Origin of the sequence: Paenimyroides marinum, from assembly GCF_900108395.1 — a bacterium.
Classification (GTDB): Bacteria; Bacteroidota; Bacteroidia; order Flavobacteriales; family Flavobacteriaceae; genus Flavobacterium; species Flavobacterium marinum.
Genome location: NZ_FNXE01000018.1, coordinates 1 through 57,671 on the forward strand (window position 1 = coordinate 1; position 57,671 = coordinate 57,671).

Here is a 57,671-nt window from a genome sequence, read left to right on the forward strand (position 1 = left end):
AAAGAGCCGGAGTATGCTATGTTTCGTTTCACGAGCATAAAAGGTTCGTGTTTAGCCGACACAAGGTTTTGAAAAATAAATACTACCCAACGGGTGGAGATTTTTTTTTCAAACTTGCTTGACCTTTTGGCGGTGTTAAGAACACGGAAATACCTTTGCTCTTGAAATGGGACAATAGTGCATACAGGCTTCTTTGAATAAAATAAATGTGGAAGCCGAGAAAATTGCACTAGAAAATGGTCTGTTTTGAATTGAAATAATACTTCCAATTCGTCGGATTGATAAATGTTTTCTTAAGGTGTGGTTCTCAAAACCACAGAACAGGGATTTTAAAAATATCTGAAAATGGGAATAGCGGAGAGGTTTTTTTTAAAAATTTCTGTTTCAGAAATAGCCGGAAAGCTCTTTTACTGCGAGGATATTGCTATGGGAGGTAAATGTACTTTGGCTGCAAAAAGTACGGGCAAAAAAAAGCAGGATCGTCAAATCCTGCTTGCTATCATTTATTTTTTAATATTTTAATCCCTAACTCCCATCAACACCATCCATTAGTTTCCGGATATCTTCATACCGATAATACATCAATCCACCGATTTTCGTGAAGGGTAACGTTCCGTTTAGCCGAAGGTTTTGTAGTGTCCCCGCTGAAATCCCCAATAATTCTCGGATCTCGTAACTCTTGAGCCATTCCCGAGGCTCTTTTTCGGCTTTTCTCGGATGTGGTCTATTTCTCCTGATTTCTTCAAGAAGTTCCTTTTTAAAGCTATCTAAGTCTTCTTTAGTGATAAGTTCTACTTTCATTTGCGCTGCTTTTTAATGTTTCTAAATTCTCTCCTCTAGAACAGAATTGATTTGTGGTCTTTTCTGTCTTTACGGATACAAATGAACCTAAAAGTATCTACGAATTGATCAACATGGCAGTCAGTGGTTGCATTTGGCGTCCAAAGGCACACATATAGTATTACATCCATTAAAATTACAACCTTACCTCGTTTCATTTCAATAATGACCTAGAAGTATCTAATCCTGGGAAGCCATTCTAACCTCTAACTTGTGCATATCCTCACTTAGCTTATGTTCCAACACCTTAGCATAAATTTGGGTGGTACGTATAGATGTATGGCCAAGCATTTTACTCACCGATTCAATTGGCACACCATTGCTTAATGTCACCGTTGTAGCAAAAGTATGCCTTGCGAGATGGAACGTTAAATTTTTATTGATGCCGCAAATTTCTGCGATCTCTTTTAAATAACCGTTCATTCGCTGGTTGGATATGACAGGGAAGATCGTTCCATTCGCCTCAGCTACCGGATGCCCTCTGTACTTCTTAAGAAGATCTGAAGCCTCGGGCAGCAAAGGAACTCGAACCGTTGTATCGGTCTTTTGTCTTTTTGTCGTCAACCAATCTTTTCCGTCGATTCCTTTTGAAATATTTTCAGGGGTCAGGTTAAAAATGTCGATGTAAGCAAGACCTGTATAGCAACTAAAAATGAACATGTCCGACACGGATTGCAGACGCTCTATTGAAAAGGATTTATTAAGCAAAACAGTTAGCTCCTCTTTTGACAAATGGCCTCTTTCTACCTTTTCAAACCGAAGTTTGTATTTGGCAAATGGATCCCTAACCAGCCAATCCATCGTAACAGCCAAATTGACCATCTTCCGCAAACGTTCCATATGTTTCATCACCCCATTATTATTTATGGGCTTATGATGATCTTTAGGTTTGTAGTCATTAAGGAAGTTTTCAAAATCCAAAATGAACCGATAGTTCAGTTCATCCAACGGTATGTCTTTTTTTCCATATTTTTGTTTTATAAATTTTTGAATATAGGTTTCGGTGGTATAATAATTTTTCATGGTACCGGGGGCAAGCTTACTTACTGCCACTTGTTTATGGTATTCCACTAGCTTTAGAAGAGTCATTGTTTCCTCTATGTCCTCGCCTAGGTAGACAGATTTAACCGCTTCAATGGTAACGGTTTTATTTTGCTGCACCAACTGGTGATAACAATCGAAAATAAGGGAGCGTACCTGCTCCATGTGGCTGTTCAGCTTTACGATTTCTTGGCGTTTTCCTTTTGCTCTTCCTTTTACTTCGTCCCAATTGTTGATCGATACTTTGCTTTTTAAGGAAATTTCAGTTCTACGGCCGTTTACTGTAATCCTTGCATAAACAGTGGCCATTTCATCTTTCTTGTTCTTGGGCAACCGTAACACGAATTGAATCCCAAAAGTGTTTTTACTCTTCATATCCATTTATTTTATGTTCAACTGATACACTTTAGTGCAGTTCTCTCAATCCAACTATTGGATATGATGCAGTAAAGAAGTCAAACAATAATAAATAGCATCAAAATAAATGTTGTAAATAAATGATTTACAGTTATTTATAAGCTATTCGGTGAGTAAATATAAAACTTAAAAAGACTCACCGTTTAACTCACATTTAGATTGATATTTATTGGGGTTTCCTGATATAATATAAAACAAAAAACCCTCAAATTCATAGAATTTGAGGGTTTTTGACCTTACTTAGTGTAAGTGTTGTCGGGGTGGCAGGATTCGAACCTGCGACCTCCTGGTCCCAAACCAGGCGCGATGACCGGGCTACGCTACACCCCGAATAATCTTTAATTGCGAGTGCAAATGTAATTGTTTTTTTGTTTTGTATCAATTTTTTTGAGCTATTTTTTTTAAAATTACTTCGTAATAGAATCAATTGATTATATTATAGATATTTAAAAGAATACTTTCTTTTATATCCATTCATAAATACATATTTTTGTAAACCTAAATTAGAATAATAAATATGTCAACAATAGAAACAGTGAAGTGCCTAATTATAGGTTCTGGACCGGCGGGTTATACCGCAGCAATTTATGCAGCTCGTGCAAATATGAATCCGGTATTGTATCAGGGAATGCAGCCGGGCGGACAATTAACTACTACAAATGAAGTAGAAAATTTTCCGGGTTATCCGGATGGGGTAACAGGGCCTGAAATGATGCAGCAGTTACAGGCACAGTCTAAGCGTTTTGGAGCAGATATTCGGGATGGTTATGCTACAAAAGTTGATTTATCAGGAGAGATTAAAAAAGTGTGGATTAATGATACAATAGAAATTCATGCGAAAACAGTAATTATTTCAACGGGAGCAACAGCAAAATACTTGGGAATTCCATCAGAACAACATTATTTACAAATGGGTGGCGGTGTTTCAGCTTGTGCTGTATGCGATGGTTTTTTCTATCGTAATCAGGAAGTAATTATTGTAGGGGCAGGTGATTCGGCTTGTGAAGAGGCTCATTACTTATCTCATTTATGTAAAAAAGTAACGATGTTGGTACGTTCGGAAAATTTCCGAGCTTCAAAAATTATGGAAGAACGTGTTAAAAATACTCCGAATATCGAAATTTTGATGAATACCGAAATTGACGAAGTTTTAGGTGATGGACAAATTGTAAGCGGAGTTAGGGTAGTGAATAATAAAACCGGAGAAAAGAAAGAAATTGCTGTAACCGGAGTTTTTGTAGCTATTGGGCATAAGCCTAATACAGATATATTTGCAGGTCAGTTAACCATGGATGAAACCGGTTATTTAATTACTGAAGGCAAAACTTCAAAAACCAATATTCCGGGCGTTTTTGCATGTGGCGATGTGCAGGATAAAGATTACCGCCAGGCAATTACCGCAGCCGGTTCGGGGTGTATTGCCGCTTTAGATGCCGAGCGTTATCTGGCAAGTTTATAATTTAATCAAGCGGCTTAGGTCGCTTTTTATTTATGCTGAAAATAAATCAATTGTCATTTTCTTATGCCACAAAACCTGTTTTAACTGATATAAATTTTCAACTTAAAGCCGGGAACTCGTATGCCTTGATAGGTGCCAGCGGAAGCGGTAAATCTACCTTGTTAAAGTTAATGTATGGATTGCTTGATGCTGATTCCGGAACTGTTTTCTGGAATGATGAACAAATTTTAGGACCTGCTTATCACTTGGTTCCGGGAATGGATTTTATGAAATATCTGGCACAAGATTTTGATTTGATGCCTTTTGTTTCGGTTGAAGAAAATGTGGGTAGGTTTTTGTCGAATTTTTATCTTAAAGAAAAAAGAGAACGAATCAACGAATTATTAACTTTGGTTGGAATGAACGAATTTTCTAAAATCAAAGCTAAGTTTTTAAGTGGCGGACAAATGCAGCGAACCGCTTTGGCAAAAGTTTTAGCATTAGAACCCAAAGTTTTACTACTTGATGAACCTTTTTCGCATATTGATTATCATCAAAAGACTAAATTGGCACAGCATGTTTTTGCGTATTGTAAAGAAAAAGGAATAACCGTTCTTTATACATCGCATACACCCGAGGAAATTTTGATGTTTTCTGATGAAGTGATTGTTATGAAAAACGGTAGTATCATTGAAAAAAAGACACCACAGAATATTTACGAAAACCCTAAAAACGAATACATTGCCCGTTTAACAGGAGAAGTGAATGTAATTCCCGCAAATTATATGAAAAATGAAAATGATCTTTTACTTCGTCCAGATCAATTAAAGGTTGTTGATAATGGTTATGAAGCCGAAGTTTTACAGGTGTATTATATTGGAAAAAATTATCTTTTAAAAATACGTTTTAAGGATCTTATTCTGTTTATTGAATCAAATAAAAAGCATTCAGGTAAAATAAAATTTGAGATGATTAAATCATAAATGTTGCAATAAATAAAACCTGCATGATTACTGAAAAATTATGCAGGCTTTGATTTGTAATTTATCTCCCCACAATAGAATGATACAACGCCAATGCTTTACCGTCTGTTAATAATGAAATAAAACGACAAATATTTAATAAGCGTAAATACAAACTTTCATTTTCGGTTTGGTATTGTTCCGGTAAAAGTTTCAAAATCAATTCATCATAATGTGTTGCTTTACCGTTGAATTTATTATTAGCGGCGGCAATAAACTTTTCTAACAGTGTGTGCAAAACTTTATAGCCTACCACTTCTTTTTCAACCACTTCTTTACTTTCGTACACATTAGAAATGCTGATGGTAATAATATCTTTCATTTGTGCCACATAAGCACATTTATCGGTTAATGCAAACGGAAAATTCCCTTTCATGATTTCTTCTTCGTTTTCCATAAACACACGCACCACATCATTAATTAAACTGCCAATTGCCAATGCGCGCAAATAACTTACTCGCTCAGATTTGGTTTGAAGCTGGGCATATTTTACTGAATTGATGTTGTTTTTTACAATTTTAATAAGGAATTCCAAAGCGTGTTCTTCCGGGATCCAGCCTAAATTAATACCGTCTTCAAAATCAATGATGGTATAGCAAATATCATCTGCAGCTTCAACCAGATAGGTTAACGGATGGCGCAAATACCGCAATCGTTCACCTTCTCTTTTTATCAATCCCAAGGTGTTTGCCACATCTACAAAACCGGATTTATCTGCCTGAAAAAAACCGTATTTTTTGTCGGAAATATCGTTGGTTGGCTTTTTAGGCAGACTTTCTTTCGGGTATTTCATAAACGCCCCCAAAGTTGCATACGAAATTCGTAAACCGCCTTCAGCACCCGGACGCGAATCGGTCAATATGTGAAAACCGTTGGCATTTCCTTCAAAATCAATCAAATCCTGCCATTGTGCCGGTTCTAAATCCAATCGGAATTTTTCGCCCGCACCGTGCTTAAAAAAATCGCCTATGGCTTTTTCGCCCGAATGTCCAAACGGAGGGTTTCCAATATCGTGACACAAACAAGCTGCCGCTACAATGGCTCCGAAATCATTAATGGTATAACCTAAATCTGTTAATTCGGGATATTTTCCAATAATCTGTGCACCAGCCAATCGACCGATAGATCGACCTACAACCGAAACTTCTAAACTGTGCGTTAAGCGCGTGTGAACAAAATCGGTTTTTGAAAGCGGAATCACCTGTGTTTTGTCTTGCAGACTGCGAAACGCATTAGAAAAAATAATACGGTCGTAATCTACTTCAAATCCCACGCGCGAAGGGTTTTCGTCTTTACGCTCACGAATGTGGTTATCACCAAATTTTTTTAAAGACAACAACTGTTGCCAATTCATTATATTGTTTGCCATTTTAAGACAATTGTTCGTTTATAATATTTTGTTTTACCTGTTTGTAGAAAAAATCTTTGGCTTCGGCATACGACACCTGATATTTTCTGTTGTCAGGATGATATTTTTCGGGAATGGGAATTTGTAAGGTATCATAGAAATCATCTAACAAATCATTGGCGGGTTTTTCGTAAGCAATCTGCCATTCAAAACGTCGCTTTAACGCTTCGTCAATCATTTGGATTTGGTTGGTTGCTGCTATTAAAATAGATTTCTGCGGAAAGTAATCCATCAGTTGAATAATGGCGTTAACCACCCGTTTCATTTCTGAATTATCTTTGTTATCATAATCGCGGATTTGTCCCAATGAATCAAATTCATCTAATAACAAAACCATACTTTCGTATTGTGACTCTTTAAATAAAGCATCTAAATTTTTTGCCGTTTCACCTAATTTTGACGAGATAATGGTTGCCAGATTCACAATCATCAGTTTTTTGTTTAAATGATTGGCAATTACTTTAGCGGTCATTGTTTTTCCGGTACCGCTGTCGCCATACAGCAACAATTTGTTCGATACGGGAATTTTGTATTCATCAAACAAATGCTTAAACTGTTGTTCGTGTAAAAAAGTCATTAAATGACTTTTGATTTCGGGCGAAGCGATAAAATCTTCAAACGAAACCTTGCTTCGGTCTATGTAATAAAAATTACTCATTATATAGATTGTGTTTTCTTTAAGCTGTTATATGCAAAAATTAAGGCGGCGAACATTAAAAATGCTGCCAAAATAAAAGGTGCCCCAGGAAATTTAAACGGCGCATCGTCATGTGTAAAGTAATAAAAAATACTTGTCATTACCAAAGGTCCAAAAGTTGCCGTGGCACTGTTTAAACTTGCTAAGGTTCCCTGAATTTGCCCTTGTTCGTTTGACGGTACATGATTTGTAATTTCTGATTGAATTGCCGGACCTGCCAATCCGCCCATGCAATACGGAATTAAAAATACGAAAATCATCCATTCTTGAGTTGCCACTGCAATTAAAAACTGACCGATGGCATTTAGAAAAAATCCTGTTAAAATGCTTTTTCCGTTACCTATTTTAGGGTTGATGTATCGAACCAAACCACCTTGAACAATGGCAACCAATAAACCAACAACGCCCAGAGATATTCCTACCATTCGTTCGTCCCAATGGTATCGGTACATGGTATAAAAACTCCAGTTTCCGTTTACTGCGTGCGATGCAAAATACATAAAAAACATGGCGGTTACCAAACCAATAATATTCGGAAATTTCTTTAAACGGGATAATGCTCCAATGGGATTTGCCGCTTTCCATTCAAATATTCTGCGTTTTTCAGGTTTTAACGATTCCGGCAGCACAAAATATCCATAAATAAAGTTTACAAAACACAGAACTGCGGCGGCATAAAAAGGCACACGTGAACCATATTGCCCCAACAAACCGCCAATTACGGGGCCAATAATAAAGCCAATACCAAAGGCGGCGCCTACTAATCCAAAATTCTTGGCTTTGTTTTGGGGTGTGCTTACATCAGAAATATATGCCATTGCGGTAGAAATACTTGCTCCGGTGATTCCGGCAATGATTCGACCTGCAAACAACCACGGAACATTGGGTGCCATTGCCAAAACCAAATAATCGATTGCAAATGCCATTAAAGAAATCAATAAAACAGGTCTTCTACCGTATTTGTCAGACAGGCTGCCCATTAACGGGGCACACAAAAATTGCGTAAAGGCATAGGCAAATGCCAACCAACCACCTAATTGAGCGGCTTCGCTGATATCAGAATGATTTAATTCTTGTAACAACTTTGGAATGACCGGGATAATAATCCCAATGCCTATAATATCAATCAGCATGGTAATGAAAATAAAACCAATTGCCGCCGATTTTTTTGAACTCATAAGTATTTTTGAATTAGAAAAAACAAAGCTACAAAAAGAAATAAAAAAAGTCTTTCTGTTTAGAAAGACTTTTCGGGATATAAAAAAACAATAAAATATTATAATTCCAAAGCTTTTTTAGGGTCGTTGTTTAGTAACAACTCCATTGGGTTTTCTAAAGCTTCTTTAACAGCTACCAGGAAACCTACTGATTCACGACCATCGATGATTCTGTGATCGTAAGACAACGCGATATACATCATTGGAGCGATAACCACCTGACCGTTTACGGCAACCGGACGTTCGATGATATTGTGCATCCCTAAAATACCTGATTGTGGCGGGTTGATGATTGGTGTTGATAACATAGATCCAAATACACCACCATTAGTAATTGTAAACGTACCACCTGTCATTTCATCAACAGTAATTTGTCCGTCGCGTGCTCTTGTTGCCAAACGTTTGATTTCAGCTTCAACACCGCGGAAAGATAATAATTCTGCATTGCGAACAACCGGAACCATTAATCCTTTTGGACCTGAAACGGCAATAGAAATATCAGCAAAATCAAATTTAATCTGATCCTGACCGTCGATCATTGAATTTACATCAGGAAATAATTCCAAAGCACGAGTTACTGCTTTTGTAAAGAACGACATAAAACCTAATGAAACACCGTGTTTTGCTTTAAACGCGTCTTTGTATTCAGAACGTAATTTGTTTACTTCGGTTAAATTAACTTCGTTAAACGTGGTCAACATTGCTGTTGTGTTTTTGGCTTCTACTAAACGTTCTGCCACTTTTCTGCGTAACATCGACATTTTTTTACGCTCTGTTCCGCGAGGTCCGCCTGTTGGTGTACCCATTGAAGGAACTGCGTTAATAGCGTCTTCTTTAGTCACACGACCGTCTTTTCCGGTTCCCTGAACAGATCCGGCGTCGATATTTTTTTCTTCTAATATTTTTTTAGCTGCCGGTGATGCAGATCCTGTTGCATAAGTTGCAGATTGTGCAGGTGCAACAGCCGGAGTTGCTTTTGGTTCTTCTTTTTTCTCTTCAGCTTTTGGAGCTTCGGCTACAGGTGCGGTACCAGATGGTTTTGCAGCACTTGTGTCGATTAAACAAACTACCTGACCCACAGCCACAGCATCACCTTCTTCTGCTTTCAACGTGATGATACCACTTGCTTCAGCAGGTAATTCTAAAGTTGCTTTGTCAGAATCAACCTCAGCAATCGCTTGGTCTTTCTCTACATAGTCGCCGTCTTTTACTAACCAAGTAGCAATTTCCACTTCTGTGATTGATTCCCCTGGCGAAGGAACTTTCATTTCTAAGATACTCATCAGTATATTAATTTAATATTGTTGTTATTTGAAATACGTTCTAAAATTATAAATTTTTATCGAATACTTTGGCAATTGCGTGTGCATATCTTTCTTTAGATCGAGCAGATGAACCTGCCGCGGGTGCTGCTGCCGGTGCCGGTGCCGCCAAACGGAATTTCACTAAATTAAAATTCATCAGCATATATCCGTAAGCCCCCATGTTTTGTGGTTCTTCTTGTGCCCACACATAATCATCAACGTTAGGATATGAAGCAATTACTTCTTTTAATTGTTCGTTATCTAAAGGGAATAATTGTTCAACACGTACAAAAGCTACATCTTTTCTGCCTAAGTTTTGTTTTTCTGCCTGTAAATCATAATAGAATTTACCTGAAACAAAAACCAATGTTTTTACAGCATTTTTATCTTCTACTTTTGGATCGTCAACAATGGTTTGGAACGAACCGCTGGTTAATTCTTCAATGGTTGAAGTAGCTTCGGGATGACGCAACAATGATTTTGGCGACATGATTACCAAAGGTTTTCTAAAATCGGTAATCACTTGTCGGCGCAACATGTGGAAATGGTTTGCCGGTGTGGTACAGTTGGCTACATACATGTTGTGGTTTGCACACAATTGCAGGTAACGTTCTAAACGAGCCGACGAGTGTTCTGCTCCCTGGTGTTCGTATCCGTGTGGCAACAGTAACACAATTCCGTTTTGGCTTCCCCATTTGTCTTCCGCCGCCGAAATGTACTGGTCGATCATAATTTGAGCACCATTAGAGAAATCTCCAAACTGAGCCTCCCAAATGGTCAGTGCTTTCGGGTTTGCCATGGCGTAACCATACTCAAAACCTAAAACAGCATATTCAGATAAATGCGAGTTGTAAATGCGCATTTGTCCGTTTTGCGATTTGATATTGTTTAAAGGGATGTATTCTTCTTCGGTATCTTCGGTTTTAATCACTGCATGACGGTGCGAGAATGTACCGCGTTGTACATCCTGACCTGAAAAACGTACATCAAAACCTTCGGAAATCAAGGTGCCGTAAGCCAATAATTCTCCCATTGCCCAATCTAAACGATTGGTTTCATAGTACATGGTGTAACGATCCTTGATTAATTTTGAAATTTTATTGATGAATTTTTTATCTTCAGGCAACGATGTTAATGAAGGTGCGATATCATCTAATAATTCACGGGATACTTTAGTATCGTAAGTTTGCAACATACGCTCAGCATTTGCAATGTGATAACCTTCCCATTCTTTTTGCATAAAAGGAATTACGGTCGCTTTTTCAGTTGCTTTTGCGGCTGTTAAATTATCCTCTAAAACTGCTTTGTATTTATCTTCTAAAGCACCTACGTATGCATCATCAATTACTTTGTTTTCAAGCAGGCGTGCATTGTAAATGTTGCGTGCGTTTTGATGTTTTGAAATTAGTTTGTATAAAATAGGTTGAGTAAAACGTGGTTCGTCACCTTCGTTATGCCCGTATTTACGGTATCCAACTAAATTAACAAATACGTCTTCTTTAAATTCCATTCTGTAAGCCAAAGCGAATAACATAGCTTTTACAGCAGCTTCGGTATCATCGGCATTTACATGAACCACAGGTGCAGCAACCACTTTAGCAACATCGGTACAGTAAATACCCGAACGGGCATCTCTGTAACTTGTTGTAAAACCAACTTGATTGTTTAATACCAAATGAACGGTTCCTGCTGTTTGGTAAGCACGTAATTTGCTCATCTGAACAATTTCGTACACAATACCCTGACCGGCAACCGCAGCATCACCGTGTAATGCAACAGGTAATACTTTTGAAAAATCGGTTGGGTATAATTTATCTTGTTTTGAACGCACCACACCTTCGATTACCGCACCAACGGTTTCTAAATGTGATGGATTCGGAGCTAAATTTAAATTGATTTTTTTGCCTGAAGCGGTTGTTTTTTCAGAAGTGTATCCCAAGTGATATTTCACATCTCCGTCAAACGTATCAGCTACATCGGCATAATCTTTTCCATCAAATTCTGTAAAGATATTCTGTGCAGGTTTCTGCATGATGTTCGCAAGGATATTTAAACGTCCACGGTGTGCCATTCCAATAACCACATCTTCTACACCAGAAGTTGCCGCAGCATCAATCATGGCGTCTAATGCGGGTATTGTAGCTTCTAATCCTTCTAAAGAAAAACGTTTTTGCCCCACATATTTGGTATGGAAGAAATTTTCAAAAGCTGCTGCTTCTACTAATTTTTCCAGAATATGCTTTTGTTGATCCGTTGACAAATCATTTGATTTTGATTCAAAATATTTTGCAATCCACTGAACTTTGTCTTCGTTTGGAATGTACGTATATTCAATACCAATTGTTGTACAATAAGTATTTACTAAATGATCAATAATTTGCTGTAAAGTACTTTTAGGTAAGTTAATGCTTAAAGCAGCATCAAAAGTAACGTTTAAATCTGCTTGGGAAAGACCATATTTTTCAATAGACAGTTCAGAGTTTGTACCTGTTGTTTCTATTAAAGGGTTTGTTCTGGTTGCTAAGTGCCCATGCGTTCTGTAAGCGTCGATCAGCCTTAAAACCGCAAATTCTTTTTTAACTGTTTCTGCTAACTTTGCCGTTTCAGCAGATCCTTCGTAAGCATTTGATAATTGTTCTACCGGACTGCCATTGTATTCATTTGCAAAATCGAACCCCTGAAAAAAACTTCTCCAACTTGGTTCAACACTATCAGGGCTGGTTAAATACTGATCGTATAAATCTGCAAAAAATGAGGTATGCGCAGCGTTTAAAAAGGAAAACCTATCCATAATATTTGTCTGATGACTCTTTTTTTTCGTTAAAAAATTTTCACAAAAATACAACAGTTTCAATTAATAATATAATATTTTATACAGTTTTATAGTTTTAATTTTTGTTTAAGACAGATTTTTATATCACTTTGATTTTAATTTAAATACTTTTTTTAACAATATTATTTTTAAACAGCTTTTTTTTATCACTTTTATTATTTTATTGCGATTTTACCGATTATTTTTTTGTTATTGACAATTGTCTGTTTTTACAGAGAAAAATACATTTTTTGTTTGTTAAGAAACATTTAACTGATTAATTAATATATTAGCAAAAATTAGATTTTTAACATGAAAAGAATTATTTGTGCGATGACTGTTTGCCTGGTGACTACTTTGAGTGTATCGGCACAGCAAAACGATGATTTTTACCAGCCAAGAACAACTACTTTTTGGAGCGATGTACAGTTTGGCGGTGCGTTGGGTTTGGGTTTTGGTAGCGGTTATACAAACATTGCTGTTGCACCAAGTGCTATTAAACCCATAACCGAGCAATTTTCTGCAGGTGTGGGATTACAATTTAATTATCTGAAATCGAAAGGTTTTTATGAAAGTGCATCGTACGGGGCAAGTGCTATTGCACTATACAACCCGATAGATTTTTTTCAATTATCGGCAGAGTTAGAACAACTGCGGGTAAATAATACGGTTGAAGGATATTATTTAAATCAATATTATTACCCGGAAAGTAAAGAAAACTTCTGGAACACGGCGTTGTTTTTAGGTGCAGGATATACATCGGGCAATGCTACCATTGGGATACGTTATAATGTGCTGTACCAAAAAGATAATTTTGTGTACTCACAAGCATGGATGCCTTTTATACGGGTTTATTTTTAAACAAAAAACGAGCAATTGCTCGTTTTTTTATACTGTTCTACTCATTAATGAAACAGCGAATTCTTTCAGCTCTTCTTTAAAATGATAAGCAATTTCTAAGGTTTCTAATTGCTGTAAAGCTTTTTGTGTATATTCTTCAATTAAAAGCTGCATATCGCCTGTGGCATTGGTTTTTATGAATAACTGTTTTACCGAATCGATCTTTTCCTGGGAGTTTTCCTTTGTAGCGTACCATTTAACAAGCTCTTTTTTGTCCTCTTCAGAAGCGTTTTCCAGAGTTTTTAAATACAGATACGTTTTTTTGTTCTCTAAAATATCTCCGCCAATTTGCTTACCAAAAGTGGCTGTTTCGCCAAAAGCATCTAAATAATCGTCTTGTAATTGAAAGGCAATTCCCAAATGACGTCCAAAATTATAAATAGCCTCTTTATTTGATGGTGTTGTTTTAGCAACAATGGCGCCCATTTCTAAAGCAGCACCCACCAAAACAGCCGTTTTATAATCAATCATTTTGATGTATTCCGGAATGCTGACATTGTTGCGGGTTTCAAAATTGATATCTAATTGTTGTCCTTCACAAACTTCTAAAGCTGTTTTACTGAAAAGCTTTGCCAGATCTTTAAAAATAGCAGGCTCATAATTTTCAAAATATTGATAGGCAAGAATCAGCATGGCATCGCCGGATAAAATACCCGTATTCAGATTCCATTTTTCATGAACGGTTTTTTCACCTCTTCGCAAAGGAGCATCATCCATAATATCATCGTGAATCAATGAAAAATTATGAAACAATTCAATAGCAACCGCTGCGTGAATAGCTTCATTTGGTGCAGCGCCAAAAACTTCCGCAGCAAAAAGCGTAAGTAACGGGCGTAAACGTTTACCACCTAAATTAGCAATATATCCTATAGGTTCGTACAGTTCCTTTGGATTTTTGTTGAAATTAATCTGATTTATATAATCGGCAACAGCGTTTTTGTAATCAATGAAATTATTCATATAAGGGTATAAACTTCTTTAATGTGTACAAATGTAAGCTAATTAATTATTTAAATAAAATTTTAAAAAAAACTTTGGAAACTTTTTTGGTATTTAAAGTTTCCTGTTTACCTTTGCCCCAAAATTTATTCATTAGAATGAAAGAAACAATTTTAAATAAATCTTTAGGACTTTTTATAAAACATGGGTTTAAGTCGGTGACGATGGACGATATCGCTAATGAATTGGGTATTTCAAAAAAAACGATTTACCAGCATTTTTCTTCAAAAAGCGAATTGGTCAAAGCAACGGTTGATTATGTTTTTGAGTCGGCAACTGCCAAAATGAAAAGTATTGCGGGCAACTGCGAAACGCCTATTCACGAACATTTTGAAATGAAAAATTGCTTAGGCGATCTATTTGGTCAAAATATACAGGCAAGTACCATTTACCAATTTAATAAGTATTATCCAAGGCTGTCAGAGCGTATTCAACAAAAAAAGCATGAAAATTACGATTTTACAATTCTCCGAAATCTACGCGATGGTGTTGAGCAAGGTTACTACCGCAAAGAAATTGATATTGATTTTGTAGGAAAAATATTTTTTGCAAGTACCACGGCTTTTTTTAATGATGAAATGTTTATTAATCTGCAAAGTACACAATCTATAGACGAACTGAATTATAAATTATTAGAATACCATTTAAGGGGAATTGTTACTCCGAAAGGATTACAAATTTTAGAACAATTATTACAAAAAAATAAATAGCAATGAAATATAGAATTTCAATTTTATTAGCGTTTTTAGGATTCTTTGCCCAGGCACAAGAGCAATTAACGCTTAAAGATGCGGTTAATTACGCTTTGCAAAATAAAGCCGAAGCCGTAAAAGCCCGCTTAGAGGTAGAAAACAGCGAATACCAAATCGATGAAGTTCGTGCCAATGCATTACCACAAATTAGTGCAAATGGTGGTTTAACGTATAATGCTATTATCCCACAAATGGCTTTGGTAATGGGCGATCAGGTACAGGTAATTCAAATGGGGACACCTTGGCAGTCAAACGCTACACTATCGTTAAACCAACAATTATTTAACCAAGCCGTTTTCACAGGGTTAAAAGCAGCAAAGACCACAAGAGAATTTTATAAGATAAACGCACAGTTAACAGAAGAGCAGGTTATTGAAAAAGTTGCAAACAGCTATTATGAAGTATATAAAACCGAATCTCAATTAAAAACCATTGACAAAACCATTGATAACACCACACGCGTTCGCGATGTTATTCAAAGTTTATTTGACAACGGTTTGGCTAAAAAAATAGATTTAGACAGAACCAACGTTACTTTAAACAACCTGAAAAGCAATCGTCAGCAATTGGTAAATGCCTTACAATTACAAGAAAATGCTTTAAAGTATTTAATTGGCATGGATATGAATCAAGATATCAAAATGCCGGAAAATACGTTTGAAGTTACTAAACATGCTTTAGTTGATGAATCTACAAACATTGAAAACAGAACTGAAATTAAGGTGTTGGACAAACAAAGTGAGCTATTAGCCTTAAACAAAAAAGCAACGATGGCTCAAGGTTATCCAAGTTTAAGCATGAACGCAAATTTTGGCTATAATGGTTTTGGTGATACATTTCCCTGGTTTGCCAAACCTGCCGATGGGGTATATTGGTCAGGAACCTCAGCTATAGGTTTAAATTTATCCATTCCTATTTTTAATGGTGGATCAATTCGTGCAAAAGTAAGACAAGCACAGGTTGATATTGAAAAATTAGAAGTTGATAAACGCGATACTCGCTTAGCGTTAGATATGTCATTAAAAAATGCGATAACACAGCTAAATAATTCTTTAATTAGCCTCAACACGCAAAACGAGAATGTGAATTTAGCCAAAGAAGTATTAGACAATGTAGAAAACAATTATAAAGTAGGTCTGGCAACATTAACCGATTTATTAGACGCAGAAACATCTTATGCCGATGCACAAAACAATCACACCAATGCTTTATTAGATTACAAAGTAGCCGAAGTACAATTAATTAAAGCTAAAGGAGAATTAAAATCATTAACACAAGAATAAACTAATTGCATAAAAAAATGAAAAAAGTCATCATAACAGGAATAGTTATTATTGCAGCATTAGCCGGAATAATGTATGTGCTAAATAAAAATAAGGCAACCAATGAAGCACAAACCGCTGTTGTTGCCGAAAAAAACAGTGCGGTTACCGTACGTGTTGAAACAGCCGATTTTAAAGAAGTAAACGGCGAATACATTGCTAACGGAACTTTTATGCCTAAACAAGAAGTGAAAATTTCAGCAGAAACAGCCGGATTGGTCTCTCGTGTTTTAGTTTCAGAAGGATCACATGTAAGTGCAGGGCAAACGTTAGCGGTTATTAAAGCCGACAAGCAAAATGTAAATGTAAGCAATGCACAAGCAGTTTACAACAACGCAAAAGCCGAAGTGACTCGCTTTGAAAGCGCTTATGCTACAGGCGGTGTAACAAAACAACAGTTAGACCAAATGAAGCTACAATTAGAAAATGCCAAAAACAACCTGCAAAGTGCACAACTTACCGCGGGCGATGTTAACATTAAAGCATCGTTTTCAGGAATTATAAATAAAAAGAATATTGAACCGGGATCTTACGTAAATCCGGGAATGGAATTGTTTGAAGTGGTTAACGTTTCTACTTTAAAATTAAAAGTAAATGTTGATGAGAAAAACGTGGGAAGCTTAAAATTAGGTCAATCTATTAAAGTGGAATCTCCGGTAATTGGCGAAAAAGAATTTACAGGTAAAATATCGTTTATTGCTCCAAAAGCAGATGCCAGCTTAAATTTCCCGGTAGAAATGGAAATTCAAAACAATTCGGCAAACGATTTAAAAGCCGGAATGTACGGTAATGCCTATTTTGGAAACAGCCAAACAGCCAACGTATTAATTATACCGCGCACAGCATTTGTGGGAAGCGTAAGCTCTAATCAAGTGTTTGTTTATAAAGACGGAAAAGCCGTGTTGACGAAAGTGGTCTCAGGAAGAACATTCGGAGAATCAATCGAAGTAGTTTCCGGAATTGAAAAAGGTACGCAGGTAATCATATCAGGACAAATCAATTTAACCGACGGAACAGCTGTTCAAATTATTAAATAAAAGCAATAAGTAATCCTTATGCTGTAAACATTGAATATAAAATAAAAATAAACATTTAGGTTATAAATAAAACCTATCGCCTAAAGCACAAATATAAATCAATGAAAATATCTGAAATATCAATAAAAAGACCCAGTGTTATTATCGTACTCTTTTCGATATTAATATTAGGAGGTATCGCATCGTATTTTAGTATGGGATATGAGTTAATCCCTAAATTCGATGTGAACGTAATTACAGTGCAAACGGTTTATCCGGGAGCTGCCCCGTCAGAGGTGGAAACTTCGGTAACCAAAGTAATTGAAGATGCCGTTTCATCGTTAGAAAACGTGAAGAAAATCGAATCAAAATCCATGGAAAGCGTTTCGGTGGTAATGATTACATTGAATACCGGTGCCGATGTGAACTTTTTGCTCACCGATGCCCAACGGAAAATCAACGCCGTAATCAACGATCTGCCCGATGATGCCGAAACTCCTTCGTTAAGTAAATTCTCGTTAGACGATGTGGCGATCATGAACCTTTCGGTTACCTCATCTTTAACAGAAAAAGAGCTGTATGATTTGTTAGATCAAAAAATTCAGCCGGTTTTTGCACGTATCAATGGTGTGGCTAAAGTAGATTTAGTTGGTGGCGAAGAACGTGAAATTCAAGTGAGTGTTAATCCGGAAAAACTTGCCGGTTATGGCTTAACCATCAGTCAGGTTCAACAGATTTTAGCTGCTTCAAATATGGATTTCCCAACCGGGAATATCAAAACAAGAGATAGTCAGACAACCATTCGTTTATCGGGTAAATTTACTTCGTTAGAACAAATGCGTAATTTGCCAATTACCACTCCGTCCGGAACAATGATTCGTTTAAGCGATATTGCCGATGTACAGGATGGTATTAAAGATATTGAAAAAATTGCCCGTATCGATCAAACAAACACGATCTTAATGCAGGTGTACAAACAATCTGATGCCAATGCGGTAGAAGTGTCAAACCTGGTTAAAGAAACCATTGAAGTTGTTCAAAAAGATTATCAAGAACAAAAAGTAGAAGTTTCTGTTGCATCCGATTCTACTGATTATACCATTAGTGCAGCAGATCACGTAATGCTCGATTTAGCCATTGCAGTTGCCCTGGTAGCTTTCATTATGTTGTTTTTCTTACACAGTTTACGCGATGCGGCTATTGCAACCATTGCCATTCCGTTATCGTTAGTAGCTACGTTTATAGGGTTAAAACTTTTTGGTTACACCTTAAACTTAATGTCGTTACTGGGATTATCGTTAGTAGTAGGTATTTTGGTGGATGATGCCATTGTGGTAATCGAAAACATTCACCGTCATATGGAAATGGGGAAAAACAAAGTACGTGCTGCGTTTGATGGTGCCAAAGAAATTGGATTTACCGTAACGGCAATTACTACAGTAATTGTTGTAGTATTCTTACCAATTGCACTATCAACAGGGTTAGTGTCCGATATTTTACGTCAGTTCTGTGTTACCGTAATTGTTTCTACATTATTGTCGTTATTGGTTTCGTTTACGGTGGTACCCTGGTTATATTCCCGTTTCGGAAAATTATCACACATAAGTAAGCATTCTTTCTTTGGAAAAATATTATTTGGTTTTGAGGCAGGATTGTCTAAACTAACCAACGGAATTTCGGATATTTTAAAATGGTCGCTAAAAAACCGTAAAAACAAGATTATTACCTTATTGCTTACATTAGTATTGTTTTTTGCTTCAATAGGGTTAGTTGGCGGCGGATATATTGGTGGTGGATTCTTCCCGGATAGTGATAAAGAAGAATTCTTAATTCAGTTTGAATTAAACAAAGATGCTTCTATTGAACAAACCAACCTGCTAACACAGAAAGCCGAGGCTTATCTTGCTAAAAAGCTTGAAATCGAAAAAATGATTACCACAGTGGGGCAAGCTTCTGATGGTATGATGACAACTTCGGGTACAAAATACAAATCTGAAATTCAGATTTATTTAAAAGACGGTCACAAAAACACAGAACCTACCAAAGTATATGCGGCAAAATTAAAACGCGAAATGGAAAGTTACTTGGTAGGTGCAAAAGTAAAAACCGTTCAAATGGGTATTATGGGAGCCGAACAAGCCCCTATAAACTTAACCGTGATCGCATCATCTCAAGAAGATGCTTTGGAATACGCACGCAAAGCGGCAGATTTATTAGAAAAAATACCGGGAGCAAGTGAAGTGAAGTTAACTTCTGAAGACGGAAATCCTGAAGTAGTAGTAAAATTAGACCGCGACAAAATGAACGCTTTAGGTTTAAATGTTGCCACCGTGGGTCTTACCATGCAAACTGCTTTCTCTGGTAATACAGATACAAAATACCGTGCAGGCGATACAGAATACGACATCAATATTCGTTACGATGAAATTGGTCGTGGAACGATTGACGACGTGAAAACATTGAAATTCATCAATTCAGAAGGACAATCAATCATGTTAGAACAATTTGCCGATATTACTTACGGTTCAGGACCAACATTATTAGAACGTAGAGATAAATCGCCATCAGTTTCTGTTCAGGCACAGGTTGTAGGTAAATCAGAAGGAGATCTTGCAACAGAATGGGAAGCAGAATTTTCTAAATTAGAATTAAAACCGGGCGTTGCCTTTAAATGGGGCGGAAACAAAGAAAATCAAGACGAAGGTTTCGGAACATTAGGTATAGCATTAATGGCAGCTGTGTTATTGGTATATTCAGTAATGGTTCTTCTGTACGACAGTTTTTCTAAACCATTCATCATCTTGTTCTCAATTCCGTTATCGTTCATTGGTGCGTTATTGTTCCTTGCACTTACAAACGAAACATTAAACATCTTTACCATTTTAGGTATCATTATGTTAATTGGTCTGGTAGCTAAGAATGCCATCATGTTGGTAGATTTTGCCAACCATAAAAAAGAATTGGGCTTTAGCACGTATGATGCATTGGTTGCGGCGAACCATGCACGTTTCAGACCCATCTTAATGACTACTATTGCCATGGTAATAGGCATGTTGCCTATTGCTTTAGCTCAAGGTGACGGAGCCGACATAAACCGTGGTTTGGCAATTGTAATTATTGGTGGTTTGATTTCATCGTTATTTTTAACATTAATTATAGTACCTGTTGTTTATTCTATTTTTGATGGAATTGGACGCCGATTCAGAAAAGGCGAAAAAACAAACTACATAGAGTTAATGACTGCCGATTATGAAGAAAACGAGAATTTTGTTGATGAATTCAGCGATAAAAAATAAACTAATTTTCTCTGTTTTTAAGAACGACCTTCGGGTCGTTTTTTTTATTTTATAAGTTAATTAACAGGGTTTTAAATAAAAATAGGTTACATTTATAATCTTAATTTTTAAACTTTATTGCTATGGACAGATTAGAATTAGAAGGAAAATGGAACAGAATCAAAGGAGCCGTTAAACAAAAATATGGCGAATGGTTCGATGATGATAAAGCTTTTGCCGAAGGAAAACTGGATGAATATATTGGAAAAATTCAGGAAAAAACAGGAAGAACAAAAGAAGATATCGAACAAGAATTAAAAGACTGGAAAGATGATGAGAATCACCTTTAGAAAACAGTAAATAGAACAAGAATATTAAAAGCCGGCAATAGTTTCCGGCTTTTTTTTTAATCAATTTCAGTTGATAATTAAAACAAAAAAGGGAAGTAAAAACCTCCCTTTTCATTCATGAAATTTGTCTTCACAAAAATCATACACTTAACTAAAAACATTCAAAAACTACTATCTTAATTCAAATTAATGTTGTTTTTAAATTTGTTAGCAGGAGTGTGCTAAAAAGCACCTTCTCACCACTAACAATTTCTTTTTCATAATTATTCAATAATAATAAAGCAAATGGCATACCACACCGATAATACACCTAAAAAATGGCTTTTCTGCTCATTTGTGTAGAAAAAAATGTAGATATTTTTCACAGAATTCCTAATTTAAGTAATTTTATGACAATCTAAAGTATTTACAATAATTAAGTACATTTGTAAAAACATTTAAAAATGCTTATAATTGGTATAGCAGGCGGAACAGGAAGTGGTAAAACAACTGTGGTTCACCAGATTATGAACGAATTGCCAGAAACAGAAGTGGGTATAATTTCACAAGATTCGTATTACAAAACAAACGATCATCTGTCGATGGACGAACGGGCACTGATAAATTTTGATCATCCAAGAGCCATTGATTTCGATTTACTTTGTAACCATTTAAAAGGATTAAAGCAAGGAAAAAGCATCAATCAGCCGGTTTATTCGTTTGTACATCACAACAGGACAGATGATTATATAATCACGCATCCACGAAAAGTAATGATTGTAGAAGGAATTTTAATTTTAACCAATCCTGAATTAAGAGAATTGTTTGATATTAAAATTTTTGTCCATGCCGATTCAGACGAACGTTTAATTCGCAGGTTAAAACGCGATATTGCAGACAGAGGTCGTGATATGAACGAAGTATTGAACAGATATCAAACTACACTGAAACCTATGCATGAACAGTTTATCGAACCATCAAAAGCATACGCAGATATCATCATTCCAAACGATAAATACAATACGGTGGCAATCGACATCGTACGAACGGTTATCAATAAAAAAATAAACGACTAAAATGAAACAAAAAATCGCGGATTTATTAATAAAATATCCTTTTTTAAAATGGATCACTAACCGATTCATTTTAGCAACCTTATTTTTTATTCTTTGGTTGTTGTTTTTTGATACCTATGCCTATTTTGATCACAGAACCATTGATAAAGAAATAAAGAAATTAGAAGATAACCGCGATTATTATCAGGGCGAAATCAACAGCGACGATAAAAACATTCAAAAATTATATCGTAAAGAAGAAGTTGAAAAATATGCCCGCGAAAAATATTATATGAAACGTGAAAACGAAGACATATATATTATTGACAGCGACAAAGAATATCAAACAGACAAAACTAACTAACAATATATACGTATGTTATTTAACGATTTTGAAAAAGTAACATCCAAACAATGGAAAAATTTGATTCAGTACGAATTAAAAGGTGCCGATTATAATGATACCTTGGTTTGGGAAAGTTTAGAAGGAATAAAAGTTAAGCCTTTTTATCATAACGATGAGGATACTGTTCGCACAGCCGTATCAACAAATAATACGAATTTTTCGGTTGTTCAGGATATTTATGTAAACAATGCCGAAAAATCTGCAACTAAAGCCAATGAAGTGCTGAATCGCGGTGCAGAAAGCATTCGTTTTATTGTTCCAAACGCAGAAATTGATGTGCTGTCCTTATTGAACAATCTTAAAAATCCTAAAGCAGTTTATTTGCAATTATTGTTTTTAGATGCCAATGCGGTAACGAAAATCAATACAGAAGCAGCCAGACTTTCTTTTGAAGTTTTTGTGTTAATTGATCCCATTCATCAATTAGGTTTCGATGGAAATTTCTTTAAAGACGGAAATTCTGACTTTGAAATTTTGAATCAAATCAACAAAAATTCTGATCATATCAATTGGTTAACAGTTAATGCAACAACTTACCAAAATGCCGGTGCCAATATGGTACAGCAAATTGCTTACACATTGGCGCATACCAATGAATATTTAAACCGCGTTGAAAATTTTGGTAAAAACATCACAGTCGAAGTCGCTGTAGGTGGAAATTATTTTTTTGAAATAGCCAAGCTTCGTGCCTTGCGTTTGTCTTTAAATGCGTTAGCAGAAGCTTATTCTTCAACTATTACGTTTCACATTCTGGCAAAACCCACCCGCAGAAATAAAACCATTTACGATTACAACGTGAATATGTTGCGAACCACGACCGAATGTATGAGTGCGATCTTAGGCGGAGCCGATGCGGTTGAAAACCTGGCTTATGATGCTGTCTTTCACAAAACCAACGAATTTGGCGAGCGTATTTCACGCAATCAGTTATTAATGCTAAAAGAAGAAAGTTATTTCGACAAAGTAAACAATCCGGCGGACGGTGCGTATTATATTGAAAATTTAACCCGGCAATTGGCTGAAAAAGGTTTGGAATTGTTTAAAGATATTGAAAAAAACGGCGGATTAATTTCTCAGTTAATTGATGGAACTATTCAGCGAAAAATTTCAGAAAGTGCCCAAAAAGAACAACAATTGTTTGACCAAGGCAAGGAAATCTTACTGGGAACCAACAAATATCCCAATCCGCAAGATCAAATGAAACACGATTTGGAATTGTATCCGTTTGTAAAACAAAATCCAAGAAAAACCCTGATTACTCCAATCATAGAAAAACGCTTGGCTGAAAAATTAGAGCAAGAACGGTTAGAAGCTGAAAAAAATGCATAAATCATGAGAAAAGATATTCAAAATATACAATTACCTTCTCAGAAAAAAGTAATTGAAAACGGAATAAACACGTTTGAAACCGCCGAAGGCATCGAACTAAAGCCGACCTATTCCGAAGCGGATTTAGAAGGTTTGGAACAAATTGGCTTTGCCGCAGGTTTTGCACCTAATTTACGCGGGCCTTATGCAACGATGTACGTGCGTCGTCCGTGGACGATTCGTCAGTATGCAGGATTTTCAACTGCAGAAGAAAGCAATGCGTTTTACCGCAGAAATTTAGCTGCCGGACAAAAAGGACTTTCCGTAGCATTTGATTTGGCAACGCACCGCGGTTACGATTCGGATCACGATCGAGTGGTGGGAGATGTTGGAAAAGCAGGAGTTGCCATTGATTCGGTTGAGGATATGAAAATCCTTTTTGATCAAATTCCGTTGGACCAAATGTCGGTTTCCATGACCATGAACGGAGCGGTATTACCAATTATGGCGTTTTATATCGTAGTGGCAAAAGAACAAGGCGTGGATGAGAAATTACTTTCAGGAACCATTCAAAATGATATTTTAAAGGAATTTATGGTACGTAATACTTATATTTATCCACCAACTCCTTCAATGAAAATCATTGCCGATATTTTTGAATATACAAGTAAAAGAATGCCGAAATTCAACTCGATTTCTATTTCGGGTTACCACATGCAAGAAGCGGGAGCAACGGCAGATATTGAATTGGCTTACACCATTGCTGATGGACTGGAATATGTTCGCACAGGGTTAGCAGCCGGAATGAAAATCGATGAATTTGCACCACGTTTGTCCTTTTTCTGGGCAATTGGTATGAATCACTTTATGGAAATTGCCAAAATGCGTGCCGGTAGAATGATTTGGGCAAAGTTGTTAAAGCAATTCAATCCACAATCAGAAAAATCATTGGCATTGCGTACCCACTGTCAAACTTCGGGGTGGAGTTTAACCGAGCAAGATCCGTTTAATAACGTAGCCCGAACAGCTATTGAAGCGGCCGCCGCGGCGTTTGGTGGAACTCAATCGTTACATACGAATGCTTTGGATGAAGCTATTGCTTTACCTACAGATTTCTCGGCTCGTATTGCTCGTAATACACAGATTTTCTTGCAGGAAGAAACCAAAATTACTAAAACCGTTGATCCGTGGGCCGGAAGTTATTATGTTGAAAGTTTAACGGCAGAAATTGCAGAAAAAGCGTGGAAACTGATTGAAGAAGTAGAATCTTATGGCGGAATGACCAAAGCTATTGAAGCCGGAATTCCGAAAATGCGTATCGAAGAAGCGGCAGCCCGGAAGCAAGCTCGTATTGATTCGGAACAAGATACGATTGTAGGCGTAAACAAATACCGTTTAGAGAAAGAAGATCCTTTACAAATTCTTGAAGTAGATAACCAGGTGGTTCGCCAACAACAAATTGAACGATTAAATTCGATTAAAGCAACCCGCAACAACGATAAAGTAAAAGAGTGTTTAGCAAAATTGACCGAATCTGCAAAAACAGGTCAGGGCAACTTATTGGAACTGGCAGTTGAAGCAGCAGAAAATCGTGCGACGTTAGGAGAAATCTCTGATGCGTTAGAAGAAGTTTTTGGTAGATATAAAGCACAAATTAAAACCATTAGCGGTGTGTACAATAAAGAAATAAAATCAGACGATAACTTTGCAAAAGCGAAGCAATTAGCAGATGAATTTGCTAAATTAGAAGGTCGCCGACCTCGTATTATGATCGCAAAGATGGGGCAGGACGGGCACGACCGCGGAGCAAAAGTAGTTGCTACCGGTTATGCAGATGTAGGTTTTGATGTAGATATGGGACCTTTGTTCCAGACACCTGCTGAAGCCGCCAAGCAAGCTGTTGAAAATGATGTTCACATATTGGGTGTATCTTCTTTAGCTGCCGGACACAAAACACTGGTTCCGCAAGTGATTGAAGAATTAAAAAAATACGGTCGTGAAGATATCATGGTGATTGTGGGCGGGGTAATTCCCACACAAGATTACCAATATTTATTTGATGCCGGAGCAGTTGCCGTTTTTGGTCCTGGAACTAAAATTGCCGATGCTGCCATTACTATTTTAAATATTTTGTTAGATACGGAATAAAACAAAAAGAAGGTGTCCGAAAAGTCAAACAATTAAGTATAGTTGTCATTCCAACGAAGGAGGAATCTCATATAATCAGTACTTTAGATTTTTCGACTTCATTCCGTTTCGCTCAAAATGACACTTTTCGGACAACCTCTTTTGTTATATAATACTTCCTAAAAAATTATCGTTTTCCATAGTTCGCCAAACTTCAATGTTGCTGATATATTTATCTTTATAAGGCAGGCTGCGACAGTTTAGCTGTATTTTAGAAACTTTGTTTATATCTACCAAAAAGTGATTATCTTCCCAAAAGTAACAGTACAAATCATTTTCTCTTTTGTTTATCGGTGTAAATCTGGCAAAAACCTTTGTTCTACCTTTTACAATTTGCTTTTGTAAAACTTCAAACTTATCCTTTTCAAAATAAGTACGGACGACAATTAAGGGATTGTCTTCACTTTTAGGGAGTTTTTTGTAAGAGTGCAGATAGAAATCGGTGGTTAATTTATTATTTATAAATTTTGTAGCCGCATCAAAATCAAAGACAAATAATTGTTCTTTATTGTTTAAATCGCGCTTGTCAAAATCTTTTGCCAAAAGTAGTATTTGGTTTATGCCTTTGTAAAAATTATATGAAACCAGTAGCTCAAAATAATTAATTTTTTTGCCTTCTTTGTAATAAAATCGCGGAGATACTTGGTCTATTGTTCCTGTTATGATCATTAAATTTACTTGTCTTTAATTACAGATTTGTTTTTGTTATTTTTAACTACAAAACCAAATGACAAATATAGTGATTTTGAATGATTGTAAAACGAATTTATTTTAAGCGGGATTACACAAAATATAAATGAAATAAAAAAAGGAAAGTTCTATAGAATTTTCCTTTTTATTGTTTTAAGTTGCAGGAACATCTCTAAAGTACATTTCTGCAAACGACATATTTTTGCCGTGTTCTATTCGTTTGTGGAAAACTGCCGGACTTACTTCGTTTGGTTTAGAGAAACCGCAGGCTCCGATAAATTCACCAAAAGCTTTCATGGTATTTTTATGGAACGTTGCCACACGAACCGATTTATCGGTAATATCCATACCTTCGTATAACAAAGGATCTTGTGTTGCAATACCTACCGGACAGTGTCCGCTGTCGCATTGTAACGCCTGGATGCAACCCAATGCAAACATCATTCCGCGTGCACTGTAACAAGCATCGGCACCCAATGCCATATTTTTTGCCAAATCGAAAGCTGAAATTACTTTACCCGACGCTAATATTTTGATATGTTGACGAACACCAAACTGTTTTAATGTTTTGTTGGCAAATACCAAAGCATCAGATAACGCCATACCCATATAATCGATGAATTCTAAAGGTGCGGCTCCTGTTCCTCCTTCAGCACCGTCAATGGTTATGAAATCGGGATAAATTTTTGTTTCGCTGATGGCTTTTATAATGTCGATAAATTCATCTTTTCTACCAATACAGATTTTAAAACCAACGGGTTTTCCACCGCTTAATTTACGTAGTTTACCAATGAAATGAGCTAATTCTGTAGCATTGCTGAAAGCAGAATGAGATGATGGTGAATGAACCGTGGTAAAAGGTTTAACGTTACGAATTTGCGAAACCTCTAACGTGTTTTTCTCAGCAGGTAATAATCCTCCGTGTCCTGGTTTTGCTCCTTGTGATAATTTTAATTCGATCATCTTTACTTCCGGATATTGAGATCTTTCGGCAAATAAGGTATCGTTAAAAAAACCGTGTTCATCCCGACAGCCAAAATACCCTGTACCAATCTGCCAAATTAAATCACCGCCCGATCTGTGATAAGGTGAAATTCCACCTTCGCCTGTATTATGGGCAAATCCGCCTAATTTAGCTCCTTTGTTTAAAGAAATAATCGCTTTTTTGCTCAATGCACCATAACTCATTGCACTGATATTGTAAATACTTGCACTGTATGGTTGCGAACATTGTTCGTTACCTATTGAGGTACGGAAATTAAAGTCGGAAATAATCTTGGGATAAACGGAATGCGACGCCCATTCATAACCAATACGGTTAGGGTCGTCTTGCATACCAAATGATACGGTTTGTTTTTCGTTTTTTGCACGTTGGTAAACAATAGAGCGTTCACGACGGTTAAACGGTTTTCCGTCTAATTCGCCTTCCCAGAAATACTGGCGTAATTCCGGACGGATTTCTTCCAACATATATCGTAAACGACCAATTATCGGATAGTTTTTACGAATGGTGTGTTTTGTTTGAAAAGCATCTTTAAATGCCAGATAAAATAAGATTACCGGAACAATGAGTGTTAAGAAACTCCAGCTTTTAAAGAAAACTAAATATAATGCTACAATTAAATAAGTAATTATAAATGCCCAAATAACTTGTCTAATTACAAAACGATTTAAAAATTTTTGGTGTAACATGATTTTTTAAATACAAAAATTGTTGTTGGTTAATGTTTTTATCAAACATCTATTTTTCTTTATGACTATTTGATTAATAAAGGGTTTTAATATTGTATAATTATGCTTTATTAAAAAAACAGCTCTCTTTTTTATCAGAAAAAGAAAAATAGTGTTCGCAAAGGTAATAAACATTTTAATTATTAAAGGCTATTTTTCCATTTAATATTACAACCTATGCTTGGTTTCTGTATTGGATTTATCGAACGTTTGTACAATAAAGAATCTATGGCATTTCTAAGGTCGCTTCCGCTGATGGATATTCCGTTTTGTGGACGCGAATCGTCTAATTGTCCGCGATAGACCAATTTGTTTTGTGCGTCAAAAAGATAAAAATCGGGCGTACAGGCTGCATTGTAATTTTTTGCCATTTCCTGGGTTTCATCGTACAGGTAAGGAAAACTGAATTTATTCTGGTAAGCAAATTCGGTCATTTTATCAGGGGCATCGTCAGGATAAGCGATCGCATCATTGCTTGATACGGCCACAAAGCCAATGCCTTGCACCCGATAATCATTAGCGATGCGAACGATCTCTTCAATAACGTGTAAAACAAACGGACAATGATTACAGATAAACAAAACTACTGTTCCGTGATTTCCTTTTACATCGTTAAGTGATTTCCATTCACTACTGTTGGTATCGGGTAAATAAAAATCTGGAGCTATTGTTCCTAATGCTAACATATTTGATGGTGTACGAGCCATTTTTTTAGTTTTATGCTAAGATAAACTAAAAAAGCCAACTGTGAAAAGCTGGCTTTTAAATATTTAGGTTTGTCTATTAATAATAAACGTATCTGCGAACTTTGGCAATGTGTTTTGCCAAACGAATTACCTGGTGGCTGTAACCATATTCGTTATCGTACCAGATGTATAAAACAACATTTTTACCATCGGCAGAAACAATTGTAGCATTAGAATCGTAAATCGCAGGAGCAGATGTACCAACGATGTCCGAAGAAACCAATTCGTTGTTTAATGAGTATTTAATCTGCTCTACCAATTCGCCTTCTAAAGCGTATTTTTTCATGATTTTGTTTAAATCTTCTACCGAAGTTTGTTTGCCAACTTCTAAGTTTAACACTACTAATGAACCGTTTGGAACCGGTACACGAATGGCGTTTGAGGTTAACTTTCCTGCTAAACTTGGCAACGCTTTTGCAACTGCAGAACCAGCACCTGTTTCGGTAATTACCATGTTTAATGCAGCTGCTCTACCACGACGGTATTTTTTGTGCATGTTATCAACCAAATTTTGATCGTTTGTATAAGCGTGTATTGTTTCTAAATGTCCTTTTACCACACCTAAAGTTTCTTCTAAAGCAGCTAAAACCGGAGTAATTGCATTTGTTGTACAAGAAGCAGCAGACCAAATGGGTGTTTCGTCGATATTGTAATTTTCGTGATTTACACCGTAAACGATATTTGGAACACCTTTACCCGGAGCTGTTAACAATACTTTGCTTGCTCCTTTTGATTTTAAATGACGAGACAAAGCGGCTTCGTCTTTAAAAACACCGGTGTTGTCAATAATTAATGCGTCGTTGATTCCGTATTGTGTGTAATCGATATCTTCTGGTTGTGCAGCAGAAATCATACGAACAGGAGTTCCGTTGATGATTAATGATTCATTTTCAACATCAACACCCACAGAACCTTCAAAATCTCCGTGAATAGAATCCAAACGCAATAATGAAGCACGTTTTTCTAATGATAATTCATCGTTCTTATCACGGGTAACAATGGCTTTTAAACGCAATTGTTGACCTTTGCCAATTTTAGCCATTAATTCGCGTGCCAATAAACGACCAATACGTCCAAAACCGTATAAAACAACATCTTTTGGCTGAATTGCCTGATTGTCTTTAGCATTCTTTAATTTGTCAACAACAAATGATAACGAATCGTTGTATTTGTTGTCCTCCAAATGGAATTCATAAGTTAATTTACCAATATCAATACGTGCAGGCGGTAAATCTGCTGTTTGAATGGCACGTGCAATTTCTACAGTGTCGAAAACATTTATTGGTTTTTCAACAAACTTAACTGCGTATTCGTGCAAGTTGATAATATCGCTTACTGTACGATCAATTAACTGATTTCTAAAGAAAACCAATTCAATTGATTTGTCATACCATAAATCGTTAACGATTTTAATAAACTCTACGCAAGCTTTTCTTCTGTCTGCCTGGAAAGCCAATTCCTTTTCGTATAAATTATTTTCCATTTGTGGTGTAAATTGTGTTGTATTTAAAAAGTTGTACAAAAATATTAAATTTTATGATATAGAAGTACATATAATAAAAAAAGTAGATTTTCAATCAAAAATCTACTTTTTAAATAGTTTATAAAATTAGTCGTAACCGTTCGCCTCGCGGTGTGATTAAATCTATGCGAAGCTGTTGGTCGTTTAAGTGAGAAAGCACTTCATTTGCCATTTCTGTATTTTTTATTTTGTTGCCGTTAATTGCTAAAACAACAGCATTTTTCAGTTCGTTTTCATAAGCTTTAAAGCGTTTATTGGATATGCTGTTTATTTTTACACCGTAATCAATTCCTAATGCTTTTTGTTCAGATGAAGAAAGATTTTCAATTTCAAATCCGTTAAACTGAATCTGTGCCAGTTCTTTTTTAGACAACGTAACCATTAGTTCTTTTTCTTGGTTGTTGCGTTTTAAAATTACTTTTACTTTATCATTGGGACGTTTAGTGGCAATAATGCTGTTTAAATCAAGGAACGAATTAATGGTTCGGTCATCTACCTTATATATAATGTCGCCTTTTTTAATACCGGCAATTTCTGCTCCCGAATTTTTGGTTACATTTTCTACATAAAAACCGTGTTTAAAATTCAGTTTGTTTTCTGCTGCCACCTGACTGTTGATTTCAAATCCCTGAACGCCTAAAATACCTTGCTGTACTTTGCCGTATTCCATTAAATCGTTCACAATTTTGCGAGTCATATTAGACGGAATGGCAAACGAATAACCCACATACGATCCCGTGGCAGACGAAATCATGGTATTGATGCCAATTAAATCACCATTGCTGTTAACCAAGGCACCGCCAGAGTTTCCCGGATTCACGGCAGCATCGGTTTGAATAAATGACTGAATGCCGTTTTCAGATAAATTTCTTGCTTTGGCTGATACAATGCCGGCAGTAACGGTAGATGTCAGGTTATACGGATTTCCTACAGCTAACACCCAATCGCCTACATTGATGGCATCAGAATCGGCAAAAGTGGCAAAAGGCAGTTTTTCGTTGGTATTAATTTTTAATAAAGCAATGTCCATTTTAGAATCGGTTCCAATCAGTTTTGCTTTAAAGGTACGGTTGTCGTTCAATGTAATTTCCAATTCACTGGCATTCTGAATCACGTGGTTATTGGTTACAATATATCCGTCTTCAGAAATAATTACTCCCGAACCGGTTCCCACTTGTGCATACGTTTGTCCGCCCTGGTATCCGTAAAAATATTCCATAATAGGATTTCTGGGCGTATTGCGAAAGGATACATTTTTAACGTGAACCACCGTGTGAATTGATTTTTCGGCGGCTGTCTTAAAATCAGGAGTTTCAAAAGCGGTATTGCTTATATTTCTTAAAGGAGCACTTGTAGTAAGGTTCGTAGTGGTTTTTAAAAAAGCAGTATCTTCAAAAAATAATTTGTAAGATCCCAACGTTACAACACCACTTAACAACGATGTTGCCAAAATAGTTCCAATATTTTTCATAGTTTTATGTAATGTTTGTTTATTTAACAATAAAGTTATGATAAATGAAAATTGCTTAAAAGTGGTTTAACGCCTGTTAACACATCTTAACGAAGCTTTAATAATTGTATCTTTGTACCATGGAAAAGTTAACTTTTTTTAAATATCAGGGAACCGGCAACGATTTTGTAATGATTGACAACAGAACCGGATTTTTTCCTAAAGAAAACGTGCAGTTAATCAATTTTTTGTGTGACCGCAGATTTGGTATTGGTGGCGACGGGTTGATTTTATTAGAAAATGATTCCTCTGCCGATTTTAAAATGGTGTATTACAATGCCGATGGCAACGAAAGTACCATGTGTGGCAATGGCGGCAGATGTATCGTTGCTTTTGCACACGATTTAGGCATCATAGATAAGCAAACCACGTTTAATGCAATTGACGGGTTGCATAATGCCACAGTAAATGAAAACGCCACCATTGCATTACAAATGATTGATGTGGATAAAAAATCAATTAAAATAAATGATGATTTTACGTTTTTGTTTACCGGATCGCCTCACCATGTAGCAGTAGTAAATAACGTAGAAAATTTTGATGTTTTTACCCACGGAAAACAAATTCGTTACAGTGATTTATATGCTCCCGGCGGAACCAATGTCAATTTTGTGGAACAATTGAATAGTGAACGTTTTAAAATCCGCACGTATGAACGCGGCGTGGAAGATGAAACATTGTCTTGCGGAACGGGTGCTACAGCCGTTGCCGTTGCAATGAATGTTTTAGGAATAACCACTTCAAATAAAATCGCTGTTCAGGTAGAAGGCGGTGATTTGCAAATTACCTTTGACCAGAATCAGGAAAAATATTTTAATGTGATGCTTAACGGAGCGGCTAAACAGGTTTTTAAAGGAGAAATTTCTGTAAAAGAATGAATTTAAAAGGAAACCATATTTATTTGCGTGCATTAGAACCTGAAGATTTATCATTTTTATATGAAATTGAAAATGACGAAAGCTTGTGGGAAATCAGTCATACGCAAGCACCTTATTCCAAGTGGTTGTTGAAGAATTATTTAGAAAACAGCCATCAGGATATTTATGAAGCAAAACAACTGCGTTTGGCAATTGTTGAAAATGATACCCATCGTTTATACGGATTAATCGATTTATTTGATTTTGACCCGAAAAACAACCGTGCCGGCTTGGGAATCGTCATAAAAAATCATTTAGAAAGAAACAAAGGCACAGGCACCGAAGCGGTAAAATTACTATTGAATTATTGTTTTACGATCTTAAACCTTCATCAAATATATGTTAATGTTGCTGTAACAAATGAAGCAAGTATCAAGCTTTTTTCTAAATTTGGCTTCCAGTTAATCGGTGTAAAAAAACAATGGAACAGAACAGGTTCCACTTATGTTGATGAAGCACTTTATCAGTTAATAAATCCTAATGAAAGTTAATAAATTTATAAGTTACACGGCAATAATCGGCATTTTAATTGCTTTGGGTTTCGCCTATTCACTGTACAGAAAAGCTTTTACGCCAAATACTAATTTTACGCAGGCAAGCGTGTATGTTCACATTCCTACAGATGCTACTCAGGCTCAAATCCAGGATTCGTTAAAAAAATATGTAGAAAATTATGAGTCTTTAGAAAGTCTTTTTTCAAAATTAGGTCAGGCAGGAACCATAGCACCCGGAAGGTATCTTATAGAAAACGGTGACAACAATTACCGTATTGTAAGACATTTGCGTTACAATGTGCCGGTGCGTTTAACGTTTAACAATCAGGAAACTTTAGAAAAATTGTTACAGCGTATTGCTTCACAAGTTGAACCCGAAATTGCCGATTTATATCAAACATTTACCGAACCTGAATTTCTGAAAGAAATGGGAATGACCAAGAGCAGTGTCTTGGCAATGTGTATGCCCAACACTTATGAAGTTTATTGGAACACCACTCCTTTAAAAATCAGAAATATTTTACAGAAAGAATACGTTCGTTTTTGGAACGCAGAACGTCAGGAAAAAGCAAAAGCTTTGGGATTAACACCCGTTCAGGTGTCGTCATTGGCAGCAATTGTGCAAAAAGAAACAGCTAAAGTAGATGAACGTCCAAAGGTAGCCGGGGCTTATTTAAACAGATTAAAACGAGATATGTTGCTCCAGGCAGATCCCACAGTTGTCTATTCCAAAAAAGCATTGACCAATGATTTTGATCAGATCATTAAACGGGTTTATTTAAAAGATTTGGCATTAGATCATCCCTTTAATACATATAGATACAAAGGAATTCCCGAAGGTTTAATAGCTATGCCCGATGAAAGTTCTATTGATGCAGTACTAAATGCCGAAAAACACGATTATGTTTATTTTTGTGCAAGCGTAGAACGTTTAGGATACCACGAATTTGCATCGACTTTAGAAGAACACGCCAAAAACCGTGAAAAATATACAAAATGGCTGAACGAACAACATATTGAGTAATGGTGTTTGTAGAAGTTTAAAAGAATTACTTGTTAATTTAACTTTTATTTAGGATGAATCACCGTTTGCGTTTTTATTCTTTTAAATAATTTTACGCGCAGAATGAAAAATCAATTCCAGAAATATTATTTCTTGTTAACTGCCCTACTTATCGTAGTACTAGGGCATTTTTCAAACCAGTCGTATGCAGTACCATTAGGCTCGAAAAGTACGCAGTTAAACGCTTTGGACCTTCATTCTGTACAAAACCCTTTAGAACAAAACAATTTTACCAGAGAAACTAACGAATTTTTTCATAAAGATTCTGTTAATTACACTTTTGTAGATCATTTAAAAGGGAACATTTCTGAAAGCGAATTTGAAATCACTACAACGCTTAAATTTCAGGAAATTGAACCTCTTTTAAAGTATAATGATTTACCGCGTTTTATTTCTTCTGCGGTAGCTGATTTTCACAGCAGAAAAAGTGCGTTGATTCTTTCTGAATTTTCACAATTTTACTCTTCACTAAACAATGCACTGTACCTGAAATTCAGAGTGATCAGGCTGTGATTTTTAATGATTTTTTTGATTTTACGCATACATTCATTCTAAAGGATTGAATGCTGAAAAGCGTATGCCTTATTTAAATTCAATAATCATTAAAATAATTAATATGATAAAGAAAAGTCTTATGTTTTTAAGCTTAACTGTAGCTTTTTTACATATAGGTTGCCAGTCTAATAAAGAAGAAAAAAACGAAAAAGTTACCCTTTCAGTTACAAGCCCGGTAGTAAAAGATACCGTGATTTTAGAAGATTATGTAGCACAGATACGGTCTATAAATCACATTGAACTTCGGGCACAAGAAAAAGGATATTTGCAAAAAATATTTGTTGATGAGGGGCAATTTGTTAAAAAAGGACAATTGTTGTTCAAAATTATGCCGAATCTTTATGAAGCAGATGTAAACCGTGCAAAAGCAGAGGTGAATTATGCCGAAATTGAATACAAAAACGCCAAACAACTTTTTGATAATAATGTAGTAGCATCTACCGAGCTTGCTATGGCTAAAGCGAAATACGACAAGGCGAAAGCCGAATTGGCAGCAATGAATACCCATTTACAGTTTACCGAAATCAGAGCTCCTTTTGATGGAATTATTGATCGTTTCCACGTGCGTTTGGGTAGTTTAATTGATGAAGGAGATTTGCTTACTGAATTATCAGACAACAGCAAAATGTGGGTTTATTTTAATGTGCCCGAAGCAGAATATTTAGATCAAATGAGCAACAAATCAAAAGATAGTTTATTGCAGGTTGATCTTAAAATGGCAAATGGCAAAATGTTTGAAAATAAAGGGGTAGTGGAAACCATTGAGGCAGATTTTGATAACGAAACCGGAAACATTGCGTACCGTGCCACGTTCCCTAATCCTAAAGGATTGTTGCGTTTTGGCGAAACCGGAAACGTTGTTATTACCACTCCGTTAAAAAATGCGGTGCTTATTCCGCAAAAAGCAACCTACGAGGTTTTAGATAAAAAATATGTCTTCGTTGTAACAAAAGACAATACTGTTAAAGCACGCGAAGTAAAAATCGCGGCTGAAATTCCGCATATTTATGTTATTGCATCCGGATTGAAAAAAGAAGACAAAATTCTTTTAGACGGTTTGCGATTGGTTAAAGAAAACGACAAAATATCTTACAAATTCATCACTCCGGAAAAGGCAATGTCGAGTCTTGAACTTTATGCAGAATAATTAAAACAGTAAAATATGTTTAAAAAAGTTATACACAGACCGGTATTCGCCATTGTAATATCGATCGTAATCCTCTTTGTGGGATCATTGGCAATTAAACAGTTGCCCACCTCACAGTTTCCGCAGATTGCACCAACCACAGTAAGCGTTTTTATTGCTTATCCGGGTGCAAGTGCCGATGTATTGGTAAAATCATCATTGATTACTTTAGAAAATGCCATTAATGGTGTACAGGGAATGCGGTACATTGCTACCGATGCCACAAGTGCCGGCGAAGCCACACTGAATGTTATTTTTGAACCGGGAACCGACCCCAACGAAGCTGTGGTACTGGTCAAAACGCGGGTAGATCAGGTGATGCCTTTATTGCCCGAACTGGTTCAGAAAGAAGGGGTTATTGTAACGCCTATCCAGCCAAGTATGTTGATGTATGTGAACCTGTACAGCAAAAATAAAAGTATGGACGAAAAATTTCTGTACAATTACGCAACCGTAAATATCATTCCTGAAATCAACCGGGTGACAGGTATTGCACAGGCAAAAATTCTGGGAAGCCGTCGGTATGCTATGCGTGTTTGGCTGAACCCTGAGCGCATGCGTGCTTACAACGTTTCTGTTGATGAGGTTATGAATGCCATTGGCGAACAAAGCATCATTGGTCGTCCAGGAAGAATTGGGCAAAGTTCCGGTATCGCAGCACAATCGTTAGAATATGTACTTACTTATAAAGGACAATACAATACGCCCGAAGAATACGAAGCGATTATTATCCGTGCCAATTCAAAAGGAGAAAGCATCAAGTTAAAAGACATTGCTAAGGTTGAATTAGGGAGTGAATTTTTTGATATATATTCTAATTTAGATGGCGATCCGGCTGCTTCGATCATGTTGAAACAAAATTACGGAAGTAATGCCAACGAAGTAATTGAGCAGGTTAAATTGAAATTAGAGGAAATGAAACAAAATTTTCCTCCGGGTGTTGATTATAAAATAAGTTACGATGTATCTCAATTTTTAGATGCGTCTATTGAACAGGTAATTCACACTTTGCGCGATGCATTTATCCTTGTAGCCGTAGTGGTTTTCCTTTTCTTGGGCGATTGGCGTTCTACGCTGATTCCTATTATTGCCGTACCGGTTTCACTGATCGGAGCGTTCTTTGTAATTCAGCTTTTTGGTATGTCTATCAACTTGGTAACATTATTTGCATTGGTATTGGCAATTGGTATTGTGGTCGATGATGCAATTGTTGTTGTAGAAGCAGTTCACGCCAAAATGGAAGAAAAGCATTGTTCGCCTTATAAAGCGGTTAAAGAAGTAATGGGCGAAATCAGCGGAGCCATTATAGCAATTACAATGGTAATGGTTTCTGTGTTTTTACCCATTTCGTTTATGACCGGGCCTGTAGGTACATTCTACCGCCAGTTTTCTATTACCATGGCAAGCTCTATTGTAATTTCGGCTGTAATTGCCCTTACATTAACTCCGGTGTTATGTGCCATCTTGCTGAAAAATACTCACGGCCAACCTAAAAAAGTAAACTTAATTACGCGTTTTATCGATGCTTTTAACCGTGGGTTTGATAAATTAACGGGGAAATATGCTGGTATTTTAAGAAAAATTGTCAGCAGAAAATCAGTAACGTGGGCAATTTTATTGATTTTTTGTGCCGGAATTTATGTAGAGAACCAGTTTTTACCGGGCGGATTTATTCCAAGTGAAGACCAAGGAACCATTTATGCCATTATTCAAACCCCACCGGGATCAACATTAGAACAGACCAATCAGGTAGCACGTAAGCTGCAAGAAATCTGTAAAAAAGTCGATGGTGTAGAATCAGTTTCTTCTTTGGCTGGATATGAGATCATGACCGAAGGTCGTGGTTCTAATGCCGGAACGTGTTTAATCAACCTTAAAAGTTGGGGCGATCGCGAACATTCGGTAACAGAAATAATGGAGGAGCTGGAAGGAAAAACCAAAGGATTGGGTGCGGTGATTGAATTTTTTGAACCACCTGCAATTCCCGGATTTGGTTCATCGGGCGGATTTTCGATGCGTTTACTTGATCAGAACACCACAACCGATTACCACGAATTCGATAAAATCAACAAAGAATTTATTACCAATTTAAGCAAGCGAAAAGAGCTTACCGGTGTGTTTACTTTTTTTGCAGCCAATTACCCACAATACGAATTAGAATTTGACAACAATGCTGCCATGCAAAAAGGTGTTTCAATTGGTAAGGCAATGGAAAATCTTAATATTTTAATTGGTAGTACGTATGAGCAAGGGTTTATCCGTTTTGGACAATTCTTTAAAGTTTATGTACAATCATCGCCCGAATTCAGAAGTTTACCGTCGGATATTTTAAATCTGTATGTAAAAAACGATCATGGCGAAATGGTTCCTTATTCCTCTTTTATGAAATTGAAAAAGACACAGGGACCTAACGAAATTACACGTTACAATATGTACAATTCGGCATCAATTCGCGGGCTTCCGGCACCGGGATACACCACCGCCGATGCCATTCAGGCAATTAACGAAACAGCTTTGAAAACATTACCGCACGGTTACAAGATTGCTTGGGAAGGATTGTCTTTTGACGAAGCTCAAAGAGGAAATGAAGCTTTGTATGTATTTGGCGTTGTGTTAATCTTTGTTTACCTGGTATTGGCAGCACAATACGAAAGTTTTATTTTGCCGTTAGCCGTGATTTTATCGTTGCCTGTCGGGGTTTTTGGATCGTTTTTTATGCTGAAAGCAATGGGCTTGGCAAATGATATTTATGCGCAGGTGGGATTGATCATGTTGATTGGATTGCTCGGTAAAAATGCAGTATTGATTGTAGAATATGCCGTGCAGAAAAGGCAAAAAGGAGCTACCATTTTAGATGCAGCAATTGAAGCGGCTACTGTTCGTTTTCGTCCCATTTTAATGACATCTTTTGCTTTTATTGCCGGGTTGATTCCGCTGATTTTCGCAAGAGGGGCAGGAGCCATCGGTAATCATACAATTGGTGCATCGGCACTTGGCGGAATGCTCTTTGGAACACTGTTCGGAGTACTTATTATTCCGGGATTGTATTACATTTTTGCTAAACTGGCAGATGGCAGAAAAATGATTAAAAACGAAAACGAAAGTCCATTAACAAAAGACCTTTATTAATTATGAATAAGCAAAGAATATATAAGTACGGGGGTATTGCCTGCGTGCTTTTAACCTTGGCGGCTTGTAAATCAATCAATATAGAAGAGCGGGCAGAAAACCGTTCTGTGCCAGATAATTTTGGTACGGTACAAAGCGATACCATCAATTCGGGAAAAATAAACTGGAAAGATTATTTTGCTGATATTCCTCTGCAAAACTTGATTGAAACCGCATTACAAAATAACCAGGAGCTGAATATTATATTGCAGGAAATCGAAATTTCTAAAAACGAGATCCGTGCAAGAAAAGGTGAGTATCTTCCATCGGTTGGTTTAAAAGTGGGCGGCGGCGTAGATAAAATTGCCCGTTACACAAACATTGGGGCTATGGAAGCTACTACCGATATTAAACCCGGAAAAGAAATGCCCGAACCATTGGGCGATTTGATGATAGGGGCATATGCAGATTGGGAAGTGGATATTTGGGGCAGATTGCACAATGCTAAAAAAGCGGCTGTAGATCGTTACCTGGCAACGGTGGAAGGACAAAATTTTATGAAAACCAATCTGATTGCAGAAATTGCACAATCGTATTACGAATTGCTGGCATTGGATAATGAACTGGAAATTGTTCAGCAAAACATTCAAATTCAAAACAGTGCGTTGGATATTGTTAAGATACTGAAACAATCGGCACGTACTAATGAACTGGCTGTAAAACGATTTCAGGCACAGGTTTTAAAAACCACCGGGTTACAATATGAAATCCAACAGAAAATTACAGAAACCGAGAACAGAATCAACTTTTTGGTAGGACGTTTTCCGCAACACGTAGAACGCAGCCATCAAGGATTTGTTGATTTGGTTCCGCAAACTGTTTATACGGGAATTCCTTCAGACCTTTTGGCAAACCGCCCGGACATCAAACAAGCTGAATTGGAATTGGCAGCGTCAAAATTAGATATTAAATCAGCAAAGGCTCGTTTTTATCCATCATTGGGTATTACGGCAGGTATTGGTTATCAGGCATTCAACCCAAGCTATATTTTTAAACCACAATCTTTGTTGTATTCATTGGCGGGTGATTTGGTAACGCCGCTTGTAAACAGAAATGCCATTAAAGCAGCGTATTACAATGCAAATGCAAAACAAATTCAGGCGGTTTATGAGTACGAGCAAACCATTTTAACTGCATATATCGAAGTAGCAAACAATTTGTCTAAAATCAGTAACCTTCAAAAAAGTTACGATTTAAAGTCGCAGGAAGTTGATGCTTTAACGCAGTCTATCGGTATTTCAAACGATTTGTTTAAATCGGCCCGGGCAGATTATATGGAAGTTTTGTTGACACAACGCGAAGCATTGGAAGCAAAATTTGAATTGATTGAAACAAAAATGCAACAGCTTAACGCCACGGTGTCTGTTTATAAAGCTCTGGGCGGCGGCTGGAATTAATAAGGTTTTATTTTATTGTTATGTAAAAAGGCTGTTTCAAAAACGAAACAGCCTTTTTGGTTATTGTTTTTTATGCTTGGGTATAGCCTTTAAGAGATGTTTTTAGAGATGAAACGATTGTTAATCAGATGATTATTTTTTTATTTAACTTTTTATTAACAATGTTTAACTTTTTTTTTTTTTGTAATTTTATCTCAGTTAGCTAACAAAAAACAAATTATTAATTTATTTAAATTCGTAAATATTATGAAAAAAATCAAAATTTTTGCATTAGGAATTATTGGTGCAACACTAATAACAACAGGGTTATATTCTTGTAGTAATGAAGAAGTAAATAACCCGCAACAAGAAAACACAGAGCAAAACACAAACTTACAAAGCAAACCCGCTACAACAGCAGGCGATGGTTATGTGTATGCTTTAGATTTTTATGGTACAGATATTAGTCTGGGAAGATCTGTTGATTTGGTAGATCCTGACACAAGTGAAGGAGTAACTGTTACCGAGGTAACTGTTGACGGAGATACACGGGCACGTGGATACATTGTTAATAAAGTTGAAAATAACGACTTTTTATACTTTTTAGACGTTGATAGGGATACCGATATTTTGACAACATTTGAGGAAACTACAGATGAAGTACTTACATTTAACAATCTTTTAGAATCCCCGGATTATTTAGATACCGATAAATTTGATTTTATTGAATATTCTCAAGACTATATGACTACATCCGGTGATTGTGGATTTTGGAAAAAAGTTTGGGGGAAGTGTACTTTTTATGGAAATATTAACCCCATAGGTAATGGATTATGTAGTCAAACCAGTACTACTGTTACTTATAGATTAGGTAAAATTGCAAATACAGAGCCAAATCATAATACTTTTCCTTGTCCTGAATAGCAAAACTTGTTAGGAACAAAAATTCTTTTAAAGAATTTTTGTTCCTAACTCAAATTTATAAATCTATCAAGTATGAATATTACTAACAAGTTTTGTTTTATTGTGTTAATAACTTTATTTCAGTTAAAAAGTTTTTCGCAACATACAATTAAAGGAGTAATAATTTCAGAAAATGAATGTGTGCCTTACGCATTAATTTATTCAAATGTGTTAGAACGTCCTGTATATTCTGACTCTTTAGGAAATTTTGAATTAAAAAACATACAGGTCAATGATTCTGTTACCATTAAAAGTATAGGATACGAAGAACAAAGCGTTAAGATAACAGATGTTAATACTCCTGTAAAAATTGAATTAAAAAAGGCAGATATTTTATTAGAAGAAATTGTAATAGATGTTGTAAATTCTGTTTGGGAAAAACTTTTTAAAAAACCTAAACCTCATTTATGGTCTTCAATTGTCCCTGCAATGGAAGGGTTTTCTACGATAACAAAGTATAAGGCTACTGACAATATCAAATTTAACGGTATATGCTTTATTGCTAAAAATAACGGACAATATCTAACCAAAAGATTAAGACCTCTTGTTTTTAAGAAAACGATTGACCCGGCTTCTTCCTTAATTGAATCGCAAGTAGAGGTTTTTAATATTCCAAAAAACAATACAGGCAAAGCAAACAATAAGGATTATAGAGTAGAATTTGTATTCAACAATATTATTGAAATTAAAAGAGGAGAAGAAATTTATATTGGGGTAGAATTTGTTCCTAACGATTTAAACAACATCAATGTTGATGATGACATTATGTTTGCTGCTGTAAAAGAAATAGATAACCCAAATTTAGATACAAAGTTATATTCTTTTTTATTTAATGATGCTTTTAGGAGTAATTATAAAAAGGAAGTACCTTTAAAAGGAGATTTATACTTTGAATTAAAAGTTGTAAAATAAACCCCTTAATTCTTTTAATTAAGGGGTTTTATGTAAATGAGATTTGCTTTATAATTTTAGAGCATTACCCCAATTTCTCAACAATTTCTCGCCAGGCATCTAATTCCGGAATTCCCGGTTTGCGTTTTCCAAAGAACTGAACAATGATGTCGCCCATTTCGTTAAACACTTCAATTGCTGTAACAATACCATCTTCGGTAGGTTTGCGAACAATCCATGTTTGAGCAATTTTACTCATATCCAAGTGCATATTAAAATCGGGATCCATAATGTTGTACCATTCCTGGTGCCACATTGTTTTACGGATTCTGCCTGTGTGAATTTGAATATTTCCTTTATTACCCGTGAAAACCATAATAGGTGTTTTTTCTTTTACAGCTTCTTCTAACATAGTTACAATGGCATCTTTAGAAATCTGCTTAGCGTAATAATCATCAGGAGCCAGTCGCAATGCTTGCGTGCGGGTTACATCAAAATTACGAAGCATCATAAAAAAGTCGTGTGTATCTTTTAAATCCAGCCATGCTTGTTTAAAGCCTTCCACATCAATTTCGTTATCCGGCTTTTCGTCTAAATTTAACTCGTAAGCTTCCGATGTTTCAAACGGTTGCTGGTTTTCGTTTTTATATTTTTCAACCAAAGTTTCAAAAGCAGCTTCATTGCTGTCAGGGGTTAAAAATATTTTGTGAATAGCCTCGCCGTCTTTGCCAAAAAACTGAATGCTTTTAGAAATTCCGCGTGCGTTTTCCTCAACAACTACAAAAACTTTTTTCCAGTGCGATAAGAAAATACGCATATCAATGTCTTCGCCCACAAACAAACCGGCGTGCGGGTTTGAGAAGTCGCCGTTTAAGTAAACACCTTTTCGTTCATGTACACATTCTTCGTTGCGGGTTAACGCCATAACTCTGCCTAAGGACTCAATCTCTGATAAAATTTCTTTAAATTCAGGACGAAGGCGTGTTACTCCATTTCCAATTTTTGTAGCCAAAAGTTCCATTTCGCTGACACCTAATTTTTGTGCCGCGTTCCGTATTCTTAAATGTGGTTGCTCTGTTTTAAGCGCGTCCCACTGTGCTTTTAAATCTATTGTTGTATCCATAATTGATTAATTTATCCGAATAATATAATTGGTTGATTGGTAACGGGGTGCTGATGTAAGATACAAGGATATTGATAAACGCGTGAAATACGCTCTTGCGTAAGTACTTTTTGAGGTTCATCAAATAGCTCAATTGTCCCTTTATTCAGCAAAATAAGGCGGTCTGCAAATTGCGAGGCAATGTTTAAATCGTGCAGAACCACCAAAGCAGTATTGTTTTTATTAGTGAATTCTTTTATCAGATGCAGTGTTTTGAACTGATGTGCTACATCAAGGTTGTTCAAGGGTTCATCTAACAAAAGCAATTTATTTTCAATGGTATTTTCTAATTGGGTAAACACGCGGGCAAGGTGCAAACGCTGTTTTTCTCCGCCAGAAAGTTGCTCGTATTCCCGGTCGATTAAATGCTGGGTTTCTGTTTTTTGCATCCAGTTCTGAACGATTTCTTTGTCGCTTATATCGGCATCGTTTTTAAAATACGGATACCGGCCCATTAGTACAATTTCATCGTTTTTTAAATTGATTTCAGCCGATTGATGTTGCGAGAACTTCGCCCGGTGCAACGGAATTTCGTCTTTTTTATAGCTCTTGATATCTTTGTTTTTAAAAGAAAATTGTTTTGCCTGATATGGAATTTCAGATCCCAAACAACTTAAAAAAGTAGATTTGCCGGCACCATTTGGCCCCACAATAGCAATTAATTCGCCTTTTTTTATTTCGATGTCAATGGTTTTTAAAAGAAAACGGTCTTTAACCCTGAAGTTTAAATCGTGAATTTGTATCATTTTAATTTTCTTTTGTAATTAATTAAAATCGAAATAAACACAGGCGCCCCCATAATTGCTGTTAAAATACCAATAGGCAGTTCGGCTGGGATTACAATGGTTCGGCTGATTGTATCTGCGATTAAAAGAATTACAGCTCCTAAAATCATTGATAAAGGTAGTAAAATATTGTAATTTGAATTAAAAACAAATCTTAAAATATACGGAACAACCAATCCAATGAAACCTATGGTTCCGTTAAAAGCCACTACGCATCCCACCATTAAAGAAGAAATAATAATGATTTCGCGTTTTGTTTTTTCAATGTCAAACCCTAAATGAGCGGCTTCTTTTTCACCAAGCATTAAGGCATTTAACGTTTTTCCCTTTTTTAGTAAACGGAAACTTCCGATAGATACAACAACGAAAACCAGGCAAACTTTCCACCAGTTAGATCCGGCTAAGCTTCCCAACGACCAAAAGGTTAAATTCCGCAATTCTTCTTCTGTAGAAATATAAGTTAAAAAACCGGTAACGGCACCGCTTAACGCAGAAATTGCCACACCCGATAATAACAAGATCAAAATATGTGTTTTTCCGTTTGATGTTGCCATTTTGTAAACAAACCACATGGTAAGTAAAGCACCAAGGAACGCCATGATGCTTAATAGTGTGTAACTTAGAAACGGTGGCAACAAATGCATTACAGCCGAGCCAAAAACAATGGTTAAGGCGGCAAATAATACGGCACCTGAAGTAATCCCGATTAAATCGGGAGAAGCAAGCGGGTTTTTAAACAATCCCTGTAAGCTTGTTCCGGTAATAGATAGGGCGGCACCTGTTAAGATTGCCATTAATATACGCGGAATACGCAATTCAATTAAAACAAAAGAATCGGCAGTGTGTGTTTTTGTTTTAAAATAAGTGCTTACGATTTCAAACACCGAATGGTTAAAATCGTAAGCACCCAAATATAATGCTGTTACTAAAGCAACTAATAAAACTATAAAGAATGTTAGTTTGTAAACAGCAATTTTTTTCTTCATTATTGTAATTTGTTATGTAATTCTACTACAGCTTCGCCTAAACGCGGACCAAAACCAGAAAGCAATTGACCGTCCATAGTCACCACTTTTTTGTTTTTACCTGCATTTGTAGCGGCAATACCATCTACTTTTAATAAACCGTCAACACCGCCTAAACTTTGCAATCCGCTGTCGAACATTAAAATAACGTCAGGGTTTGTAGTTAATAAAGCTTCCGGAGTTAAAGGTTTAAAATCGGTTAATGCAGCCGCAGCGTTTTCAGCTCCTGCTAATTCAATCATGCTGTGTAAAGGCGTTTCTATACCGGCAACCATTAAATTTCCTGCACCGCGCGCATAGATAAACAACACTTTAGGTTTTTTATCAAAAGGTTTAACAGTAGCTATTTTTTCAGAAATATTATCTAATAAAGGCTGATAGTTTTCTTTATTTAATTTTGAAGCAACTTCTGTAATCAGTTTTTTTGTTCCGTCAACAGAATATTCCTGATCAATTAAAATTAAAGAAACATTTGCTTTTTGTAGTTGTTCGTTTAATCCGGGGTTGATGTCTTTAGTAGTTCCAAAAACAACACTTGGTTGCAATGCCAAAATGCTTTCGGCAGTAATAGAACGCACATGACCTAAATCGGTAGCTTTTAAATCGGCAGGAAACGTAGATGTTACATCTCTTCCCACAATATTTTCAGAAGCTTCTAAAGCAGCCAGTGTTTCTGTAATTGCTCCGTTTAATGAAACAATACGATCTGTTTTTATTTCTGTAGTTAAAGTATCTTGGGCCGCTGTTTCAGCCTGACCTTCTTTTTTGTTGCAGCTAACAGCTACAACTGCCAATGCAAGAACTGTAAGGATTTTCTTCATAATTAAAAATAGTTAGAAAATTGATTTATTATTTGTGACGCAAAAATAAACAAATTTATTTAGAACAAATAAAAATAACTTAATATATTTGCGCTGTTATTTAATGATAGAATAAATAAAAATAATGAAAATTAAATACATATATTTTTCTTTGATTTGTATGAATGGCTTGGTAATGCAGGCTCAGGTTGATTCTTTATCCCAAAAGATAGAAGAAACAAATCTAGAAGAATTAGTTATAACAGGACAGTTTGAACCACAATCTATAAAAAAATCGGCAAATAATGTCCGGGTAATTTCAAAAGAAGATATTCAGAATTTAGCAGCCAATAATTTAGGTGATGTTCTTAATCAATATTTAAACATTACCGTAACCCCTAATGAACAAACAGGTAAATCTTCGGTTTCTTTATTTGGTTTAGACTCCCAATATTTTAAGGTTTTAATAGATAATGTACCCATTGTAAGTGATACCGGATTAGGAAATAATGTAGATTTAACACAGATCAATTTAAATAATGTTGAACGGATTGAAATCATCGAAGGCGCAATGGGCGTTACCCATGGATCCAATGCTGTTAGCGGTATATTAAATATCATTACCAAAAAGAATTCTGACTACGATTGGGAACTATCGGCAAGTGTACAAGAAGAAACCGTTGGTAAAGAATTTGCTTTGTTTGATAAAGGACGCCATATTCAAAATTTAAAAATAGCACACAATTTTTTAAATAATTGGTATGTTTCAGTAGGAGCAAACCGAAATGATTTAAAAGGTTTTTTTGATGATAAACAAGGAAAAGATTATTATGAAAACAATGGTAAACGTGGTTTTAAATGGCTGCCAAAAGAGCAACTAACAACTAATGCTACTATTGCTTATCAAAAAGAAGAAACCAGAATTTTTTATAAATTTGATTACTTTAATGAAACGGTAATGTATTACAACCCTGTTGTTGTTCCTGTAAATAATTACCCGTTTCCTGAAACTTATTATTCAAACGATAAACGCTCACCAACAACCAGGTTAAGCCATCATTTAAACTACTACGGAAAACTATTTAATGATTTAGTTTTTAATATATCGGCTTCTTATCAAAAGCAACAACGCGAAGAAGAGCGATTCAATTATTATATACTTGATAAAGAAGAGCGGAATAATGAAAGCGAGGTATATCAGTCAAATGAAATAATATATTCAACCGGAACCATTACCAATTTTACCAAAAATGAAAAATTTGATTTTCAGTTAGGATACGAATTGGTAAATGAAAATGGATTTGCAAATGCAACTTCAGGAATGTTCAGAGATGATGAACAAAAAGGTTCGAACATAAATAAAAGAATTGAAAATTATGATGTTTTTGCTTTAGCAGAAATCAATTTGTCAGAAAAACTCTTATTAAAACCCGGTTTTAGATACTCGTTTCAATCAAAGTTTGAAAATCAGCAATCGTATTCTTTAAGTGCCCGTTATTTATTCAATAAAGGAATAGAAGCGCGATTATCTTCAGGATTTTCATACAGAACACCAAATTTTACCGAATTATATACGTATATGGTTGATTCTAATCACGATATTCGGGGTAATGAAAATCTTATAACTGAAAAAAGTAATTATACCGAAGCAAATATTAAAAAATATACTTCTTTTAAATCAGGCATTAGTTTACAAAATAGTATCAGTTCGGGATTTATGCTGGTAAAGGATAAAATAAGTATGGTTTTATTAAGCGTTGATCCAATAAGTCAATATCAATACATCAATGTTGATGACTATAAAATGTGGAATATTTCATCTGATAACAGAATTGGTTATGGAAATTGGAATTTTGCCGCAGGTTTTTCACTGATTGGAGTTTCTCAAAAAATCAATACAGGGACTTTAGGAACCTCTTCAGATGATAAATTCTTATATACATTTAATCTTAATACATCACTTAGTTATAATATTCCGGAATACAAAACACAGTTTACAGCTTATTTTAAGCACAACGGAAAAGTACAACAATTTGAAAGTGATGCAAATGATTCGTCCAAATTTGTTTTAGCCGAAACAGCCTCTTACAACTGGCTTGACTTTTCTGCAAGAAAATTATTTTTTGATGAAAAATTTGAAGTAATGATAGGAGCAAGAAATCTGTTAAATATAATCGATATTCGTAGCAACACAGGATCAGGAATAGGAGGTTCTGCTCATGCAACATCATCAAACAATATGATGTTAGGTTATGGTCGCTCTTATTTTTTAAAACTAACGTACAATCTTAATTTTTAAATAACATAATTATATGAAGAAGTATTTATTATTTTTTTCGTTTCTGCTTTTTGCAGTTTATTCTTGTAGTGATGACGACGGTGTAAATGCAGACGTTGCCTCTGTAAGTTTTACCGTTCCATCGTTGAATTTAACTAATGAAGTAACAGATATTGAAATTTCATTTTCGAAAGCTACTGATACTGCCGGGACTATTACTATTGGTGTTGTTGAAACAGAAGCAAAATATGGTGTTGATTATACAACTACTCCCGAAGGTTCATCAACTACCTTAGAAATCCCTTTTGAAGCGGGTGTGTCTAAAGTTGTTTTTAACTTCAATAAGTTGGTTCAAGCTGTTGACGGACAGGTAAAGAATGTGAAATTCACTATTAACTCAATTTCTACAGATTATACAATTACCGGAAATACAAGTTTGGTAGCAAATTTCAACGATACTCCTCTTACAGGAAACTCATTAGAACCTGAAGTTGGCGGACCATCACAAGCAAATCAGGTTTATATTGATTTAAGTAGTGGCGCAATGACAACTGTTCCAAGAATTTCTTGGGATTTAGGATTTTATTCTGGAAATGAATTCAGAGTTGTTTTAAATAATTCTGTAAAAATGTCTGCTAAATCATTAGAAAATACGGATCTTTCAATAGTTGCTACAGAAGACAATACAATGCTTATAGGACAAGGTGCAGGAAATCTTGACCAAATTGATGATCCAGCTGGGTTGATAACTGGAACTGCTATAGCTGAAGTTTCTGCTAACGATGCCGAGAATTTTGTGTACTTAATTAATTTAGGTAGTAACCCGGGTTCTAATCCACCGGCTTTAGGATCTCCTGCTGCTGATACAGGAGGGCATAGGGGTTGGAAAAAAATCCGCGTATTAAGAGAGGGTAATGGCTATAAACTACAATATGCAGATTTAACTGCAACTACTTTTAATGAAGTTACTATTGATAAAGATGCTGCTTATAATTTCAGTTTCTTTAGCTTTACTGCTAATGCAACAGTAAATGTGGAACCACAGAAAGAAAAATGGGATCTTAATTTTACCACTTTTACAAACACAGTTAATATGGGTGGTGGACAATTAATTCCATATTTTTATCCGGATTTTGTTGTAAACAATAGTAAAGGTGGAGCTTTAGTTTACAGCGTTTCTACAGATGATTTTACATACGATAGCTTTACATTGGCAAATGTTGACCAATCTAAATTTACAAATGATCAAAGAGCTATTGGATCAACTTGGAGAGCAACAAGTGCACCGGGACCTGATGGTAATCCAATGTCGCAATTTGTGCTTAAAACAGATATTTTCTATGTTATTAAAGATCCGGCAGGTAATTTATATAAAGTAAAAATGACAGGTGGTGCGTTGCCTAATTTAGAAAGAGGGCATCCTACATTTGTTTATGATAAATTGTAAATAATCAAAAATATTATTCTTTTCAAAGGGCTTGCAGTTATCTTGCAAGCCCTTGTTTTATATACGTATTTGTTAATAAAAACTTATAAAAGCGTTGTAAATCAATCGTTTAAAAAATAGTTCGTATCTTTGCCCTTTGAAATTCAAATAGTGACAGTGTTTGAGAAATGATACGGAATGATAAAAAAATGTTCTTATTTTATTATAACAGCCAGTGTAATTGCAGCGGTAACAATGGCGTTTAAAGGCGTTGAAACCACTTTAGTAACAAATGACTATTACAAAATAGACCAGCCTTTAGCGTACAATGTGCCAACAAGTAAAGAAACATTAGAAAGCATAAACGATGCTTTAAAAGAAAGCGAATTTTCAATGGAAACAACCAATTCTTTTATTGACTTTAAAGAAGCGGTTGCAATGAGAGAATCAGACGGTAATTACCAAACCGTAAATTCATACGGATATATGGGAAAATACCAGTTTGGGAAAGGTACCCTACAATTCATCGGAATTAAAGACAGCAAAGATTTTCTCAACAATCCCGCCTTACAGGAAAAAGCTTTTGTTGCTTATCTGAAAAAAAACAAATGGATTTTACGCAAAGAATTAAAAAAATACGCTGGTAAAACAATCAACGGAATCTTTATAACCGAATCGGGAATATTGGCAGCGGCACATTTAGGCGGTGCAGGGGCTGTACAGGATTTTCTGCGGTCGAATGGTGAAGTATCTTTTGTTGACGGATACGGAACCAATATCAAAGTTTATTTAAAGGCATTTGCAAATTACGATTTGTCAGAGTTAAAAGCAGAAAAGAACCCTAAGGTTTTATAAATTTATGAATTGAGAATTATAGAAAATAGAAAATCCCCAAATTTTTGATTTGGGGATTTTCTATTATAAAGATTAATTAAAATAAATTAGCCTCTGGCTTTTTTCTTGGCATTTGACTTTGTGTTACCTACTTTAGTCATTGCATTTCTAAATCCTACAAAATCTGAAGCACTGTATTGATCAATAAATCTGCGTGTCGCAGGATCTAACCAATAAGCTCTGTCTTTCCATGAACCGCCTTTAATAACACGTGAGTTATTATTGATTAAGCTGGTTCTGGAATCAGCGTCTAATGATAAGGTTAAGTTACCTTCTTCGTCATAAGATGCTGTGTTTTGCGGAGCATTATACATGGCTGAATTTTGTAATCCGGCTTTGGCAAAGGTATCACCATCGTTATAAGCAATACTGTTATCTCCTTGGAAATTACGTCTTAAGAAAGTATCTTCATCTCCAACCTTTTCTCTTTGAATTTCACCAGGTAATGCACGTGGGTGTAATTTTCCGTTTGGTAAGGTATCATACTCAATGTTTGTGCTTACCACTTGTACAGTACCATCAGGACCAATAACGCTTTTATTGTAAACATTTCCGCGGAAATAGTTCATATCGTTTACTTCAGAAGAAATTTCAGGGCGGTAAACATCGGCAACCCACTCAGCCACGTTTCCTGCCATGTCATACAATCCCCAATCGTTTGCAGGGAAACTTTTAACGGCAGTTGTGATCTCACCGGCATCAGTTGACCAACCTGCAATACCACCATAATCACCACGTCCTTGTTTAAAGTTTGCTAAATAATCGCCTTTTGATCTGCGAGAATTTGTACGAACATCGTCAGAACCCCAAGGGTATTTGTTTCTTCCTTGCTGATTGTTATATACACGGTCAGACTTTCTTACGCTGGCTGCATATTCCCATTCAGCTTCAGTAGGTAAACGGAACTCAGCAGAGAATATACCATATTCCATTTTTGCATAAATCCCTGTTTGACCATCTTTTGCACGGTTTCTAACACCTTTGTAAACAATACTGTCGTTACCAGCATAAGCTCTTGTAGGTGCTTGTAAATATGTATGCGTAGAAAACGATTGCTCACCATGTACTTTATCGGTTTTCGCACCTTTCGCTATGTAACCTGCACGTTCTAAGTTCAACTCATTTACACGATCTGTTCTCCATTTAGAGAAATCATTTGCCTGAACCCAAGAAACACCAACAACCGGATAATTCTGGTAGGCAGGATGACGCAAATAAGTGTTTGTTAACGTTTCAGTAAAACCTAACTGGTTACGCCATACCAATGTGTCTGGTAAAGCAGCGTTGTATATCTGACGGTATCTTGCTTCTGTAGGAGGGTAAACCGCCTTTGTCCAGTTAAGATATTCCGTATACATAAGGTTTGTCACTTCAGTTTCATCCATAAAGAATGATTGAACATATTGCTGTGTTGCATTGTTGTTCCAATCACCCATTACATCATTCTGAACGCGACCCATTGTAAATGTACCCCCTTCAATAGCAACCATTCCATAAGGAACTTCTGTGCCATCGTATGACGTGTTATACTGAAAACCACCTTTTTTGTCGTTTATTTTCCAGCCTGTTGCCGAAGACGTACTTGCATTACTGTTTCCACAACTTGTTAGTCCAATTGAAGCTGCCATTACAGCGATCAATTGCAGTGTCATAATTTTATTAATCTTCATTTTTAAAGTAGGTAATAAATTTCGTTGCAATATAATAATTAGCTTTTGATTAACAATATTAAAATTAAAAATATTTAAAAAAAACTTAAAAATTAAAAAATATTAGAGTCTTCCTATACGTTTTAATGTTCAATGTAATAATTTTAATTATTTTTATCAAATAATAATAGATAAATATTATTTCTGTATAATGAAAAAACTGTTACCTGTTTTTGCTTTGTTGGGAAGCATTGCCGTAAATGCACAGACGAAAGACGTTCAATTGCAATGGAGCGAGCAAAATTTGACGATAAGTAATGCCAGAAATTTTTTCTTGCCAAGTTTTCAAACGGACTATTTTAGTTATAATTCTGGTGAGAAAATCATTGAGGCAAAAGTACTCATTAATAACATTCAAGGAAACCAAGTACGCATAGTTTCACAAAATATGCAAGCCATAGATCTTTCTAAGTATAAAGATATCAATACCAGAAATATTCCATCGGCAATAGATCCTAAAATAAGTATATATACGACTAAAGGCGTTAAATCTGCTATTGTAACGTTTAATCCCATTGTTAAAACAGCTAGCGGATACAGTAAAGTAACCAATATTGTGTTCGAGGTTTTTGGTGCGGCAAGTGGTAATGCAGGCAAAAGAGAACGGACTTTTACTGTTGAAAATTCTGTTTTAGCACAAGGAAACTGGTTCCGCTTTAAAGTAGATGAAACCGGTGTGTACCGATTAGATAAAAACTTTTTAACAAAATTAGGAGTTCCGGCTGATGTAGATCCACGCACTATTAAAATATATGGATACGGTGGTGATATGTTGCCATTGGCAAATGCTAAAAATGAATATTTTGATTTACCAGAGGTGGCTATTCAGTTTCAAGGAGAACAAGACGGCGTACTCAATGATAATGATTATGCGCTTTTTTACGCTGTGGGAACAAAAGGATGGAGCGATGAAAATGCTACTCATTTAAATTTATATAGTAATGACGCGTATTATTATGTAACGTATGGTGGGTCTTCAGGTAAGCGTATGCAGACTTATACAGAACCTTCGGGAGCGGCAACAGTTACTTATACCGATTATATTGCAAGAGTATTCGATGAAAAAAATTTAGAAAACATCGTTCAATTAAGCCGTAAAACGTTTGGTGAAAATTATGGTCAAAGTTTTGATAAACAGGTGGTATTGCAAACACCTATGTTAAATTCATCAAAACAAGCGACGATTGGTATAAATGTAGCGGCAATTTCTCAAAATTCGACTTCTTTTAATGTTTCGTTAAATAATCAACCAATCGGAACGCAAACAGTTCAAGCAAAAACAGATAACATTCTGGCAAACGAAGCGTATTTTTCAAACCAAAGAAATTTAAGTAGCGAAACCAATAGCTTTACTATTACATTTAATAACAACGGTGTTCCATCAGCACGTGGCTTTTTAGATTTTGTTGCCATAGATTATTACAAACATTTAGCTGGTTATAACAAGCAGTTTAAGTTTAGTTTTACCGATGCTGTTGCCGAAGTTGGCGTGGGAGCTTTTCAAATAAACAATGCACAATCTATTTCACAGGTTTGGGATGTTACCGATCGGTACAATGCCGTTTATAAAACCAATAACGCTGCAAACATCAACTTAAAAATGCCTTTGGGTGAGTTAAGAGAATATGTAGCTGTTGATCAAAATGATATCTATACACCAATAGAAGTAAGTAATTCTAAAGTTACCAATCAAAATTTAAAAGGAACCGTTTTAGCCAATGGTAATGTAGATTACCTCATTATCACTAACAATGAATTGATTTCAGCAGCAAACCGCTTGGCTAATCTGCATAAAACAAAAAGTAATCTAAATGTAAAAGTGGTGCCGCTTGATGCTATTTATAACGAGTTTTCTTCAGGGCAGCAAGATATAGTTGCTATTCGTAATTTTATCCGTTATGTTTATTTTGCGGGAAATCAAACGTTGAAATACGTTAATTTATTTGGTGATGCGTCAACCGATTATTTTGATGCATCGTCTAACATCGTTCCAATATTTCATTATCTCGATAATACTTTGTCTTCTTCTTCAAGAAATTTTAATGACTGGAGCACCTTTGCAACAGATGACTTTTATGCCTTGTTAGATGAAAGTGAGGGTGTATTTACAAATGAAACCTACAGAGGAATTGATGTAACAATAGGAAGAATGCCTGTAAAAACCACGCAAGAAGCCAATGCAATGGTTAGTAAAGTAGAACAATATTTAAGCAACGAAAATGCAGGTAGGTGGAAAAATGTATATACTGCTTTGGCAGATGATGTGGATGCATTGAGCGATGTAAGTTTACAAGTTGCATTAAATGAAATGGTTGACGAATTGGTTGAAAATAAACCTTATTTCAATGTCAAAAAAATAATAGCCGATTCGTATCAGCAACAAGTAGTAGCAGGTGGGCCAAGATATCCGCAGGCAAAAGAAGATTTTTTAAATGGAATCAATTCCGGAAGTTTGGTGGTAAATTATTTGGGACACGGTGCAGAAACAGGCTTGGGAGGTGAGCGTTATTTCGAAATTCCGGATATAGAAAAATTGAATAATATAAATAAATATCCTTTATTTGCCATAATGACTTGTGATTTTACACGGTTTGATAATCCTGAACTAAAATCGGGTGGTGAATATTTGTTCCTCCGTGAAAAAGCAGGAGCTATTGGGATATTGGCAACAACACGAAAAATAGGAATAACAAGTGCAAATCAATTCACAAAAAATGTTTCCCGTTGGTTGTTTGATTACAATAATACCTTACCCGATGTTTCTATGGCAGAGGCATTAATGTACACAAAAAATGACACAGAATATATGGTTTCCGAACAAGGTATGGTTGCTTTTGTAGGCGATCCGGCATTAAAACTGGCAATGCCTAAACCTAATATTATCATCACGCATGTTAATGAAGAAGCTATAGAAAACTTTACCGGAAGCTTACGTGCTTTGGATCGTGTAAAACTAAAAGGTCAGGTAACAACAGAATCGGGTCAGTTAATATCAAACTTTAACGGTGATTTGGCTGTGCAAATGTTCGATAAAAATCAGGAAAGAACCACTTTGGTTAATGATGGAATCGGCTCACCAATGAATTTTACAACGTTAGGCGAAACTGTTTTTAGAGGGAATGCTACGGTAACTAATGGCGTCTTTGAAATAGAATTTGTTGTTCCAAAAGATATTAAAATCGCCGTGGGCGAAGGTAAGGCAAGTTTCTACGCAGTTAAAGAGGCCACTGTTTTAGATGAATATACCGGAGCAAACACAACAATAAAAATAGGTGGTGTAAACGAAAATGCCGCTGAAGACAATAAAGCGCCGGAAATTAAGTTATATATGAATGACGAGTCATTTATTTCGGGCGGAATTACCAATAATTCACCATTGTTCCTGGCACATTTAGAAGACGAAAACGGAATGAATACAGCCAGCGGAATTGGTCATGATATGGTAGCTATTTTAGATGGAGATGAAAACAACCCTATCGTCATGAACGAGTTCTATGAAACCGAACCAAATAATTTTACCAAAGGGTTCATAAACTATCCGTTCAGTAATTTAAAAGAAGGGTTGCATACCATTACATTTAAAGGTTGGGATGTGTACAATAATTTAGCAACTGCCACGTTAGACTTTGTAGTAGCTGCCGAAACCGGTTTACAGTTAGATAAAGTTCTTAATTATCCAAATCCTTTTGTTGATTATACCGAATTTTGGTTTCAGCATAATCGTCCGAATGAAACGTTACAGGTTCAAGTACAGATCTTAACGGTCACGGGGAAAATTGTAAAAACAATCAATCAAACAGTGGTTTCTGACGGAGTTTTGTCTAAAGAAATCAAATGGGATGGGCGCGATGATTTTGGAGACAGAATAGGTAAAGGAGTTTATATTTACCGATTAAAAGTAAAATCAACAGTATCTGGCGAACAGGCAGAAAAAATCGAAAAATTAGTAATCTTATAGTTTAGTAAAAACTATTAAAAACTAATTTTTATATTTGTTCAATATAATAAAACATAAATGAAGAGAATTTTAATAGCGGTTGTTAGTTTGTTAGCGGTAAACAACACATTTGCACAGCAAGTACTACCTGTTCCTGACGGGCATCCACTGGGATATAACCCTGCAATTACAACTGGTGTGTCCTTTTTAACCATTACACCCGATGCCCGTTCGGGTGCCTTAGGCGATATGGGTGTTGCAACATCGGCAGATGCGTTTTCGCAATTCTATAACCCTGCAAAATATGTATTTGCAGAAAAACAACAAGGTTTTGCATTGTCATATACGCCCTATATGTCAAAGATAGCAAGCGATATTTCGTTAATGGGTGTAAGTTATTACAACCGTATGAACGAGCGTAGTGCTGTTGGGGCAAGTTTGCGTTATTTTACGTTAGGCGAAATTAATTTAACAAATAATCAAGGCGAGTTTCAAGGTATTGAAAAACCAAACGAATTCTCTGTTGATGTTTCTTATACTCTTAAATTAGGAGATAATTTTGGTCTGGCTGTTGCTGGTCGATACATTAGCTCTAATTTAAAATTAAGAGGAGACGGTGAAGCAAGCGCTAATACGTTTGCGGTTGATGTAGCCGGATTTTATGAAAGCGACCGTATGCAGATGGGAGATTCTGAAGGTAGGTTGCGAGCCGGTTTTAATTTCCAGAATATGGGGCCTAAAATCAGCTATACCGGAGATGATCAAAGAGCAAGTAATATTCCAACAACCTTACGTTTAGGTTTAGGGTACGATTTTATATTAGATAATTACAATACGGTATCTGTTTACGGAGAAACCACAAAATTGTTGGTGCCATCTAATATCCAACCTACTTTTGTTGATGCAAACGGTAACGGACAATTAGATGCAGATGAACAATCGTCGGTTAATAATGGATTACAAGAATACCGTGATATAGGATGGTTCTCTGGTATGTTTAAATCTTTTGGTGATGCACCGGGAGGTTTCAGCGAAGAAATGCGCGAGTTTACCTGGTCTTTAGGTGCTGAATATTGGTATCAAAATTCATTTGCTTTT

The 57,671-nt window shown here is 35.9% G+C and carries 44 protein-coding genes and 1 tRNA gene (1 of these 45 running past the window's edge); 26 read left to right on the forward strand and 19 right to left on the reverse strand.

Annotated elements, in window-relative coordinates; genetic code table 11:
- Positions 1-525 precede the first annotated feature (525 nt).
- The 3 genes from BLW20_RS07245 to BLW20_RS07255 form a co-directional block, all read right to left on the reverse strand.
- Positions 526-801, reverse strand: coding sequence for a helix-turn-helix domain-containing protein (locus BLW20_RS07245; protein ID WP_002993139.1), 276 nt, complete (start codon positions 799-801; stop codon positions 526-528).
- Positions 802-1,020: 219 nt separating this feature from the next.
- A complete protein-coding gene (locus tag BLW20_RS07250; RefSeq protein WP_037459845.1) occupies positions 1,021-2,256 on the reverse strand; it encodes a site-specific integrase in 1,236 nt (411 codons plus the stop codon).
- A gap of 297 nt (positions 2,257-2,553) precedes the next feature.
- Positions 2,554-2,628 (reverse strand) — tRNA-Pro (locus BLW20_RS07255).
- Positions 2,629-2,815: 187 nt separating this feature from the next.
- Between BLW20_RS07255 and trxB the strand changes: the two genes are divergently transcribed.
- Entirely contained in the window at positions 2,816-3,757 is a 942-nt protein-coding gene (trxB, locus tag BLW20_RS07260; protein WP_091098266.1) for a thioredoxin-disulfide reductase, read from the forward strand.
- Positions 3,758-3,789: 32 nt separating this feature from the next.
- Entirely contained in the window at positions 3,790-4,719 is a 930-nt protein-coding gene (locus BLW20_RS07265; RefSeq protein WP_091098270.1) for an ABC transporter ATP-binding protein, read from the forward strand.
- A 61-nt stretch (positions 4,720-4,780) separates the two neighbouring features.
- On the opposite strand, the gene dgt is transcribed toward BLW20_RS07265, so the two are convergent.
- From dgt to BLW20_RS07290, 5 genes are all read right to left on the reverse strand, one after another.
- A complete protein-coding gene (gene dgt / locus BLW20_RS07270) occupies positions 4,781-6,112 on the reverse strand; it encodes a dGTP triphosphohydrolase (RefSeq protein WP_177165051.1) in 1,332 nt (443 codons plus the stop codon).
- Positions 6,113-6,128: 16 nt separating this feature from the next.
- Positions 6,129-6,824 carry an AAA family ATPase gene (locus tag BLW20_RS07275; protein WP_091098273.1) on the reverse strand — a complete coding sequence of 232 codons (696 nt, stop codon included), beginning with the start codon at positions 6,822-6,824 and terminating at the stop codon, positions 6,129-6,131.
- Positions 6,824-8,041, reverse strand: coding sequence for a TCR/Tet family MFS transporter (locus BLW20_RS07280; protein ID WP_091098277.1), 1,218 nt, complete (start codon positions 8,039-8,041; stop codon positions 6,824-6,826). The genes BLW20_RS07275 and BLW20_RS07280 overlap by 1 nt, the downstream gene beginning before the upstream one ends.
- Positions 8,042-8,139: 98 nt before the next feature.
- Entirely contained in the window at positions 8,140-9,363 is a 1,224-nt protein-coding gene (gene odhB / locus BLW20_RS07285; RefSeq protein ID WP_091098281.1) for a 2-oxoglutarate dehydrogenase complex dihydrolipoyllysine-residue succinyltransferase, read from the reverse strand.
- Positions 9,364-9,409: 46 nt separating this feature from the next.
- Positions 9,410-12,175 (reverse strand): 2-oxoglutarate dehydrogenase E1 component, encoded by a 2,766-nt coding sequence (locus BLW20_RS07290; RefSeq protein ID WP_091098284.1) that lies wholly within the window; start codon positions 12,173-12,175, stop codon positions 9,410-9,412.
- 333 nt (positions 12,176-12,508) lie between these two features.
- On the opposite strand from BLW20_RS07290, the gene BLW20_RS07295 reads away from it, so the two are divergent.
- Entirely contained in the window at positions 12,509-13,057 is a 549-nt protein-coding gene (locus tag BLW20_RS07295) for a hypothetical protein (protein ID WP_091098287.1), read from the forward strand.
- A gap of 27 nt (positions 13,058-13,084) precedes the next feature.
- On the opposite strand, the gene BLW20_RS07300 is transcribed toward BLW20_RS07295, so the two are convergent.
- On the reverse strand, positions 13,085-14,056 hold the full coding sequence (locus BLW20_RS07300; RefSeq protein ID WP_091098291.1) for a polyprenyl synthetase family protein: 972 nt from the start codon (positions 14,054-14,056) through the stop codon (positions 13,085-13,087).
- Positions 14,057-14,193: 137 nt separating this feature from the next.
- On the opposite strand from BLW20_RS07300, the gene BLW20_RS07305 reads away from it, so the two are divergent.
- The 9 genes from BLW20_RS07305 (at position 14,194) to scpA (ending at position 25,706) form a co-directional block, all read left to right on the forward strand.
- Positions 14,194-14,805 carry a TetR/AcrR family transcriptional regulator gene (locus tag BLW20_RS07305; RefSeq protein WP_091098295.1) on the forward strand — a complete coding sequence of 204 codons (612 nt, stop codon included), beginning with the start codon at positions 14,194-14,196 and terminating at the stop codon, positions 14,803-14,805.
- A gap of 2 nt (positions 14,806-14,807) precedes the next feature.
- Complete coding sequence (locus BLW20_RS07310; RefSeq protein ID WP_091098299.1) at positions 14,808-16,130, forward strand: TolC family protein; 1,323 nt, start codon at positions 14,808-14,810, stop codon at positions 16,128-16,130.
- A 17-nt stretch (positions 16,131-16,147) separates the two neighbouring features.
- The gene (locus BLW20_RS07315; protein WP_091098301.1) at positions 16,148-17,206 is read left to right on the forward strand and encodes an efflux RND transporter periplasmic adaptor subunit; all 1,059 of its coding nucleotides are present in this window, start codon (positions 16,148-16,150) and stop codon (positions 17,204-17,206) included.
- A 101-nt stretch (positions 17,207-17,307) separates the two neighbouring features.
- On the forward strand, positions 17,308-20,481 hold the full coding sequence (locus BLW20_RS07320; protein WP_091098304.1) for an efflux RND transporter permease subunit: 3,174 nt from the start codon (positions 17,308-17,310) through the stop codon (positions 20,479-20,481).
- 122 nt (positions 20,482-20,603) lie between these two features.
- Positions 20,604-20,810 (forward strand): CsbD family protein, encoded by a 207-nt coding sequence (locus BLW20_RS07325; RefSeq protein WP_091098308.1) that lies wholly within the window; start codon positions 20,604-20,606, stop codon positions 20,808-20,810.
- 443 nt (positions 20,811-21,253) lie between these two features.
- Positions 21,254-21,865 (forward strand): uridine kinase, encoded by a 612-nt coding sequence (udk, locus tag BLW20_RS07330; protein ID WP_091098311.1) that lies wholly within the window; start codon positions 21,254-21,256, stop codon positions 21,863-21,865.
- Position 21,866: 1 nt separating this feature from the next.
- Positions 21,867-22,208, forward strand: coding sequence for an FtsB family cell division protein (locus tag BLW20_RS07335; RefSeq protein WP_091098315.1), 342 nt, complete (start codon positions 21,867-21,869; stop codon positions 22,206-22,208).
- Positions 22,209-22,220: 12 nt separating this feature from the next.
- A complete protein-coding gene (locus BLW20_RS07340; protein ID WP_091098320.1) occupies positions 22,221-23,579 on the forward strand; it encodes a methylmalonyl-CoA mutase subunit beta in 1,359 nt (452 codons plus the stop codon).
- Positions 23,580-25,706 (forward strand): methylmalonyl-CoA mutase, encoded by a 2,127-nt coding sequence (scpA, locus tag BLW20_RS07345; protein ID WP_177165052.1) that lies wholly within the window; start codon positions 23,580-23,582, stop codon positions 25,704-25,706. It abuts the gene before it with no gap.
- 144 nt (positions 25,707-25,850) lie between these two features.
- On the opposite strand, the gene BLW20_RS07350 is transcribed toward scpA, so the two are convergent.
- The 5 genes from BLW20_RS07350 to BLW20_RS07370 all read right to left on the reverse strand — a co-directional run bounded on the left by BLW20_RS07350 (position 25,851) and on the right by BLW20_RS07370 (position 31,905).
- Positions 25,851-26,414, reverse strand: coding sequence for a hypothetical protein (locus tag BLW20_RS07350; protein WP_091098327.1), 564 nt, complete (start codon positions 26,412-26,414; stop codon positions 25,851-25,853).
- A gap of 174 nt (positions 26,415-26,588) precedes the next feature.
- Positions 26,589-28,127 carry an FMN-binding glutamate synthase family protein gene (locus BLW20_RS07355; RefSeq protein ID WP_091098330.1) on the reverse strand — a complete coding sequence of 513 codons (1,539 nt, stop codon included), beginning with the start codon at positions 28,125-28,127 and terminating at the stop codon, positions 26,589-26,591.
- 182 nt (positions 28,128-28,309) lie between these two features.
- Complete coding sequence (locus BLW20_RS07360; RefSeq protein ID WP_091098334.1) at positions 28,310-28,873, reverse strand: thioredoxin family protein; 564 nt, start codon at positions 28,871-28,873, stop codon at positions 28,310-28,312.
- Positions 28,874-28,949: 76 nt separating this feature from the next.
- Positions 28,950-30,395 (reverse strand): glyceraldehyde-3-phosphate dehydrogenase, encoded by a 1,446-nt coding sequence (locus BLW20_RS07365; protein WP_091098337.1) that lies wholly within the window; start codon positions 30,393-30,395, stop codon positions 28,950-28,952.
- Between the two features lie 118 nt (positions 30,396-30,513).
- A complete protein-coding gene (locus tag BLW20_RS07370; RefSeq protein WP_091098341.1) occupies positions 30,514-31,905 on the reverse strand; it encodes a trypsin-like peptidase domain-containing protein in 1,392 nt (463 codons plus the stop codon).
- Positions 31,906-32,024: 119 nt separating this feature from the next.
- On the opposite strand from BLW20_RS07370, the gene dapF reads away from it, so the two are divergent.
- From dapF to BLW20_RS07415, 9 genes are all read left to right on the forward strand, one after another.
- Positions 32,025-32,822 (forward strand): diaminopimelate epimerase, encoded by a 798-nt coding sequence (gene dapF / locus BLW20_RS07375; protein ID WP_091098346.1) that lies wholly within the window; start codon positions 32,025-32,027, stop codon positions 32,820-32,822.
- Entirely contained in the window at positions 32,819-33,352 is a 534-nt protein-coding gene (locus BLW20_RS07380; protein WP_091098350.1) for a GNAT family N-acetyltransferase, read from the forward strand. Before dapF ends, BLW20_RS07380 begins: the two co-directional genes overlap by 4 nt.
- A complete protein-coding gene (gene mltG, locus BLW20_RS07385; RefSeq protein ID WP_091098354.1) occupies positions 33,342-34,379 on the forward strand; it encodes an endolytic transglycosylase MltG in 1,038 nt (345 codons plus the stop codon). The genes BLW20_RS07380 and mltG overlap by 11 nt, the downstream gene beginning before the upstream one ends.
- Before the next feature lie 102 nt (positions 34,380-34,481).
- Positions 34,482-34,931 (forward strand): hypothetical protein, encoded by a 450-nt coding sequence (locus tag BLW20_RS07390; protein ID WP_091098359.1) that lies wholly within the window; start codon positions 34,482-34,484, stop codon positions 34,929-34,931.
- Positions 34,932-35,037: 106 nt separating this feature from the next.
- A complete protein-coding gene (locus tag BLW20_RS07395; protein WP_397334301.1) occupies positions 35,038-36,120 on the forward strand; it encodes an efflux RND transporter periplasmic adaptor subunit in 1,083 nt (360 codons plus the stop codon).
- A gap of 15 nt (positions 36,121-36,135) precedes the next feature.
- Positions 36,136-39,288, forward strand: a complete 3,153-nt coding sequence (locus BLW20_RS07400) for an efflux RND transporter permease subunit (protein WP_091098363.1) — start codon at positions 36,136-36,138, stop codon at positions 39,286-39,288.
- A gap of 2 nt (positions 39,289-39,290) precedes the next feature.
- The gene (locus BLW20_RS07405; protein WP_091098367.1) at positions 39,291-40,724 is read left to right on the forward strand and encodes a TolC family protein; all 1,434 of its coding nucleotides are present in this window, start codon (positions 39,291-39,293) and stop codon (positions 40,722-40,724) included.
- 246 nt (positions 40,725-40,970) lie between these two features.
- Positions 40,971-41,627, forward strand: coding sequence for a hypothetical protein (locus BLW20_RS07410; protein WP_091098371.1), 657 nt, complete (start codon positions 40,971-40,973; stop codon positions 41,625-41,627).
- Positions 41,628-41,699: 72 nt separating this feature from the next.
- On the forward strand, positions 41,700-42,578 hold the full coding sequence (locus tag BLW20_RS07415; protein WP_091098375.1) for a carboxypeptidase-like regulatory domain-containing protein: 879 nt from the start codon (positions 41,700-41,702) through the stop codon (positions 42,576-42,578).
- A 64-nt stretch (positions 42,579-42,642) separates the two neighbouring features.
- Here BLW20_RS07415 and BLW20_RS07420 read toward each other — a convergent pair whose 3' ends face one another.
- Genes BLW20_RS07420 through BLW20_RS07435 form a run of 4 tightly spaced genes read right to left on the reverse strand, consistent with a single transcriptional unit; the run spans position 42,643 to position 46,350 of the window.
- A complete protein-coding gene (locus tag BLW20_RS07420; RefSeq protein ID WP_091098378.1) occupies positions 42,643-43,680 on the reverse strand; it encodes a hemin-degrading factor in 1,038 nt (345 codons plus the stop codon).
- A gap of 11 nt (positions 43,681-43,691) precedes the next feature.
- Positions 43,692-44,465 carry a heme ABC transporter ATP-binding protein gene (locus BLW20_RS07425; protein WP_091098382.1) on the reverse strand — a complete coding sequence of 258 codons (774 nt, stop codon included), beginning with the start codon at positions 44,463-44,465 and terminating at the stop codon, positions 43,692-43,694.
- On the reverse strand, positions 44,462-45,490 hold the full coding sequence (locus BLW20_RS07430) for a FecCD family ABC transporter permease (protein WP_091098385.1): 1,029 nt from the start codon (positions 45,488-45,490) through the stop codon (positions 44,462-44,464). The genes BLW20_RS07425 and BLW20_RS07430 overlap by 4 nt, the downstream gene beginning before the upstream one ends.
- On the reverse strand, positions 45,490-46,350 hold the full coding sequence (locus BLW20_RS07435; RefSeq protein WP_091098390.1) for a heme/hemin ABC transporter substrate-binding protein: 861 nt from the start codon (positions 46,348-46,350) through the stop codon (positions 45,490-45,492). Before BLW20_RS07435 ends, BLW20_RS07430 begins: the two co-directional genes overlap by 1 nt.
- A 124-nt stretch (positions 46,351-46,474) precedes the next feature.
- Between BLW20_RS07435 and BLW20_RS07440 the strand changes: the two genes are divergently transcribed.
- From BLW20_RS07440 to BLW20_RS07450, 3 genes are all read left to right on the forward strand, one after another.
- Positions 46,475-48,628 (forward strand): TonB-dependent receptor plug domain-containing protein, encoded by a 2,154-nt coding sequence (locus tag BLW20_RS07440; RefSeq protein WP_091098394.1) that lies wholly within the window; start codon positions 46,475-46,477, stop codon positions 48,626-48,628.
- A gap of 13 nt (positions 48,629-48,641) precedes the next feature.
- Positions 48,642-50,054 carry an HmuY family protein gene (locus BLW20_RS07445; RefSeq protein WP_091098397.1) on the forward strand — a complete coding sequence of 471 codons (1,413 nt, stop codon included), beginning with the start codon at positions 48,642-48,644 and terminating at the stop codon, positions 50,052-50,054.
- Between the two features lie 177 nt (positions 50,055-50,231).
- On the forward strand, positions 50,232-50,888 hold the full coding sequence (locus BLW20_RS07450; protein WP_091098400.1) for a lysozyme family protein: 657 nt from the start codon (positions 50,232-50,234) through the stop codon (positions 50,886-50,888).
- 86 nt (positions 50,889-50,974) lie between these two features.
- Here BLW20_RS07450 and gldJ read toward each other — a convergent pair whose 3' ends face one another.
- Complete coding sequence (gldJ, locus tag BLW20_RS07455; protein WP_091098404.1) at positions 50,975-52,597, reverse strand: gliding motility lipoprotein GldJ; 1,623 nt, start codon at positions 52,595-52,597, stop codon at positions 50,975-50,977.
- A 190-nt stretch (positions 52,598-52,787) separates the two neighbouring features.
- Here gldJ and porU point away from each other — a divergent pair, with 190 nt between their 5' ends.
- Both porU and porV read left to right on the forward strand, forming a co-directional pair.
- Entirely contained in the window at positions 52,788-56,594 is a 3,807-nt protein-coding gene (porU, locus tag BLW20_RS07460) for a type IX secretion system sortase PorU (protein WP_091098407.1), read from the forward strand.
- Positions 56,595-56,651: 57 nt separating this feature from the next.
- On the forward strand, positions 56,652-57,671 hold the 5' portion of the coding sequence (gene porV / locus BLW20_RS07465) for a type IX secretion system outer membrane channel protein PorV (protein ID WP_091098411.1). Its footprint extends 195 nt past the window's final position; the window shows 1,020 of its 1,215 coding nt (coding positions 1-1,020); it begins with the start codon at positions 56,652-56,654; its stop codon lies off the right edge, out of view.

Coding starts and splice junctions, on each gene's coding strand:
- BLW20_RS07290 (WP_091098284.1), bottom strand. CDS start 12,175: ATGGATAGGTTTTCCTTTTTAAACGCTGCGCATACCTCATTTTTTGCA.
- BLW20_RS07445 (WP_091098397.1), top strand. CDS start 48,642: ATGAAGAAGTATTTATTATTTTTTTCGTTTCTGCTTTTTGCAGTTTAT.
- BLW20_RS07450 (WP_091098400.1), top strand. CDS start 50,232: ATGATAAAAAAATGTTCTTATTTTATTATAACAGCCAGTGTAATTGCA.
- gldJ (WP_091098404.1), bottom strand. CDS start 52,597: ATGAAGATTAATAAAATTATGACACTGCAATTGATCGCTGTAATGGCA.
- BLW20_RS07365 (WP_091098337.1), bottom strand. CDS start 30,395: ATGGAAAATAATTTATACGAAAAGGAATTGGCTTTCCAGGCAGACAGA.
- porU (WP_091098407.1), top strand. CDS start 52,788: ATGAAAAAACTGTTACCTGTTTTTGCTTTGTTGGGAAGCATTGCCGTA.
- BLW20_RS07250 (WP_037459845.1), bottom strand. CDS start 2,256: ATGAAGAGTAAAAACACTTTTGGGATTCAATTCGTGTTACGGTTGCCC.
- BLW20_RS07360 (WP_091098334.1), bottom strand. CDS start 28,873: ATGGCTCGTACACCATCAAATATGTTAGCATTAGGAACAATAGCTCCA.
- BLW20_RS07440 (WP_091098394.1), top strand. CDS start 46,475: ATGAAAATTAAATACATATATTTTTCTTTGATTTGTATGAATGGCTTG.
- BLW20_RS07280 (WP_091098277.1), bottom strand. CDS start 8,041: ATGAGTTCAAAAAAATCGGCGGCAATTGGTTTTATTTTCATTACCATG.
- mltG (WP_091098354.1), top strand. CDS start 33,342: ATGAAAGTTAATAAATTTATAAGTTACACGGCAATAATCGGCATTTTA.
- BLW20_RS07295 (WP_091098287.1), top strand. CDS start 12,509: ATGAAAAGAATTATTTGTGCGATGACTGTTTGCCTGGTGACTACTTTG.
- BLW20_RS07305 (WP_091098295.1), top strand. CDS start 14,194: ATGAAAGAAACAATTTTAAATAAATCTTTAGGACTTTTTATAAAACAT.
- BLW20_RS07320 (WP_091098304.1), top strand. CDS start 17,308: ATGAAAATATCTGAAATATCAATAAAAAGACCCAGTGTTATTATCGTA.
- dgt (WP_177165051.1), bottom strand. CDS start 6,112: ATGAATTGGCAACAGTTGTTGTCTTTAAAAAAATTTGGTGATAACCAC.
- odhB (WP_091098281.1), bottom strand. CDS start 9,363: ATGAGTATCTTAGAAATGAAAGTTCCTTCGCCAGGGGAATCAATCACA.
- trxB (WP_091098266.1), top strand. CDS start 2,816: ATGTCAACAATAGAAACAGTGAAGTGCCTAATTATAGGTTCTGGACCG.
- BLW20_RS07350 (WP_091098327.1), bottom strand. CDS start 26,414: ATGATCATAACAGGAACAATAGACCAAGTATCTCCGCGATTTTATTAC.
- BLW20_RS07370 (WP_091098341.1), bottom strand. CDS start 31,905: ATGAAAAATATTGGAACTATTTTGGCAACATCGTTGTTAAGTGGTGTT.
- BLW20_RS07245 (WP_002993139.1), bottom strand. CDS start 801: ATGAAAGTAGAACTTATCACTAAAGAAGACTTAGATAGCTTTAAAAAG.
- BLW20_RS07420 (WP_091098378.1), bottom strand. CDS start 43,680: ATGGATACAACAATAGATTTAAAAGCACAGTGGGACGCGCTTAAAACA.
- BLW20_RS07410 (WP_091098371.1), top strand. CDS start 40,971: ATGAAAAAAATCAAAATTTTTGCATTAGGAATTATTGGTGCAACACTA.
- BLW20_RS07415 (WP_091098375.1), top strand. CDS start 41,700: ATGAATATTACTAACAAGTTTTGTTTTATTGTGTTAATAACTTTATTT.
- BLW20_RS07265 (WP_091098270.1), top strand. CDS start 3,790: ATGCTGAAAATAAATCAATTGTCATTTTCTTATGCCACAAAACCTGTT.
- BLW20_RS07390 (WP_091098359.1), top strand. CDS start 34,482: ATGAAAAATCAATTCCAGAAATATTATTTCTTGTTAACTGCCCTACTT.
- BLW20_RS07315 (WP_091098301.1), top strand. CDS start 16,148: ATGAAAAAAGTCATCATAACAGGAATAGTTATTATTGCAGCATTAGCC.
- BLW20_RS07325 (WP_091098308.1), top strand. CDS start 20,604: ATGGACAGATTAGAATTAGAAGGAAAATGGAACAGAATCAAAGGAGCC.
- BLW20_RS07355 (WP_091098330.1), bottom strand. CDS start 28,127: ATGTTACACCAAAAATTTTTAAATCGTTTTGTAATTAGACAAGTTATT.
- BLW20_RS07425 (WP_091098382.1), bottom strand. CDS start 44,465: ATGATACAAATTCACGATTTAAACTTCAGGGTTAAAGACCGTTTTCTT.
- BLW20_RS07335 (WP_091098315.1), top strand. CDS start 21,867: ATGAAACAAAAAATCGCGGATTTATTAATAAAATATCCTTTTTTAAAA.
- BLW20_RS07340 (WP_091098320.1), top strand. CDS start 22,221: ATGTTATTTAACGATTTTGAAAAAGTAACATCCAAACAATGGAAAAAT.
- BLW20_RS07405 (WP_091098367.1), top strand. CDS start 39,291: ATGAATAAGCAAAGAATATATAAGTACGGGGGTATTGCCTGCGTGCTT.
- BLW20_RS07400 (WP_091098363.1), top strand. CDS start 36,136: ATGTTTAAAAAAGTTATACACAGACCGGTATTCGCCATTGTAATATCG.
- BLW20_RS07275 (WP_091098273.1), bottom strand. CDS start 6,824: ATGAGTAATTTTTATTACATAGACCGAAGCAAGGTTTCGTTTGAAGAT.
- udk (WP_091098311.1), top strand. CDS start 21,254: ATGCTTATAATTGGTATAGCAGGCGGAACAGGAAGTGGTAAAACAACT.
- BLW20_RS07435 (WP_091098390.1), bottom strand. CDS start 46,350: ATGAAGAAAATCCTTACAGTTCTTGCATTGGCAGTTGTAGCTGTTAGC.
- BLW20_RS07300 (WP_091098291.1), bottom strand. CDS start 14,056: ATGAATAATTTCATTGATTACAAAAACGCTGTTGCCGATTATATAAAT.
- BLW20_RS07380 (WP_091098350.1), top strand. CDS start 32,819: ATGAATTTAAAAGGAAACCATATTTATTTGCGTGCATTAGAACCTGAA.
- BLW20_RS07430 (WP_091098385.1), bottom strand. CDS start 45,490: ATGAAGAAAAAAATTGCTGTTTACAAACTAACATTCTTTATAGTTTTA.
- dapF (WP_091098346.1), top strand. CDS start 32,025: ATGGAAAAGTTAACTTTTTTTAAATATCAGGGAACCGGCAACGATTTT.
- BLW20_RS07310 (WP_091098299.1), top strand. CDS start 14,808: ATGAAATATAGAATTTCAATTTTATTAGCGTTTTTAGGATTCTTTGCC.